The sequence below is a fragment of the Streptomyces sp. NPDC046831 genome, from assembly GCF_040645305.1.
Lineage (GTDB): Bacteria > Actinomycetota > Actinomycetes > Streptomycetales > Streptomycetaceae > Streptomyces.
This window is the reverse complement of record NZ_JBEYXZ010000038.1, coordinates 1-41,920: the sequence shown is the minus strand read 5'-3', so window position 1 is coordinate 41,920 and position 41,920 is coordinate 1. Positions and strand designations below refer to the sequence as shown.

The window sequence follows — 41,920 nt, the reverse complement described above, 5'->3', positions numbered from 1 at the left end:
CCCCGTCCAGGGACGGACGGCCGGTCGCGGCACCCCCGTCCAGGGACGGACGGCCGGTCGCGGCACCCCCGTCCAGGGACGGACGGCCGGTCGCGGCACCCCCGTCCAGGGACGGACGGCCGGTCGCGGCGCCTCCGGGGGTGGACGCCGTCAGCAGTTCCCCGTGCAGGGAGCGCAGCCCCGGGCCGGGGTCCGAGCCCAGGCGGCCGGCGAGGAGACGGCGTACGTCCTCGTAGGCGGCCAGTGCCTCCGCCGTGCGGCCCGCGTCGCGCAGCGCGCGCAGCCGGAGCCCCTGCAGCGGCTCGTCCAGGGGGTGGGCGCCGCACAGGGCGGTCAGCTCGGGCAGCGCCCGCTCGGCCTCGCCGAGGGCGAGGGCGGCGCTGAGACGGGCCCGGCGCACGTCCAGCCGGCGGGCCTCCCGGCGGGCCGCCTCCGCGGTGCGGTCGGGCAGGTCGGCGAGGACCGGGCCGTGCCACAGGGCGAGGGCGTCGTCGAGGACCGCGGCCGCCTTGGCGGGGTCGCCGTCGGCCAGCGCCGCGATGCCCTCGCCGGCCAGTCGCTCGAAGCGGTGCAGGTCGACGTCCTCGGCCGCCGCGTCCAGCCGGTAGCCGCCCTCCGCGGAGACCACCGCGTGCGCGCCGAGCGCCCGGCGCAGCCGCCCCACCAGCGCCTGCAGCGCGCCCGTGGCGTCAGCGGGCGGATCACCGCCCCAGACCTCGTCGACCAGCACGCCCACCGGAACGGCCCGGCCGGGCCGCAGGGCGAGGACGGTGAGCAGGGCGCGCAGCCGCGCCCCGCCGACCGGGACGACGGTGCCGTCGGGGCGGAACGCCTGGGTGGTGCCGAGGATGCGGTAGCGCACGCGCCCCATTGTCCCCGGCGGCGGCCGCGCTCCGCTTCCGGGTTTCCCGCCTGCCGGGGGACGGGCCGGGCCATGGGCCGGAGGGCGACATTCCGGTCCCGGGCGGCAACGCCCGGGACCGCGCCACCCGTTGCCCCGCGGCCACCTGTACGGTCGTCCCCGCACCGCCCGCCACCCGCACCGAGGAGCCCTCCCGATGACCACCGCCACCACCCGCCAGAGCGAGAGACGGATCAGTCCGGTCTTCGTCGGGATCCTGGCCGTCACCGCGGTGACGGGCTGGGCCACCTGGACCGGCTTCGCCCAGCAGCCCGGCGTGGCGGTGTTCCTGTTCGTGACCGCGGCCTGGATCGTCTCGCTGTGCCTGCACGAGTACGCGCACGCGCGCACCGCGCTGCACGGCGGCGACATCACGGTCGGCGCGAAGGGCTACCTCACCCTGAACCCGCTGAAGTACACGCACGTGCTGCTCAGCATCGTGCTCCCGGTCGTCTTCGTGATCATGGGCGGGATCGGTCTGCCCGGCGGGGCGGTGTTCATCGAGCGGGGCCGCATCCGGGGCCGCTGGCGGCACAGCCTGATCTCGGCCGCGGGCCCGCTGACGAACGTACTGTTCATGGTGGTGTGCACGGCGCCGTTCTGGCTGGGCTTGGACGGGATGCCGCTCGAGTTCCGTTTCGCGCTGGCCTTCTGGGCCCTGCTCGAGGTCTCGGCGGCCATCCTCAACTTCCTGCCGGTGCCCGGTCTGGACGGCTACGGCGTCGTCGAGCCCTGGCTGCCGTACTCCGTCAGGCGCCAGGTGGAGCCGTTCGCGCCGTTCGGCCTGCTGTTCGTCTTCGCGCTGCTGTGGGTGCCGTCGGTCAACGCCGTGTTCTTCGACGCGGTCCAGGTGGTCCTGCAGTGGCTCGGGATCGGCGACTTCGACACCTACTGCGGCGAGTACCTATACAACTATCTATTCAGCTTCTTCCGTGACGTCGGGCCCAACATCGGCTGTACTGTCTGACCTGCGGTGACACAAGAAGGGCCCGTTCACCTCCGCGGGGGTGGGGAGGTGAACGGGGCTTCGTGAGGAGCGGACGGGACCGGGGTTGCCGACCTCGCGGTCCCGTCGCCCCGCCGCGAGCGACGCACGGGCGTCGTCCGCCGGTCCAGGGATCAGTCACCACTGAATGCGCGGTACGTCGGGGGCGAGGTCGTCGAGGCGGCCGAGCCCATTGATCGCAACCCAAGACAGCCCCTCGCCGTTGTAGGCTGGGAGCGTGCCACGACGTCGCCAGCAGTGCTGGCCGCCGAGTCCAAGGCGTCTGTAGCTACGGCACGAGTCCAACCAGTGTTGGACATCCCGCGAAGACAGCAATAAAGCGTCAGTTGGTCTCACGACCTCAACGGACCGTCAGTGGTTCCTACGCCGCCACGACGAAGAGCTTCGCCGACCACCCGCCAGCCCGTGGAACGAGCCTCCACGGACGTAAACAGAGCCCCCTCCAGGCGTACTGGAGGGGGCTCTCTCCTGCGACGTCAGGTAACCAGCTCAGCCGCCAGGGGGTCGTGCTCTGCGGCGGCGTCGGCGAAGAACTCCGCAGTCACATCGAACGACATGCGCGACTCGTCGAGCTTCCGCCATCCTCCCCGCGTGCCCTTCTTGACGCGGACGACGACCCCGCAGTCCAACAGAAGCGCGCGGCGCTCAAGGTCGTCGCTCGCCTCCCACATCTGCGCGTAGGTCGTCGACTGCTCCCTGACGATGGTCCGCGCCTCCGTCTTCGGGCGGGACTCCAGCTCTGTTAGGCGAGCGTCGAGGGCGTCGTGACGCTCCTGCCAAGCTGCCACAGCCGCGCGGGATTTCTGCTTGCCGCGCTCGGCTAGATGGGCCTTGAACTCCGCCTCGGTCTCTTCAATCTCCGGTCCGGGGTCATAGCCGGGAATCGAGACGTGCTCCAGCACGCGGGCGCCCCCGAGACGTCGCAGGAACTCACGCTCGACGTACTCCTCCGCCCACGTCTGCTTGATGGACGAGGGGGCGTCACACTGCATTCCGGGACTAAACGCTTGGCAGACGTAGTTCTGTGCGTTCGTCCGACGCTGGAGGTACATGCGCCCCCCGCATCCGTCGCACAGGAGCACACCCAAGAGGGGGGCGTTCGTGTCCTTGCGCTCGACGGGCTGACGGGAGCGCGCCGCGAACAGGGCGGAGACGTGGTCGAACTCCTCGCGGGTGAGGATGGGTTCGTCTGTGAAGGGCACAGGGACGCCTGTCTGCGTCTTACGGACCACCTGCCCGTTGTACGTCTTCCACCCGAGCATGGCGTGATCGGTGAGCATCGCCTTGATAATCGCCCCCGTCCACCCTCGCCGGGTCTGCGACGGCTCTTCCGCATCCGGCGTCTCGTCAGCCGTGTCGCTCAGCTCTGCGTCGACCGACGTGGCTGTCTGAGCCTGCCGGAGCTCCCGTCGTTTCTTCGCCCAATACCGTCGGGGCGTGAGGATGCCCTCTGACGTCAGCTCGATGGCAATGGCCGTGGGGGACTTCCCCTTTCCCATGACACTGCCCTCCCCCTTCAGGTCTCGGATGATCCGCTGTATCACCGATACCGCGTAAGCGTCAGGCCTCAGCGTCCATCCCCCGCCTTCCAGGCGGTGAGGCTCGTACCCGTAAGGAGGTCGGCCGCCCTTCCACCGGTTCTCCATTTGGCGAATGGCGGCGTGCGCGCCTGTGACGCGCTCCTTCGTGCTGATGCGCTCCACTTGGGCGGCGAAGGCGAACAGCATCATCATCAGTTCCGCCATGGGGTCCATGGGGTTGCGGAAGTCGAAGATGAGTCGACCAGCGTTGCCGACGCCCTCGTCAAAGACGAGCATCTTCCGATGCTCTTTAGCCCACTTCGCCAGGTCATGCATGTCGGACATGGACGCGATGGCACGGTCAAAGCGCCACCACACGATGGCGTCATATTCGTCAGGCAGCGCTAGCCACTTGCCTAGCTGCGGACGGTTGAACGGGCTGAACTTGAGCGCTGAGACGTCGAGGTCGATTGCCTCTCGAAGACTGTCCCCCTCGCCGAAATCGATGTTCAGCGCTGCGGCCGACTTGTCACCCGCCTCCCTCTGACGCTCAACGCTGGTGGACGAGTCAGTGAGCACGGACAGCTGGTGGACGAGTCAGTGAGCACGGACAGACGGATCGCGCGCAGGCCGCGCAACGGCTTTGGCATGGAGTCCCCCTTTGAGGGCAGCATGCCACCGCGCAGAGTGCATAGTCGTGCACCTACTGCCCAAGAGCTGTACCGCTTCTGGGAGGAGACCTCCGACATGTGCGTCAGCCGCTGACGGACCCGCTCCGCCCCGTGCGGCCCCGGCGCGCGTAGTACCAGGTCATGTTGGACGACAGGCCGGCCAGCAGGATCCACACGATCCCCAGCCAGCTGCCCCGGACGAAGGAGACCACGGCCGCGGCCACGGAGAGCACGCAGACGATCAGGGCGTAGAGGGCGAGTCGCCGGGCCGGGCCGGACGCGGGCGGGGTGGACATGGCGGTGGGGCTCCTGTCGGGGGACACTGCTTCGACCACCAGTGTCCCCCATGGCGTCATACGTCCGTGATCCGGAGTCCCGCGTGCGCCTTGTAGCGGCGGTTGACGGAGATCAGGTTCGCCACGAGCGACTCCACCTGGTGGGCGTTGCGCAGCCGGCCGGCAAAGACGCCGCGCATGCCGGGGATGCGGCCGGCCAGCGCCTGGACGGCCTCCACGTCGGCCCGCTCCTCGCCGAGCACCATGACGTCCGTGTCGATCCGCTCGATCTCCGGGTCCTGCAGCAGGACGGCGGACAGGTGGTGGAAGGCGGCGGTCACCCGCGAGTCCGGCAGCAGCGCGGCGGCCTGCTCGGCGGCGCTGCCCTCCTCGGGCTTGAGGGCGTAGGCGCCCTTCTTGTCGAAGCCGAGGGGGTTGACGCAGTCCACGACCAGCTTGCCCGCGAGCTCCTCGCGCAGGGAGGCCACGGTGTCGCCGTGGCCCTCCCAGGGCACGGCGACGATCACGATGTCGCTGCGGCGCGCGGCCTCGGCGTTGTCCGCGCCCTCCACGCCGTGCCCGATCTCCTCGGCCGCCGCCCGCGCGCGCTCGGCGGCGCGCGAGCCGACGATCACCTTCTGGCCGGCCCGGGCGAGCCGGTAGGCGAGGCCCTTGCCCTGCGGGCCGGTCCCGCCGAGCACCCCGACGACCAGCCCGGAGACGTCGGGGAGGTCCCAGGGGTCCTTGGCGGGGGCCTTCTGTGCACTGTCGCTAGAGGTCATGGACCCGACTCTACGTCGCCCCCCGCCCCACCGGGCCGGCCGGCGGCACGCGTGCGGAGCCGGCCGCCGGCGTTCCCCGAAGCGGGGGAATTCGCGGCGAACGGCGGGCCGCGGATCGCCGGCTGGGGCAGGATGCGCCCGTATGGACGCCGTTCGTGTCGCCTTGCTCCGCGAAGTGCTGGCCGGAACCGAGTGGCTGGGAGCCACCAGACGGTTCGCGGGCGCGCTGCGCGGATCGGTGGTGTCCCACGGGGGCGGACTGCTCCTGGTGGGAACGCCGCGCTACGAGCCCTGGCACCTGGCCGCGCACCTGGTGGACGAGGCCGCCTGGTCGGGCACCCCGGAGCTCGCCCCGACACTCGTACGGCACGCGGCCCGCCCCTCGGACCCGGCGCACCTGGCCGTCGGGCTCGGCCGGCTGGAGGCGGCCCGGCACGGCGAGACGCTGCTGGTGGTGGCCCCGGACACGGCGGGCGACACCCTGCTGGAGCGGGTGCACGACGCCCGGCGGGCGGGGGCCACGGTGCTGGCGCTCGGCTCCGGCGAGGCGGACCTGGCGGCGCTGGCGCACGAGTCGCTGGCCGTGCCGGACGGCTCCGAGCTGGACCTGGACACCGTGCAGCACCTGGTGAGCGCGGCCGCCGGGGAGAACGCGGTGCCGTCCCCGCGGTCCCGCAGGCGTCTGCGGGACCGCCTGTCCCGGCTGGCGGACTCCCTGACGGCACCGCCGCCGCCCCGGTGGTAGGGCGGCCGTCCGCGAAGCATCAGCGACGGTCGCCGACGGGCGCACCACCGGCCTGCGGGCGACGGCGGAGCACAGCGGAGGGCCGCCCGGCGCGGGGCCGGTCGCCTCGCGCGGAGCGCACCGGAGGCCGGGTGGGTGCCGCACGGGGGCGTCGGCGTCGTGGGACGGTCAGTCGTCGTCCCCGCTCCGGGCCTGCGCGTCGTGCCAGCGGGGGTCGTTCTCCCACTCGAGGTTGCGCTCACGGGCGGTCTGCATCGCGTGCTCGGCCTCCTGCCGGGAGGCGTACGGACCGAACCGGTCCTTGGCCGGGCAGTCCGGGCCCTCCTCGACCCTCTTGTGCTCCAGGCAGTAGAACCACTCGCCCGGCTTCCCGGCGGTGCGCTTCTTGAACAGGGCCATGACCAAGCTCCTCTCGCCACCGACATGTTCCCCCATCGGCCCTGGATAGACTCGTTTTCATGTCTGCCCAGTCGCTGCTCGTACCAGGGGAGCTGTCTCCCGCCCGTTCCGTGCCCGGAAACATCCGCCGCCCCGAGTACGTGGGCAGGCCCGCGCCGAAGCCGTACACCGGGCCGGAGGTGCAGACGCCGGAGACCATCGAGGCGATGCGTGTCGCCGGGCGGATCGCCGCGCAGGCGATGGAGGAGGCGGCCCGGCACATCGCGCCCGGCGTCACCACGGACGAGCTGGACCGGGTGGCGCACGCGTACATGTGCGACCACGGCGCCTATCCCTCCACGCTCGGCTACCGCGGCTTCCCCAAGTCGCTGTGCGCCTCGGTCAACGAGGTGATCTGCCACGGCATCCCGGACTCGACGGTGCTGCGGGACGGCGACATCGTCAACCTGGACGTGACGGCGTACATCGGCGGGGTGCACGGCGACAACAACGCGACCTATCTCGTCGGCGACGTCGACGAGGAGAGCCGGCTGCTCGTCGAGCGCACCCGCGAGTCGCTGAACCGGGCGATCAAGGCGGTGCGGCCGGGCCGGCAGGTCAACGTGATCGGCCGGGTCATCGAGTCGTACGCCAAGCGCTTCGGCTACGGGGTGGTCCGGGACTTCACCGGGCACGGCATCAACTCGTCGTTCCACTCCGGGCTGATCATCCCGCACTACGACAGCCCGCACGCGACGACGGTCATGCAGCCCGGCATGACCTTCACGATCGAGCCGATGCTGACGCTCGGCACGCACGAGTACGACGTCTGGGACGACGGCTGGACGGTCGTGACCAGGGACCGGAAGCGCACGGCGCAGTTCGAGCACACCCTGGTGGTCACGGAGACAGGGGCGGAGATCCTCACCCTGCCGTGACGCGGGCGCCGGCCAGGCGCTCGGCGGGGTCCGGCCGTGCACGGGTCCTGCGCCGGGGCGCCACGGCGCGTGCGCCGGTCAGCGCTCCAGGACGACCCGCCCGCCGATCTCCACCCAGCCGGCCGGCTGCGGTGCCGTGAGGATCTGGGAGCCCGCGCCCTGGCTGATGTTGAGGGCGCGGCCCAGCCGGTCGGTGAGCAGCAGGGCCGCCGCCCCGGTCGCCTCCTCCTCGACGGCGCCGGCGTACTCCCCCGCCGCACCGGGGACGCCCTCGTGCTCGTCGCCGCGGTGCGCGAAGGCCCGGGCGCGGACCCGGCCGGCCCGGGCGTCCTCCCAGGCCCAGGCGTAGGTGCTCCCCCACGGCCCGGACGGTGCCGGCGCCTCCCCGGCCTGTGGCGGCGGGACGGCCTCCGCCGGCGGGACGGGCAGGGCGTCGACCTCGGCGGCGGTCGCGTACTGGCGCAGCGCGTGCGGCGGCGCCCACTCGGCGCGGGCCTCGATCCAGCTGAACTCCCCGTCCAGGCGGGCCCCCACCGCCCCGGCGGGCGTGAGGAGTTCGGGCACGTCGAGCAGCCATGCCGCGCCGACGCAGGGGCGGCCGCCGAAGGGCAGGCGCCGGGCGGGGGTGTAGATGTCGATGACGCCGCGCTCGGGGTCGTCGACGAACACGGTCTCGCGGAAACCGAGCTTCGCCGCCAACTCCTGCCGGTCGCTGCGCCCGGGCAGCACCGAGCCGTCGCGGACGACGCCGAGCTCGGTGCCGTAGCCGCCCCTCGGTCCGCAGAAGACGCGCAGCACGTCGTAGTCAGTCACCCGGGCATTGAAGCACTCGCGGCGGGACACTCCCGGGAACATGATCACTTGGCCTGGCCTTTACCTTTTCATGGGGTCGCTTTTGAGTCGCCGTGATCAAGCCGTTCCTGTGACCTTTCTGTGCGAGTCGAATCACAGGCCCGATGCAGACGGGTGAGGTAAGGCTCAGGTAACTTAGGCAAGCCTCAGTACGTCCGTCCGCCTTTGGGAGCTCTGCATGCGAGCCGTCCGACTCTCCGTCGTCACCGCCGTCGCCGCCGCGACGGCTCTGACCTCCCTGACGGCCTGCACACAGAAGAGCAGCGCCGAGGACGGTGACCACGTGATCGACGTGACGGCGACGGACGACCGGTGCGAGGTGTCGAAGAAGGAGTTCCCGGCCGGGCACATCGAGCTCGCGATCGAGAACAAGGGCTCGAAGGTCACCGAGGTCTACGTCCTCTTCCCGGACGACCGGGTCGTCGCCGAGCGGGAGAACATCGGTCCCGGCACCCGGCAGAAGGTCACCGCCGAGGTGAAGGCGGGCGACTACCGGATCGCGTGCAAGCCCGGCATGAAGGGCAAGGGCATCCGCCAGGAGGTCACGGCCACCGGCGGCAAGGCCGTCCGGCGCGACGCACGCCTGGACCGGGCCGTCGCCGACTACCGCGCCTACGCCCAGGAGCAGGCCGACGCCACCCTGCCCGCCGTCGCGGCCTTCGTGAAGGCGGTCCAGGGCGGCGACCTGGCGGCCGCACAGAAGGCGTACGCGCCCTCGCGCCTGGGCTGGGAGCGCACCGAGCCGGTCGCCGAGTCCTTCGGCGACATCGACCCCAAGGTCGACGTCCGCGAGGACGGCCTGGAGCCCGGCCAGAAGTGGACCGGCTGGCACCGCCTGGAGAAGGCGCTGTGGCAGGACAAGAAGATCGGCGCCGAGGAGAAGACCCTCGCCGGACAGCTGGTCACCGACCTGAAGGACTGGCAGCAGCGGGTCGGCCAGGCCGAGATCACCCCGACCTCCATGGCCAACGGCGCCAAGGAACTGCTCGACGAGGTCGCCACCGGCAAGGTCACCGGCGAGGAGGAGCGCTACTCGCACACCGACCTCGTGGACTTCAAGGCCAACGTCGAGGGCGCGGAGAAGGCGTACGGCCTGCTCAAGCCGGTGGCGCAGCAGAACGACCCGGCGCTGGCCAAGGAACTCGACCGGCAGTTCGCCGCGCTCGACGCCCTCCTCGACAAGTACCGCACGGACACGTCGTCCTACGCGTTCGTCTCCTACGACAAGGTCGGGGACGAGGACCGCAAGGAGCTGTCGGACGCGGTGAACGCGCTCGCCGAGCCGCTGTCCAAGCTCGCCGCCGCCGTCGTCAAGTAAGGGACCGCCGTGACGGAGACCCAGGAATCCACCGCCGGGACCGCCCGGGCGAACGCGCCCAGCCGGCGCGCGCTGATCGGCTGGGGCGGCGCGGGGCTCGCGCTCGGCGCAGCCGCGGCCGGCGGGACCGTGGCCATGACCCGTGCCGGCCACGACGTCGACCCGGCGGGGGCCGAGGCCGGCGGGGCGGTGGAGTTCCACGGCGCCCACCAGGCCGGCATCGCCACCCCGGTCCAGGACCGCCTGCACTTCGCCGCGTTCGACGTGAAGACCGACGACCGCGCCGCGTTCGTGCAGCTGATGAAGGACTGGACGGCGGCGGCCCGGCGGATGACCGCCGGCGACACGGTCGGCGAGGGCGCCTACGGCGGGCTCGCCGAGGCGCCCCCGGACGACACCGGCGAGGCGCTGGGTCTCAAGCCGTCCCGCCTCACCCTGACCATCGGCTTCGGCCCGTCGCTGTTCGACAGGTTCGGGCTGCGGGACAAGCGGCCCGCGGCGCTCGTCGACCTGCCGAAGTTCCCCGGCGACAACCTCGACAAGTCCCGCACCGGCGGCGACCTGTGCGTCCAGGCCTGCGCGGACGACCCGCAGGTCGCCGTGCACGCGATCCGCAACCTGGCCCGCATCGGCTTCGGCAAGGTCGCCGTCCGCTGGTCCCAGCTCGGCTTCGGCAAGACCTCCTCGACGACCCCCGGCGCCCAGACGCCCCGCAACCTCTTCGGGTTCAAGGACGGCACCCGCAACATCGCGGGGACGGAGACCGACCGGCTGAAGAAGTACGTCTGGGTCGGCGACGGGGACGGACCGGACTGGATGACGGGCGGGTCGTACCTGGTCGCCCGGCGCATCCGCATGAACATCGAGACCTGGGACCGCACCTCGCTGCAGGAGCAGGAGGACGTCTTCGGCCGGGACAAGCGCGAGGGCGCGGCGGTCGGCAAGGCCAAGGAGCACGACGAGCCGTTCCTGAAGGCGATGAAGCCCGACGCGCACGTCCGGCTCGCGCACCCCGACTCCAACGGCGGCGTCACGATCCTGCGCCGGGGCTACTCCTTCACCGACGGCACCGACGGTCTGGGCCGTCTCGACGCCGGTCTGTTCTTCCTGGCCTACCAGCGCGACCCGCGCCAGGGTTTCATCCCGCTCCAGCGCAGGCTGGCGGCGCACGACGCGCTCAACGAGTACATCCAGCACGTGGGTTCGGCGGTGTTCGCGATCCCGCCCGGCGTCCGGGACTCCGGCGACTGGTGGGGCCGCACCCTGCTGTCCGAGGAGGCGTAGCCCGTGTTCTCCAACTACCTGATCGGTCTGCGCGAGGGGCTGGAGGCCAGTCTCGTCGTCTGCATCCTCATCGCCTACCTGGTCAAGACCGGCCGCCGGGACGCGCTCAAACCGATCTGGGCGGGCATCGGCATCGCGGTCGCCATCGCCCTGGGCTTCGGCTGCGTCCTCGAGTTCGGCTCCCAGGAGCTGACGTTCCAGGCGCAGGAGGCGCTGGGCGGCAGCCTGTCCATCGTCGCGGTCGGCCTGGTGACGTGGATGGTGTTCTGGATGCGGCGCACCGCCCGGCACCTGAAGTCCGAACTGCACGGCAAGCTCGACGCGGCCCTCGCGATGGGCACCGGCGCCCTGGTGGCCACCGCGTTCCTGGCCGTCGGCCGGGAGGGCCTGGAGACCGCCCTGTTCGTGTGGGCGTCGGTGCACGCGGCCTCCGACGGCAGCCCGCGCCCGCTGATCGGCGTGGCCCTCGGCCTGGCCACCGCCGTCCTGCTGGGCTGGCTGTTCTACCGCGGCGCCCTGCGGATCAACCTCGCGAAGTTCTTCACGTGGACCGGCGGCATGCTCGTCGTCGTCGCCGCGGGCGTGCTGGCCTACGGCGTCCACGACCTGCAGGAGGCCGACTGGATCCCGGGCCTGAACAGCCTGGCATTCGACATCAGCGGCATCGTCCCGCCGGACAGCTGGTACGGCACCCTGCTGAAGGGCGTGTTCAACTTCCAGCCCGACCCGACGGTCCTCCAGGTCACGGTGTGGCTGCTGTACCTGGTCCCGGCGCTCGCGCTGTTCCTCGCCCCGGTAGGGTTCGCCTCCGGGAAGGGGAAGGTGAAGGTACCCGATGACCAGGGATCGCGGACCTCTGAGGCTTCGCAGGCTTGACCGGATGGCGCTGGCCACGGCCGCGGTGACCGCCTTGTCGGCCACGGCGAGCGGGTGCGTGGTGGTGCACGGGGAGCGCGAGGTGCTCCCGACGGCCACCCGCGCCGAGGCCGAGAAGGCGCTCCGTCAGTTCACGGCCGCCTACAACAGGGCCGACGCGGCCTTCGACCGTTCCCTGGACGCGGAGTACGTCACCGGCGCCCTCGGGGCCATCGACGGGGCCCGTCTGAAGGCCGGCCACACCAACCACCCCGGCGGCAACCCGCAGCACAAGCCGCTGCGGCTGACGGACGCGAAGTTCACCATCCCCAAGAAGGCCGGCTGGCCGCGCTGGTTCGTCGCCGACGCCCAGGGCAACAAGGCGGGCAACTCCCGCTGGCTGCTGGTCTTCACCCGCGACGGCCTCGACGAGCGGTGGCAGGTGGCGTACCTGACGCTCGTCGCGCCGGGCACCGTGCCGGAGTTCCGCAAGGACCGGGACGGCTGGGCGGAGGCCGTGCCGGCGAACTCGGCCGAACTGGCCGTGGCGCCGGGCGAGGTGAGCCGGAGCTACACCACCTACCTGAAGGACGGCGGGAAGGACTTCGCCGCGGGCCCACACACCTCCGAGTGGCGTGCGCTGCGCGCCAGGAACTTCAGCCGGCCCGGCCTGGCCACGCAGTACATCGACGAGCCGCTGACGAACGGCGACTACGCCCCGCTGGCGCTGCGCACCGCGGACGGCGGCGCGCTGGTCTTCTTCACCACGCACCACTACCAGAAGCAGACGGCCGCCGCGGGCGCCTCCGTGCCGGCCCCGAACCGGGACGTGCAGGCGCTGACCACCGGTGAGATTAAGCAGTCCCTGACGATGGAGTTCGTCTCCAACGCGGTGGTCCTCGACCCGAAGCGGGGCTCGGGCGGACAGCAGGTGTCGGTACTGGGCCGCGTGCAGGGCCTCACGTCCGCGCAGGGCGGGTAGCGGCGCACCGCCGGCCCGGGGCTCCGCGCACCGCCGACCCGGGGCTCGCGCCCCCGGCGGGCCGTCAGTGGCGCAGCGGCCAGGCCGTGCCCGTCTGGCCGGCCTCGTCGCCGGCGTGACGCGCGCAGGCGTCGGTGAGGGCCTCGAGCAGGCTCAGCGGGTCGGGCAGCGCGTGCTCCGGGCCGCGTACCCAGCGCACCGTCCGGTCGTCGCCGGGCAGCCGGGCGGGCGGTACGAGGACGTACGAGCCGCGGCAGTGCCAGCGCAGTCCCGGGTGCTCGTCCATCGTCTCCGGATGGCAGTCCAGCTCGCACGGCCACCACTCGTCCTCGTCCTCGGGCGTGCCGCGGGTGAGGGTGAAGAACAGCAGGCGGCCGTCGTCGCTCTCGGCGACCGGGCCGACCTCGACGCCGGCGGCGAGCAGCCGCTCCAGGGCCTCACGCCCGGCCTCCAGGGGCACGTCGAGGACGTCGTGGACCATGCCCGTCGCGGTGATGAAGTTGGCCTGCGGCTGGTGCCGGGCCCAGCGCTCGATCTGCGCGCGGTCCGTCGTGGACTGTGTCTGCCACGCGAACGACACCGGGTGCCGGGCGGGCGTCGGACAGCCGACGCGGTCGCAGGAGCACCGGTAGCCGGGCGCCGGGTGCGCGGCGGGCGCGAGGGGCAGGCCCGCGTCGGCGGCGGCGAGCAGCAGGGCCTCCCGGCCGCCGTCGCCGGCGGTCTTCTTGGGGCGGCGTCCGCGCAGCCACTGGGAGAGTTTGCCCTGCCGGCCGGTGCGGCCGCCGAACTCCGCGCTCATCTATCCCCTCGCCTCGCTGGTCTCGTCAGCATGCCCCATGGTCCCACCATCCTGCGCCCCAGGGGGCCGGACCCCGAACCCGGGCAGCGGGAGGAGACGTACCGCACGTCCGGAACCGCCGCAGATATTTCGGTTGCCCGCATTCGCCGGCGGTGCGGCGCCCGGTGGTCAGCGGGGCGCGATGCCGTACAGCGCGTAGTCGACGAGGGTGTCGGTGTAGGCGTGGGAGATCGGCCCGGTGTGCTGCAGCCAGCGCTGGGCGAGGGGGGAGACGAACAGCTCCAGGGCGACGCGTGGATCGACGTCGGCCCGTACCGCACCGGCCGCCTGCGCGGCGCGCAGCCGGCGCACGTACAGCTCCAGCGCCGGCAGGAGCAGCCTGGCCACGAACTCCCGGCCGAGTCGCTCGTTCACCACGCCCTCGGCGGCGAGGGCGCGGTACGGCGCGTCGAACCGGGGGTCGAGGAGCTCGTCGACGGTGGCCCGCAGCACCGCCTTGAGGTCGGCGGCCAGATCGCCGGTGTCGGGGATCTCGTACGGCTGCTGCCCCGCCTGCCCGGCCGCCTGCTCCCCGAGGTCGAGGAAGGCGTCCAGCAGCACCTCCGCCTTGGACGACCACCAGCGGTAGATCGTCTGCTTCCCCACGCCGGCCCGGGCGGCGATGCCCTCGATGGTCGTCCTGCGGTACCCGGCCTCCACCACGAGGGCGAGGGCGGCGTCGTAGATGGCGCGACGGGACTTCTCACTGCGACGGGTGGCGTCGGGGGCGGGCTTCTCGACCATGGCCCGACCGTAGCAGGGGGGTGAGACGGGGCGTCTCGCCACGGCCCGGGCGGCCGGTGACCCGTTCGGCGGACACCCGACAGCCAGGGGTGAAGTGCTGCTCCCTGGAGCTGCGCTGAGGCCCAGGCGTCAGGAGGCGGCGCCCTCGGGCGGCCAGGCGTCTCCCCAGCCGGCGTCGCGCGCCGCCCTGTACAGGTCGCCGTGGCGCTTGGTGACCGTGCGCCGGCGCAGCTGCTCGTCGCTCTCGCACAGGTCCAGCAGCACCTGCCCCTTGCGGATCTGGGGGCGCCGGACCACGCGGGCGGGGGCGGGCGTCACGGGGAACCGGGTCGCGGCGACGTAGCTGAACTTCTCGTCCTCGTACGCGAGGGATCCGCCCTTGACCTGCCGGTGCAGGGAGGACCGGCTGACACGCGCCGAGAAGTGGCACCAGTCCGTGCCGGGCGCGATGGGGCAGGAGGCGCTGTGCGGGCAGGGCGCGGCGACGTGGAACCCGGCCGCGACGAGGCGGTCACGGGCGGCGAGGACGCGGGCGTAGCCGTCGGGCGTGCCCGGCTCGACGACCACGACGGCCTGCGCGGCGGCCGCGGCGGCGTCGACCACGGCGGCACGGTCGGACTCGGTCAGTTCGCCGAGGACGTAGGAGACGGTGACGAGGTCGGTCTCGTCTAGGCTGAGCGCCGCGCCGATCCGGGCACGCTGCCAGCGGGCGTCCGTCAGCGCGGGGTTCGCGGCGGCGATCTCCCGGCCGAGCGCCAGGGCGGGCTCGGCCCAGTCGAGCACGGTCACCGGCCGGGTGCCGTCCCAGGTGGCGCTGACGGCCCAGGTGGCCGCGCCGGTGCCGCCGCCGACGTCCACGTGGCCGGCGGGGACCCAGCCGGGGGCGGCGTCCGCGAACGCCTCCAGCGCGGACCGCACGGCCTCGAACGTCGCCGGCATGCGGTACGCGGCGTACGCGGCCACGTCGGCGCGGTCGCGCAGGATCGGGGCGTCGGTCGGGGTGCTCCCCCGGTAGCTGGCGATCAGCCGCTCCACCGCGCCCGCGGCCTGCCGGGGCGGCAGCCCGTCGAGCAGACCGGCGAGGGCGGTACGGAGGGTCTCGGCCGGGGACGTCAGGTCGTTCACCCTGCGATTTTCTCAGGTCCACCGGGCGAGGCGGACCACCCTGCCGTGCGCGGGCGGCTCCGCGGTGGGTCGGGGCCGCGCCGGGGGGTGTCCGTCCTCGGACCGGCGCGAGTGCCGTGTCTTGACCAGCGCACGGCGTCGACGCGCCGGCCGCTGCGGGCGCACACCCCCCGACACGGCCCCTTCCGTGCGCGGGCGACTGCGGGCGCGTGGTCGGTCATGTCCTCTCCTGCGCCGGTCGACTGGGACCTCGGCGCCGGTCGACTGGGACCTCGGCCGAGAGGGTACACCTCGTCGGAGCAACGCCGTCAGCTCGAGGAAGGCCGTACGACCCCGTCCCGCCGCTCACGTGCGCGTCCACCTCGGGGAGCCCTCGGAAACCTCACAGCGGGAAGTCCGGCCGGCCCGCGACCTCCGCCCCGAAGAGGCTGCCCACCGTACGGCTCGGCCGAACGGCGAACGTGCCGAAGCACAGGGCCGGCGCTCCCACGCGCCGCATGCCCCGTTTCCGGCCCGCCACCGTGGCGATCGCACGCCCCCACGCCCCCGCGGCCGTCCACGGACCGGAGGGGACGCGCCGGGGGGGTGCCCGCCCGCAGCGGCCGGCGCGTCAACCCCCGGCACGCCCATCACCCACAGCACCCGCGCCGGCCCGAGGACGGACACCCCCCGGCACGGCCCCGCCCACCCACAACCGCCCACGCCCCGCGCCAGACACCGGGCACCCGCTCGGACGGCGCGCACCCCACAGCACCCGCGGCCGTCCACGGACCGGAGGGGACGCGCCGGGGGGTGCCCGCCCGCAGCGGCCGGCGCGTCAACCCCCGGTACGCCCGTCACCCACAGCACCCGCGCCGGTCCGAGGACGGACACCCCCCGGCACGGCCCCGCCCGCCCACAACCGTCCACGCAACGGCGGCGGAGCGTTCCGCTCAGCTGTCGCGGACGGCTCGCGCCAGTCGGGTCGCCGCGGCGGCCCGCGGCCCGTTGTCCGGGGCGCGCCGGCGGGGATGCACCGTCGTGGCCAGCAGCACCAGGAACGTGTCCGTCGCCGGATCCAGGACCAGGGACGTGCCGGTGAACCCCGTGTGGCCCGCCGCACCCCGCCCCGCCAGCTCCCCCATGAACCACGTCTGGTCCACGGCGAACCCCAGCCCGGGCGGCCTCAGCAGCAGCTCCACGAAGTCGGGACCGAGGATGCGGGCCGGCCCGTAGGCGCCCCCGGCGAGCAGCGCGCGGCAGAAGACGGCGAGGTCCGGCGCCGTCGAGAACAGCCCCGCGTGCCCGGCCACACCGCCCAGCGCCCACGCGTTCTCGTCGTGGACCTCTCCGCGCAGCATCCCCCGGTCCGCCTTGGCCCACGGCCGCCGCTGGTCCTCCGTCGCCGCGGCGCCCGGGCACGGGCCGAACCGGGTCGCGGTCATGCCCAGCGGGCGGGTGATGCCGTCGTGCACGAGCGCGTCGAGGCGGCGGCCGGTGATGCGCTCCAGGACGTGCTGCAGCAGCAGGAAGTTGAGGTCGGAGTAGGTGTACGTGCCGGGCACGCCCACCGGCGGCTCGGCCCGCAGCAGCGCCAGCCGCGCCGCGTCGTCGGGGCAGTCGTACAGCGGCAGCTCGGGACGCAGCCCGGAGGTGTGGGTGAGCAGCTGCCGTACGGTGATGCCGTGCTCGGCGGCCGCGCGGAACTCCGGCAGGTACGCGCCGACGCGCGCGTCGATGCCGAGCGTGCCCCGCTCGATCTGCTGCACGGCGGCGACCGCCGTGAACAGCTTGGTCAAGGACGCCAAGTCGAACGGCGTGCCGACGCTCATCGGCACCCGAGCCCTGGGCGGCAGCTCGACGTCGCGGCCGGTCTCCGGGTCGTGGCCCGCGTACCGGACGGCCCAGCCCGCCGCCTCGCTGACGGCGATCACCGGGCCGCGCCCGGCGACCACGACGGCGCCCGCCGCCCAGGGCCGCTCCCCGTCGACGAGGTCGTGGACCGCGTGGACGAGCTGCCGCAGCTCGCCGGCGTCGAGCCCGGCCCGCTCGGGCACGTCCCCGCGGAGTCTCGGTGCGCTCAGCTCTCCGCTCCCCGGCTCTCGGTCTCGCCGGGCGAGGGTGTGCCCCCGCCCGCTGTGGTCCGGCGTGTGGTCCAGGGCCGGCACAGTGCCACGAAGCACGTCAGTGCCACCAGTGCCGCGGCCAGTTGGACGACGGCCATCGGGACGGCGGTGTGCTCCCCGGCGATGCCGACGAGCGGGGAGGCGACCGCGCCGATCAGGAACTGGGTCGTGCCGAGCAGGGCGGACGCCGAGCCGGCGGCGTGCCGGGTGCGCATCAGGGCGAGGGCCTGGGTGTTCGGCAGGGTGACGCCCATCGCGGACATCAGCACGAACAGCGCGGCGGCGACGGGTGCGAGTCCGACCGTGCCGAGGACGCCGGTGGCCATCAGCAGCAGAACCGCCGCGGCGAGGACGACCACGGTGAGACCGGCGGTCAGTACCCGGTCCAGGCGCACCCGCCCGACCAGCACCTTGCCATTGATCTGGCCGACGACGACCAGCCCGACCGAGTTGAGCCCGAACAGCAGGCTGAACGTCTGCGGGGAGGCGCCGTAGATCTCCTGGATGACGAACGGCGAGGCGGAGATGTAGGCGAACAGCGCGGCGAAGGCGAAGCCGCCCGCGAGCAGGTAGCCGGTGAAGGCGCGGTCGGCGAGCAGCCGGCGCATCGAGCCGAGGGCCTCCCCCACGCCGCCGCTGTGGCGTTCGGCGGCGGGCAGGGTCTCCGGGAGCCTGGCCCAGACGATGCCGCCCAGCAGCACACCGACGGCCGTGAGAACGAGGAAGACGCCCCGCCAGTCCGTCACCCGCAGGATCTGCCCGCCGATCAGCGGCGCCACGATCGGTGCCACGCCGGAGATCAGCATGAGGGTCGAGAAGAAGCGGGCCATGGCCACGCCGTCGTAGAGGTCGCGGACGACGGCCCGCGCGATGACGATGCCGGCGGCGCCCGCGAGCCCCTGCGCCAGCCGGAAGGCGACGAGGAGTTCGACGGTGGGCGCGAAGGCGCACAGGGCGGTGGCGACGACGTAGACGGCGAGCCCGGTCAGCAGTGGCCGCCGGCGGCCCCACCGGTCGCTCATCGGCCCGACGACCAGCTGGCCGAGGGCCATGCCGGCCAGGCAGGCGGTGAGGGTGAGCTGGACGGTCGCGGCGGGCGCGTGCAGGGACCGGGTGACCTCGGGGAGGGAGGGGAGGTACATGTCCATGGCCAGCGGCGGCGTGGCGGTCAGCCCGCCGAGGACCAGGGTGACCAGGAGCCCCACACGCCGCGCCGCCGACCCCGGCGGCCCGGAGACCCCCGTGCCCGGTACGGCCCTCTGCGCCGGTACGGCCACCTCCGGCGCACGCGGTGTCGATGCCCCACCCTCGGACATGTGTCCCTCCCTCTCCGAGCAGTCCGCACCTATGCTCTCAGCTCGTACGGATTGCCGACGATCACGTGAGCGAGGGCGGGGCCGGGATGACGGAGCAGAAGGTGCGCTGGGGGATCCTGGCGACCGGTGGGATCGCGGCGGCCTTCACCGCGGACCTGGTGGACCTGCCGGACGCGGAGGTCGTGGCGGTGGCCTCGCGCCGGCCGGAGCCGGCGACGGCGTTCGCGGAGCGGTTCGGCATTCCCCGCGCGTACGGCAGCTGGGAGCAGCTGGCGCGGGACGGCGACATCGACGTCGTGTACGTCGCCACCCCGCACTCGGCCCACCGGGCCGCCGCGGGCCTGTGCCTGGAGGCCGGGCGGCACGTGCTGTGCGAGAAGCCCTTCACGCTCAACCTGCGGGAGGCGGAGGAGCTGGCCGGGCTGGCGCGGCGGCACGGGCGCTTCCTGATGGAGGCCATGTGGATGTACTGCAACCCGCTGGTACGGCGGCTGAAGGCGCTCGTGGACGACGGCGCGATCGGCGAGGTGCGCACCGTTCAGGCCGACTTCGGCCTCGAGGGGCCGTTCCCGCCGGCGCACCGGCTGCGGAACCCGGCGCTGGGCGGCGGGGCGCTGCTCGACCTCGGCGTGTACCCGGTGTCGTTCGCGCAGTTGCTGCTCGGCGAGCCGTCGGACGTGACCGGGCGGGCCGTGCTCTCCCCGGAGGGCGTCGACCTCCAGACGGGCGCGCTGCTCTCCTGGGACAGCGGCGCTCTGGCGTCGCTGCACTGCTCCATCACGGGCGGCACGGGCACCACGGCGTCGGTGACCGGTTCCAAGGGACGCATCGACGTCCCGGCGGGCTTCTTCCACCCGGAACGCTTCGTGCTGCACCGCGACGGCCGGGACCCGGAGGAGTTCGCCGCCGACCCGGCCGACGGACCGCGCACCAGCCTGCGGCACGAGGCGCTGGAGGTGATGCGGGCCCTGCGCGCGGGTGAGACGGAGTCGCCGCTCGTGCCGCTGGACGGCACCCTCGCGGTGATGCGGACGCTGGACGCGCTACGGGAGCGGATCGGGGTGCGGTATCCGGGAGACGCCGGGCAGACCGCGGCGGCCGTGGCCGCGACGGTCCCGGGACCGGACGCCGGGGGGACGCCGGAGCCGGCGCTGACCTGAGCGCCGGCGCGGCCGTCGCCCGCCCGTTCCGGGCCGCTCGCGGTCCGCGTCGTGGTCACCGTCGGCGTCGCACCCCGCCCGGGGCCGCGCCACCCGGACGGCCTCGCGGGCGGGCCGCCGCGTGTGAGCGGTGCGACGGTGGAAACGCGGAGGGGACGTTGTTCCTGCTGTCTGCCTGGGAGTCACCGTGACCTGTTACGACCGACGCGACATCGGCCTGCTGCTGCTCCGCCTGGGCACCGGAGGGGTGCTGGCGGCGCACGGCGCCCAGAAGCTGTTCGGCTGGTTCGGCGGGGGCGGCATCGAGGGGACCGGCCAGTTCATGGAGTCCATCGGCTACCGGCCCGGGAAGGCGAGCGCGACCGCGGCGGGCCTGGCGGAGACCGGCGGCGGGCTGCTGCTCGCGCTGGGCCTGGCGACCCCGGCGGCGGGTGCGGCGGCAGCCGGCGCGATGGCGGGCGCGGCGGCGGTGCACGCGCCCAACGGCTTCTTCGCCCAGGCCGGGGGTTACGAGTACGCGGCCTCCCTGGGCCTGACGTCGGCCGGTCTCGCGGTCACGGGCCCGGGCCGGCTCTCCGTGGACCACGCCCTGGGCCACGCGCTCGACCGGGGCTGGATGGTCCCGGCGGCGTTCGGGGCGGTGGCCGCGGCGACGGCCCTGGTCGTGGGCAGGCGGATCCGCCACCTGAGGAGGACCGAGCAGGGCGAGCAGGAGGCCCTGTTCGAGGAGTAGGGGCCCGGGAGACCGTCCGAGGAGAAAGAGCGCTGTCGGAGGGGAACGGGCCTGGCACGCTGGGGTCATGAGCGATCAGGACCTGCCCGAAGCGGCACCCGGGGACGTGTGGACCTCCATCGACGCCCTGTGGGCATGGCTGGAGACCTCCCGGCCGCACAGCGGCCAGGAAGGCCTGCTGCTGCGCATGCTGAAGCTGTCGGAGGAGGTCGGCGAAGCCGCCCAGGCGGTGATCGGCGCCACCGGCCAGAACCCGCGCAAGGGCGCCAGCCACACCTGGGAGGACGTGCAGGCGGAGCTGTGCGACGTGGTGATCACGGCCCTGGTGGCGCTGCGGACCCTGACCCCGGACACCCGCGAGGTCTTCACCCGGCACCTGGCCCGTGTCACCGGCCGTTGTGGCTCAGCCGGACAGTGACCTTCCGCGTCCGCCAGTCGTCGGGTGACCCTGCGGGTCGGTGACCTGGGTGAGCCTGATGTTCCCCTGCGTCGCGTCGTTGGTGAGGTCGAACGTCGGTAACGGCGAGGTTGCCGGCGCCGTCGACCACGCGGGCCCGTAAGCGCCGCTCACGGCACGTCCTCTTCGTCTTCTTCCTCGGTGAAGGGGCGCACCGCCTCCAGCAGGGTCCTCAACGCACCGGTGAGCGCCCCGACCTCGGCGACGCGCTGGGCGGACGGGTCCTGCGGGAACTGCCGCTCCGCCTGCTCGGAGGCGTGCGCCAGGATCTGCTCGGCGGCCTGAGCCGCAGCGCGCAGGGCGGCACGTTCGGTCTTGCCGGGCATGTGATCTCCCCTGGATTCGGCCGCCGGGCACAGGATTCAGGATCCCCGGCACGCCTCGACGTCGCCATCAGCCGACGGTGCCGGTAACGCACGGGTTGCACGAGCGGTACGGAAGTGGCGCGGGACAACAACTGAGGAGGAAGCAGGTCTTCCACAAGCGTAGGTAGGGGACGTGCTGGACGCACTGCAGGACGTCGGCTTCCCCGCGGGCACAGAGGACCTGGTCCAGGCCGCCGAGAACGCCGGAACGGCCGAGGAAGTGGTCAGGGCGCCCCCGGACGAGCACGGCAACGGGGAGCAGGCCGGCCAGGTCGGGGAGCAGTGCGGCCATCCTCGTCCGCCCCCGGGTGACGGACCGCCCGGGGACGGATGCCTCGCGCTCAGACGCCGTGCGCGTCCCGGACACCGCGTCCGTCGATGCGCCCCAGCAGGTCGAGGGGGTCGGTGTCCACCCGGAACGCCCAACGGGCGCGATCGCGGATCCCCGGCATATAGTCCCCGTATGTCCGTTTTCATCAAGCTCGTAGAGGTCGGGGATCCCGACGGTTACACCAACCGCACCATCTGGGACGTCTCCTACGAAGATGTGGCGAACGAACTCAGCTACGCCTACGACCTGCACCCCAGCGGAGCTCTGAGGGTGGTCCGGGTGCCGGTCGGACTGCCTGCGGCAGTGGAGTCCGTGTTCGGTGCCGGAGTCTGGTTCCGGGTGCAGGGCCTCTGGCACGGGGAGGGCGGCTCCGGTGCCTCGTGAGGACGGCGGCAGCCGTCATACGGCGAACGGGTAGGTCTCGGGGACCTCGCCTCCCTGCCACTCGGCCGTGCGCTCCAGGGGTTCGACCGCCCGGGTCTCGTCGATGTGGATGACGCCGTCGAACTGGTCGGAGATGCGCGCGCGGAAGTAGTGGCTCTGCCGTTCGGTCTCCGGCCGGTAGATGACGCCGATCGCCCGCTCGAGGCGCGCCTTGCGCAGCGCGTCGGCGGCCAGGGGCGTCCGGTTGAACGGAAGCAGGAACTCCTCCTCGCCGACCTGGTGGAACGTGTCCTCGACGCTGTCGACGAGTGCCGGGCGCACCGCCTTGCGCACGACCGGCCCTCCCCAGTCGTCCGCGGCTGTCACCGTGCCGGTGTAGGTGGTGAAGCCCAGCAGGCAGCAGTCATCAGGGTGCGCCTGCCGCACCAACTGGCCGACGTTGAGCTCGCCGCGGAGCGCGGCTTCCGTGCCCCGGGCGTCCCCGAGGTGGGAGTTGTGCTCCCACACGACGATCCTGGCCGGGCTGCTCCGCTGGTGGCTGAGATGCTCGGCGAGCGCCTCGAGGGTCTCGGCCATATGGCGGTCACGCAGATTCCAGGACGACACCTGCCCGCCGAACATCGTCCGGTAGTACTCGGCCGCGTTCTTGACCGTGCGCGCGTTCTGTTCGGCGTAGAACTGCTCGTCCTCGGCGAGCAGTCCGTCCCGTCGTGCGTATTGCACCGCATGGCGCTCCAGCTCGACGAGTTGGTCCACGACCTGCCGCTCGCAGGTCTCACCCGCTCCGAAGGCGGCCTCGAACCCCCAGGCCTGCGCATCGCCGTCGGTGTCGTAGTGATCGAAGCAGGCGTAGCGCTCGCGGGCCCGCTTCGCCGCCTCCGGATCGACGCGGTCCAGGTAGCTGATGACTTCCTCGATCGAGCGGTACAGGCTGTACAGGTCGAGACCGTAGAAGCCCGCTTTCGCGCGCTCGCCGCCGGAGACCCGGTCGTTGCGTTCCCGCAGCCATCCCACGAAGTCCAGCACCGCGGTGTTCCGCCACATCCAGGTGGGGAACCGCCGAAAGCCGCGCAGTGACTCCTCGGCCGTGACATCGTCGCTGACGTCCCGGACGTAGCGGTTGACCCGGTAGGCGTCGGGCCAGTCGGCCTCGGCCGCGACCGCGCAGAAGCCCTTCTCCTCGATCAGCCGCTGCGTCATGCGGGCGCGCGCCTGGTAGAAGTCGTGCGTGCCGTGTGAGGCCTCGCCGATCAGCACGAAGTGCGCGTCGCCCACCAGGTCGAACAGTGCCTCGTCGCTGGGCACGCCGTTCTCGACAGGGAACGCCTCGGCACTGATGAGAGCGACCTCGCTCACCTCCTCCTCGGCCGGCTCCGCGGGCCTGTCCGCCGCCCGGCGCAGCAGCTTCCGCACGTCCTCGTCCGTGATCTGGTGGAAGTCCCAGTAGGACGCGGCGACGGCGAAGAACGGCGACGGGGTGGTGGCGCACACCAAGTCGTCGGCCATGTCGGCCAGCTCGCGGCAGGTCGACTCGGCGGCGGCGGGCACCGCGACGACGATCCGCGCCGGCCGGTGGCGGCGCAGGGCCTGGAGCGCGGCGCGCATGCCGGCCCCGGTGGCAAGGCCGTCGTCGGCCAGGATCACCGTGCAGCCCTCCAGTTCGGGCGCGGGCCGCCCCTCCCGGTAGGTGTCCTCCTGGCGCAGCAGCTCCCGGGCCTCCCGCTCGACCGCGCTGCGCAGCGTGCCCGGCAGGATGCCCAGGCCGCGGACGACGTCCTCGTTGAGCACCACCACTCCGCCGTCCGCGATGGCTCCCATCGCCACGTCCTCCTGACCGGGCACGCCGATCTTGCGGACCGGGAAGACATCGAGTGGGGCACCCACGGCCGCGGCGACCTCGTACGCCACCGGAACGCCGCCGGGCGGCAGGCCCAGCACGATCACATCGGGATCGCCGCGGTAGCGTTCCAGGAGCTTGGCGAGGACCCGGCCGGCATCTGCGCGATCACTGAACAGGCGGTTCGACATCGGCAAATCCTCGCGGTGTGCGGTGCGTGATGAGGCCGGATCCCGGTGCGCGGCTCCCGTGATCACGGCTGATCACGGCTGATCACGGCTGATCACGGCGAGGGATGCACGGCTTTCGTCGTCATCTGTCGAGGTCATGCCCGCGTGCCCGGCAGGTCGCACGAACCGGCCTCAGTCGATGGGAGAGGTTCGACCTTTCGCTGTTTCACAAACAGCGGCTCGCGTACAGCGATTCTGTGCCCATCGTACGTCCGGCGCCGCACACCGGGCCGGTCACGCAGCACCCGTCGTGGCCGGATGCGGGACGCACCGGTCACCAACCGGTCACCGGCCCCGGTCAGAGGCCCTTGCCCAGGCAACGCGGCAGGTGGCGGCAGACGAGTCGGGCTGTACGCCGGGTTCTGTCCCGGCGGGCCCTCGCGGGCCCGCCGGCGACGGCCATCCATCTAGGACCGGCGTTGCCGCCGGCCTCGTGCGGTCTACCCGCGGACTCGGGCGGGCAGCCCTCCAACGTCCGCGCAGAAGCACCGGAGTGCTTCCTTTTGACCTTGCTCCGGGTGGGGTTTACCTAGCTGCCCAGGTCACCCTGGGCACTGGTGGTCTCTTACACCACCGTTTCACCCTTACCGAGGACCGTGGGTCCCCGGCGGTCTGTTTTCTGTGGCACTGTCCCGCGGGTCACCCCGGGTGGCCGTTAGCCACCACCCTGCCCTGTGGAGCCCGGACGTTCCTCGGGGAGTCCTGTGAGGGACTCCACGCGGCCGTCCGCCCGGCTCGTCTGCCGTGCCGACCATGGTACCCGCCGGGGGGCGGTCTTCCGTTCCCTCGCGTTGGCCAGGACCGACCCGGTGAGGATCAGGACGAAGGCGGCCAGGACCGTGGCGGTCAGGGCCTCGTCCAGGAAGAGCGCGCCGGCCGCCACCGCGATCGCCGGATTGACGTAGGTGATCACGGAGGCGCGGACCGGGCCGGCTTCCTTGATCAGTTCCAGGAAGGCGACGAAGGCCACGGCCGTGCAGACGACTCCGAGGGCGGCCAGGGCGGCGAGGGTCTCGGGCGTGGGCAGGTCCGCCGGGCGGGTCGCGGCCGCCGCGGGGGCGTAGACGAGGGCGGCCAGGGCCAGGCAGGGCGTGATCAGGTGCAGCGTCGGGACGTCCTTGAGGTGGCGGTCGGCGATCAGCGGGGCCGTCGCGTAACCGACGACCGTGACCAGGACCTCCGCGAGGGAGAGGGCGTCACCGCCGGTCAGGTGCGGGACGGTGAGGACGCCCACGCCGCCGAGTCCGAGGGCGAGGCCCGTGATCCGGCGGGCGCCCAGCGACTCAGCCCTGCCGAAGGAGCGGGACAGCAGGACGCCGACGATCGGTACGCCCGCGATCAGCAGGCCGGCCGTGGAGCTGGAGAGGTGACGTTCGGCGTCGGTCAGGGTGTACCAGGGGCCGACGATCTCGATGACCGCGAACGCCAGCATCGGCTTCCAGTGCGTCCGCAGGTTCCGGGCGAGACCGGCTCGGCGCAGGGCGAAGGGAAGCAGGAGGAGCGCGCCGACGGCGCAGCGGGTGAACACCACCGCCGACGGGGACACCTCGTCCACCGCTACTTTGATCATGAGATAGGGGATGCCCCAGACCACTCCCATCAGGGAGAACAGGAACCAGCCGCGTGCAGTCATGCGGTGAGTGTCGACCGGCTCAGCGTGCGGCGTCTTGAACGCTGTTGCGGTACACCGCGGGGCTCACCCCCAGCACGCGGCGGAACCAGCGGGTGAGGTGCGCCTGGTCGGCGAAGCCGACGAGGGCGGCCGCTTCCGCCGGCCGCAGTCCGGCGTCCAGGAGGGCGCGGGCTCGGGTCACCCGGTACTGGGCGAGCCACGCGTACGGCGGCACGCCCATCGTCTTACGGAACGCGCGGAGCAGCTGGTAGCGGGAGAGGCCGAGGTCGGCGGCCAGGTCGGCCAGGGAGGGCGGGGCGAGGAGTTCGTCGGCGAGGCGGTCGCGGACGGCGAGGGCGACGACTCCGGCGCCGGGGACGGTGTCGTCGCCGGCGCGGGAGGTGGAGTGGCGGCGGGCGAGGGCGGCGAGCAGCCAGGGCAGGCGCGACTCCGCCTCCAGCGGGTCGGGGTGGGCGCTGAGGTCGGTGTGCGTGCGGCGCAGGGCGGCGGCCAGTTCCGGGTCGTGCAGGACGGGTTCGGGGAAGTGCGGGAGACCGGTGGCCGCGGTGCCGTCGGCGAGGAGGGCGGGGGTGGCGTAGAGGGCGCGGTACGCGTAGCCCTCGGGGGCGGCGGGGCCGCCTGTGTGCATCTCGCCCGGTTCCAGGACGACGATCGAGCCGGGGCCGGACACGATGCGTGCGCCGCGGTAGGCGATGACCTCGAGGCCGCCCACGGTGACTCCGACCGTGTACTCGTCGTGCGCGTGGGGAGCGTACTCGTGCCGGTCGAAGCGGGCGGTGAGCAGGTCCAGCGCGGGGCCGCACCGCCCCAGTCGCGCCCTGGTCCAGCGGGCCTGCTCCCGTACGCTCCTCACCTCGCCCCACCCCCGGCTCCCAGGGGATCAGAGGAAGTCGGCGGTGTCCAGGTCGAAGGCGAAGGGCTCGGGCAGGGCGATGGGCTTGCCCAGGGGGCGGGTGCGGCGCTCCCGGTACTCGTCCTGCTCCGGGTCGCCGAACAGTGTGATCGAGGAGGTTTCGCGGTCGACGAGGAGGTACAGGGGGATGCCACCGCGGGCGTAGCAGCGCCGCTTGGCCTCGCGGTCCGCCTGCGGCTTGGTGGAGGTGACCTCCACGACCATGGCGACGCCGTCGCACGGCATCCAGGGGCCGGCTCCCCGGTAGAGACGCAGCGCCGTGGGCGCGAAGGTGCCGTCCGGAATGACGTGGTTCTTCGGGCAGGCTCCGCCGCTCCTCAGCTTCAGGCCTTTGTTCCCGGAGAAGTCCATGTCGGTGCGGGAACGCCTGATCACCTGCTTCATGATCAGATTGATGTAGTCCTCGTGGTCCCCGTCCGGCGGCGGCGTCACGACGATCTCCCCTTCGATCAGCTCCGCCCGGAAACCCTCCGGGGTGTCCAGGGCGAGGAACCCCTCCAGCAGGACGTCCGCCTGCGAGATCGGCTCATGGGCCATGGCGGTCACGTCACGCCCCTCCTTCGGTCGCTCGCCAGACTGGGCCATCGGATGATCACCTGTCCGTGGGATCGGGAACCGTTCCCTCGATCGTGGCACAGAAGGCGCCCGCGGTCGGGCGGCACGACGCTCGCTTGACCCTGTCGCGGCGTCAACGTTTCTACTGAGGCCATGCGGATCGGAGAACTCGCCGCGGCCGTCGGTGTCACCACCCGGGCGGTGCGGCACTACCACCACCTGGGACTGCTGCCGGAGCCGGAGCGGCTGGGCAACGGGTACCGGGACTACACCCTGCGGCACGCCGTCGTGCTCGCCCGGATCAGGCGGCTGACCGAGCTGGGGCTGGGGCTCGCCGAGGTGCGGGACGTGCTCGCGGACGAGGCCGGCAAGGACCTCGCCGAGGTGCTGACGGAGCTGGACGAGGACCTGGCGCGGCAGGAGGAGGCGATCCGCGAGCGGCGGGCGCGGCTGCGGGCGTTGCTGGAGTCGGAGGGCAGGACGGTCGCCGAGGGCCCGGTCTCACCGGAGCTGGCCGCGCTCTTCCGCGCCACCGTCTCGCCGTCGGCTCGCAGACGACCGTGACGGTGGAGCTGACCGGGCCGGTCACGCATCTGTCCTTCTTCGGGCACCCCCGTGAGGTGCGCGTGGTCCGTTTCCACGCCGAAGACGCCGACGGGCTCGTCCGTGCCCTGGTCACCGCGGGACAGGGACCGCTGTAGCCCCTCGCTCCGGTGACATCGTCTCACCGCTGCCGGGCGACCGAAGGGGCACGGCACGTGTTGTCGGGCAGGGACGGACAGAGCGGGCGGACGCCGCGCGAGAGGTACCGGCGGCCTCGCCGCGCGCCGGCAGTGCACGGGCGTGCACCCCACGCACCCGGCTGCGCCGCGCGCTCACCTTCCTGACCCGGCTGCACGGTCCTGTCCTGGAGCCGGCGGTCACTTCACGGGCACGGGCTTCGGCCCGCCCTGCTCCACGGCACCGAGCCGGACGGTGCTGACCCACGCCGTACCCTGACAGGCGAGCTCTACCGAAGGAGTACGTGTGCTTGTCCTGCTGCCGCCGTCCGAAGGCAAGGCCGCTTCCGGCCGCGGTGCCGCGCTGGAGCTGGAGTCGCTGTCGCTGCCCGGGCTGACGGCCGCCAGGCAGGCCGTCCTCGGCGAGCTGGTGGACCTGTGCGCCGGCGACGAGGACAAGGCGCGCGAGGTGCTCGGGCTGAGTGAGGGGCTGCGCGGCGAGGTCGCCAAGAACGCGGGGCTGCACACCGCGGGGACGCGGCCCGCCGGGGAGATCTACACCGGCGTGCTGTACGACGCCCTGGGCCTGGCCTCCCTCGACGCGGCCGCCAGGAGGCGCGCCGTGCGTTCCCTGCTGGTCTTCTCGGGGCTGTGGGGCGCGGTCCGGGTGACCGACCGGATCCCCTCCTACCGGTGTTCGATGGGCGTGAAGCTGCCCGGGCTCGGTGCGCTGGGGGCGTACTGGCGCACCCCCATGGCCTCGGTGCTGCCGGAGGCCGCGGGCGACGGCCTGGTGCTGGACCTGCGGTCCTCCGCGTACGCGACCGCGTGGCGGCCGAAGGGCGAGCTCGCGTCCCGGACGGCGACCGTGCGGGTGCTGCACGCACAGGTCGTGGACGGCGTGGAGAAGCGATCGGTGGTCAGCCACTTCAACAAGGCGACGAAGGGGCGGATCGTGCGCGCCCTGCTGACCGAGGGTGCGGCTCCCGCGGATCCCGCCGAGCTGGTGGAGGCGCTGCGCGACCTCGGCCACGTGGTGGAGGCGGAACCGCCCGCGAAGGCGGGCCGGCCGTGGGCGCTCGACGTGGTGGTGACCGAGATCCACTGACGCCGTCGGTCCGCGCCAGCCTGTCGTTGCAGCACGCGCAACGATCTTTGCGCGTGGCGCACCCCCTCGGCACGATGAGGCCATGACCTCACCGCCGCCGTCCTGCCCGCCCGCCCCGGTCCGCTCCGTCCTGGAGCTCGCACCCGTCGTTCCGGTCGTCGTCCTCGACGACGCCGCCGACGCCGTGCCGCTGGCGCGCGCCCTGGTGGCCGGCGGATTGCCCGCCGTCGAGGTCACCCTGCGGACGCCCGCCGCGCTGGACGCCGTCCGGGCGATCGCCGGTGCGGTGCCGGACGCGGTGGTCGGCGCGGGTACCGTCCTCGACCCGGCGCAGGTGACGGCGTGCGGGGACGCCGGGGCGCGGTTCCTGGTGAGCCCCGGCTGGACCGACCGGCTGCTGGCGGCGATGCGGGCGTCCGGGTTGCCGTTCCTGCCGGGGGTGTCGACCGCCTCGGAGGTCATGGCGCTGCTGGAGCGGGGCGTGTCCGAGATGAAGTTCTTCCCCGCCCGGGCGGCGGGCGGTACCGCCTGTCTGAGGTCGCTGGCCGGGCCGCTGCCCCGCGCCCGTTTCTGCCCGACCGGGGGCATCGGCCCGGCGGACGCCCCGGAGTACCTGGCCCTGCCCAACGTCGGCTGCGTGGGCGGAACGTGGATGGTTCCGCCGGACGCCGTCGCCGCCGGCGACTGGGGCCGGATCGAGTCCCTCGCACGGGAGGCGGCGGCGCTCGGGCAGCGCCCCGCCTGACCGGACGTCAGGCAGGGCACGGCCCCGCGCCGGCCGGGGCGGTCACCTCAGGGCACGCGACGTCCCGGCGTCCCGGCGTCCCGCATATCGCCCGACGGCACGCGGCGCCCCGGCGTCCCGCATACGCCTGACGGCACGCGGCGTCCCGGCGTCCCGCATACGCCTGACGGCACGCGGCGCCACGGGTCCCCCCGCCTGACGGCACGCCGCGCCCCGTCTCGCGGCGAGCGCCGCGGCGTCCCGTCCCTCACCTGAGGTGCGACGTGTCGTTGAGCAGCCGGACGCTGGCGTTGCCGTCGCTGTAGTACGCCACCGCCGACAGCGAGGCCGCCGACAGCTCCATGCGGAACAGCGACTCCGGCGGCGCGCCGAGGGCGAGGCGGACGAACGTCTTGATGGGCGTGACGTGGGTGACGATCAGCACCGTGCGGCCCGCGTGGGCCGCGACCAGTTTGTCGCGGGTGGCGGCGATCCGGGCGCCGGTGGCCGCGAAGCTCTCGCCGCCTCCGGTCGGTTCGGCGTCGGGGGAGGCCAGCCAGGCGGTGAGGTCGTCCGGGTACCGCTCGCTCACCTCGCCGAAGGTGAGCCCCTCCCAGGCACCGAAGTCGGTCTCGCGCAGGCCGTCGTCGACCGTGACGTCGAGCCCGAGGCGGGCGGCGACGATGTCCGCGGTCTCGCGGGCGCGGGCGAGCGGGGACGAGACGACGGCCTGGATCGTGCCGCGTCGCGCGAGCGCCGCCGCGACCCGCTGGGCCTGCTCGCGGCCCACGGCGGAGAGGGACGGGTCGGTGCCGCCGCTGCCGGAGAACCGCTTCTGCGGGGTCAGCGGGGTCTCACCGTGCCGCAGGAGGACGAAGGTGGCGGGCGCCCCGAGGTCCGCGGGGGCCCAGCCGGGCGTGGCGACCACGCGCGCCGCCCGCGCGTCGGCCCCGGCGCCCGTGTCCTCGCCCGGCGTGGCAGCCGGTGCGGATGCGGCAGCATCGGCCGACGGGACGGCACCGGAGGACGCGGCCGTGCCCGGAGGACGACCGGTACCGGAGGACGCGGCCGTGCCCGGACGACGGCCGGCACCGGCAGGCTCATCGGTCCCGGCCCCGGCCCCGGCCCCGACACGATCCCCGGCACCGACGCCCGCACCGGCGGGCGCCTCCGGGTCCCCTCCGGTGGCACGCGCGACGCCCCCGGAGCCGGGTTCCGCGCTCCGGCCGGCGCCCGCTCCCGGCGGGGAAGCGGAAGCCGGGGAAAGAGCATCCGCCCCCGACGCGGCCCCGTCCGGGCCCGCCGGCGCGGTCGCGTCCTGCGGGGGCGACCACCGTTCGCCGCGCCCGCCCGCGTCCATCGCCTCGTTGGCCAGGCGGTCCGCCCGCTTGTTCCGCTCGCGCGGGATCCACTCGTACGTCACCCGCCCGGGCGGGAACACCCGGGCCGCCTCGGCCGCGAGCGGCTTGAGGTCGGGGTGCTTGATCTTCCAGCGGCCCGTCATCTGCTCGACGACCAGCTTGGAGTCCATGCGGACGTGGACCGCGGCCGCCGGGTCCAGCGCGTGCGCGGCGCGCAGGCCGGCCAGCAGGCCCCGGTACTCGGCCACGTTGTTGGTCGCGACGCCCAGGTACTCCGCGGCCTCGGCGAGGGTCTCCCCCGTCGCCGCGTCGGTGACGACCGCCCCGTAGCCGGCGGGCCCCGGGTTGCCCCGCGACCCGCCGTCGGCCTCGACGATGAACTCCCGCACGGCGTCCGCCCCTTACTGCCCTACAGGCCGGACTCGGCGGTGCGCACCAGGATGCGGCGGCAGTTCTCGCAGCGCACGACCGTGCCGGGCGCGGCCGAGCGGATCTCGTTGAGCTCGGTGATGGCGAGTTCCTGGCGGCAGCCCTGGCAGGTGCGCTGGAGGAGCTTGGCGGCGCCGATGCCGCCCTGCTGCTCGCGCAGCTTGTCGTAGAGCTTGAGCAGGTCGGCGGGGACGGAGGCGGCGACGACCTCGCGCTCCTTCGTCACCGAGGCGGCCTCGCCGTCGATCTCCTCGAAGGCGGCGTCCCGGCGCCCGGTCGCGTCGTCGATCTTCGCCTGGACGGAGCCGACGCGCTCGGTCAGCTCGGCCACCCGCTCCTGCGCGGACTCGCGGCGCTCCATGACCTCCAGGACGACGTCCTCCAGGTCGCCCTGCCGCTTGGCGAGGGAGGTGATCTCGTGCTGCAGGTTCGCCAGGTCCTTCGGCGAGGTGACCGCGCCCGAGTCGAGGCGCTGCTGGTCGCGGGTGGCGCGCTGGCGCACCTGGTCCACGTCCTGCTCGGCCTTGGTCTGCTCGCGGGAGCAGTCGCTCTCCTCGGTCTGCGCGGCCACCAGGAGGTCGCGCAGCTGCGCGAGGTCCTTGGTCAGCGACTCGATCTCGGCGTGCTCGGGGAGGGACCTCCGCTTGTGCGCGAGCTGCTGCAGGCGGACGTCGAGGGCCTGGACGTCGAGGAGTCGGATCTGGTCGGCGGGCGCGGCGTTCAGTTGGGGGCTCCCAGGGTTTCGGTGGCGGGTTTGGGGGCGGACGCCGCGTGGGCGGTCCAGGGATCGGTGACCGTCGTGGAGACGTGGACGCGTAGGCCCCAGCCGTGCCGGTCGGAGATCTCGTCGAGCTGGGCTGCCGCCAGCTCGCACCAGGGCCACTCGGTGGCCCAGTGCGCCGCGTCGAGCAGCGCGAGGGGGCTGTGGGCGCGGTCGGCCGTGAACTCGGACGCCGGATGGTGGCGCAGGTCCGCGGTGAGGTACGCGTCGGCGCCCGCCGCTCGTACGGCGTCGAAGAGGCTGTCGCCGGAGCCGCCGCTGACGGCGATCCTGCGGACGACGGCGTCCGGGTCGCCCGCGACGCGGATGCCCTGCGCGGTGGCGGGCAGCCGCTCGGCGGCGCGGGCGGCCAGCTCCCGGACGGTCAGCGGGTGGTCCAGTTCGCACACCCGGCCGAGGCCGCGGCGGCCGGCGGGGTCGCCGGGGTCGGCGACCAGGGGGCCGACGACCCTCAGGTCCAGCGCGCCGGCGAGGGCGTCGCTGACGCCGGGGTCGGCCTGGTCGGCGTTGGTGTGGGCGACGTGCAGGGCGATGTCGTTCTTGATGAGCGTGTGCACCACGCGGCCCTTGAAGGTGGAGGCCGCGACCGTGGTCGTCCCGCGCAGGTAGAGCGGGTGGTGGGTGACCAGCAGGTCGGCGCCCAGCTTCACGGCCTCGTCGACGATCTCCTGCACCGGGTCGACGGCGAACAGGACCCGGGTGACGTCCTGGCCGGGGTCGCCCACGACGGTGCCGACCGCGTCCCAGGACTCGGCCCGTTCGGCCGGCCACAGGCTTTCCAGGGCGGCGATGACTTCAGACAGACGGGGCACGAGTGCAAGGCTACCTGGCTGTTTCGCACGGCTGAACCGGTGCCGTCGCGTGGGGCCGGGCGGCGGCCGCGGCGGCCGCCGTGCGCGGGCGGGGCCGCCCCGCGGAAGACGGCAGCTCCCGGCGCGGGAGGGCCCCGGCGGACGGCGGCCAGCACATCCCGCCCCGTTTCCTCAGGCGAATCCCGCTGCTGGCACCCTTATGTGTGAAGCCACCGCCAGCCGCTGCCACGTCTGTGCGTACGAAAACTACCGTTCGTCGCCGGAGGTGACCGAACGATGACGGCCTGTGCGTCTGCCAAGCTTCCGCCCGCGTTCGACCAAGGGGTGGCCCCGCCGCCGACGGCGGGTCACGAGCACGGCGGTGCGTCGCAGTCAGGCTGCGTGATCACCGTGGACGGCGCCTACGCCGCCCGCCTCACGGGCGGGGACGACGCGCTGTACCCGGAGCGCTGGACGCTGGACGGCCCCGAGCCGTACGCGGTGCCACTGCCCGGCGGCCGGCCCGAGGAGCCCGGCACGGAGGTGCAGCCCATGGGCGACGGGCGGGTCCTCATCCGCCGGCTGGTGGCGGGCCGGCACGCCTTCTCCCTGCTGTACCCGACCGGTCCCGGCACCGGTGAGCTGGCGCTCGGCGCGATCGAGTGCCCCGAGGGCACCCGGCTGCGGCTGCTGCCCCCGGTGCCGGGCGGCGGACGGGCGTACGCGCTCGCCGTGGGCGGGCGCTCCACCGCGGTGTGGCGGGTGGCGGGCGGCGGCTTCGGGCCGGAGCTGCTGGCCGAGGTGCCGGGGCGCTGCTCGGGCGGGGCCTGGCTGGACCGGCAGGGCCGGATGCTGGCCCTGGACCGGGAGACCGGCGGGCGGACCAAGGCGGTGGTGGTCGACCTGGAGCGCGGGGGCGAGGTGTCGCTGCTGCTGCAGATCGCCGCCGACAGCGACGACCGGCTGCTCCTGGCGGACCCGGACAGCGGGCTGCTGCTCGTCAGCTCCGACGCGGCGTCGCCCGGGCAGGAACGGTTGGGCTGGGGCGTGCTGGGCAGCACCCTGCCGGTGCGGTTCCCCGCATGCCTGCGGCTGCCCGACTGCGTGGTCACCCCGTTCGCGATCCAGCCGGGGCAGATGCTGACGCCGGAGCAGTGCGGGGTGGCGCTGCGCATCGACGGCGCGCTCGGCAGCTGGGTCGGGGTGTGGCGTCCCGCGGAGCGGCAGGTGTGCCACCTTCCGGCGCCGGAGGGCTGGCTGGCCGGGGCCGGGCTGTGGACGGCGGACGGTGCGCTCCGTCTGCCGTACGCCACGGCGTCGGTGCCGTGCGGGGTGGCGCACTGGGCGGCGCCGCTGCAGGAGGCCGCGCGGCGGGCGCGGGCGGTGGTGCCGGGCGGGGCGAGCGAGGACGCGGACGAGCCGCGGTGGGGATCCGGCGGCGGGGCGAACGCGGCGGTCGGCGAAACGCGCCGGGTGCCGGACGAGGCGAACCAGGCCGCGGACGCGCCGCGGTGGGTGCGGGACGGAGGGAGCCGGGTTTCCGGCGAGGCACGCTGGACGCCGGACCAGGCGGACCACGCGGACCAGGCCACGGGCACGCCGCGGTGGGTGCCGGACGGAGCGGACGTGGCCTGTGACGAGGCGCGCTCGACGCCGGGCGAGGCCCATCGGGACGGGGACGTGCCGCGTTGGGTGCCGGACGGCCCCAACCCGGCCTTCGACGAGGCGGCCCGGCTGCCGGATGAGGTGAAGGAGACGGCGAACGCACCGCGTCGGGTGCCGGACCGGGACCTGGACGCCGGCAGGCCGCCGCGGTGGGTGCCGGACCAGGCCGACGCGGCCTCGGGAGAGGCGCGCTGGGTGCGGAGCGGGCCGGACACGGCGGCGCGGGGACCGCGCCGGGTGCGGGACGGGGCCGGTGCGGCGCTCGAAGGCGCGCGGTGGGTCGAGGTGCGGCGGACCTCGCGGCCGGGCGAGGAGTCCTGGCCGGGCGCGCAGTCGCACGCGACGGGCAGCGGCACCGGTTCGCTGGGTTCGGGCCTGACCCTCTTCCTGGAGGGGGCGCGCTCGGGTGCGTCGCGGGCCGCGTTCGTGCCGCGGCCGTCGGGGCCGCCGGCCCTGCCCCCGGGGCGGGAGGCGCCGTCCTCGCCACCGGCGGACGGTGCGTACGACCTGCCGGAACCGGCGTCGGGGGCGCCCGGCGCGCCGCGCCCCGTCCCCCTGCAGCAGGCGCCGCTGACGAGCCGTACGGCAGGCAGGTAACGAAGTCGTGCCGATGGGCGTGGCCGCCTGGATTTGGCCCGAGGTGTGCCGGTTAGACTCACCCGGCTGTACGAAAGATCATGGTTGACGGGGTGAATTCTGCCGATGAGCGACGCCAGTACGACCCAGCCGTTCGAGGCCGAGGTCCAGGGCTTCCAGGAGGCCCGGGGGCACGGCAAGCACCGTGGCCCGGTCTCCGCCAAGGACGGCGAGGCGGCCCCGCGGGGCCGCCACCGCAAGCCGGCGGCCGAGGAATCCGAAGCGGCTGCCTGACGGTACGTCCGTGACGACGGCCCCGTCCTTCCCAGCGGGAGGGACGGGGCCTTTCCGTGTGCCGTGCTCGTGCGCGGAAGGCCGGACAAGGCGTCACCCGGTGCCGTACCGGGAGGCTCACCGCACGCAGCGGTGCCGGACGGGTTCAGGGAAGTGCGACGACGCCGGTCAGCACGGGGGCGTCCGCTCGCTCGACCGCGGTCGCGGCCACCCGTACCGCGCTCGCGCTCCCCCTCCCGCTCCCGCCTTCGCCCCGCTGCCGCCACATGCGCAGGCGCAGGGTCTCCCCCGGGTACACCACCCCGTCGAAGCGGGCGGCCCAGGAGCGTACGCGGGTCACGTCTTCGTCGAGCTGCGTCTCCACGACGGCCTTGAGCGTCATGCCGTAGGTGCACAGGCCGTGCAGGATGGGCCGCTCGAAGCCGGCACGCCGGGCGAAGGCGGGGTCGGCGTGCAGGGGGTTGGCGTCGCCACTGAGGCGGTACAGGAGAGCCTGGTCCTCGCGGGTCGGCCGTTCGGTGACGGTGTCCGGTGCGCCGGCGGGCGGCTCCGAACGGGTCGAGGGGCCGCGGTCGCCGCCCCAGCCGCCCTCCCCCCGGACGAAGATTTCGGCCTCGGCGGTCCACAGCGGCCCGTCGGCGTCGGCGGCGTCGGTGCGCAGGACGAGGAGAGCCGCGGTGCCCTTGTCGTACACGGCGGTGATGCGGTCGGTGGTGGTCGCGGTGCCCCGCGCGGGAAGGGGGCGGTGCACGGTCAGCGACTGGCCGCCGTGCAGGACGCGGGCGAGGTCGACGTCGACGCCGGGCAGGGACAGTCCGCTGATCACGCCGGGCGGGCCGCCGCCGGCGACGGTGGCGAAGCTCGGCAGGACGTGCAGCCGGTCCTCCAGCGTGTAGCGCAGTTCGCCGGGGCCGGTCGCGGGGACGCCGGCGCCGATGCCCAGGTGGTAGAGCTGGACGTCCTTGCGGTCCCAGGTGATCTCGCCGGTCCTGGGGGCGGCGGAGAGGGCCTGGGCGGCGTCGATGGGCATGTGGCTCCTGATCACGGACGGGGACGGGGAGGGGACGACCGGACACCGCCGGGAACGGCCGGACGCGCCGGGCGGGGGACGTGTTCCGGCCGACCCGGCGAGGGACCAGCCCCGGCGGCCGGGCCCTCCCCCGGCTGCCCGGGCGAGGGCCCGGCCCGCGAGGGACCGTCACGGCCGGGTGCCGATCCCGGCGAGGCGTCGTCACGGCCGGGTGCCGATCCCGGCGAGGCGTCGTCACGGCCGGGTGCCGTTCCCGGCTGCGGCGCCCCGGTGACCGCGGTCGGCGAGCCGTGCGGAGGCGCCGGGGCGGGCTGCCGGCCGTGACAATTGTCCTGCCCGGGACCGTACAAGCGCCTCTGCCTCCCGGGCACCCCGCCCGCGTACCGTCGTGTTCGTGACGACGGCCGGCACCGGCCCGGCCTTCCGCCTCGGTGCCGTGCCGCGGCGGCGTGGGGATGGTCTGAACGGGGGGTCACGGACATGACGTGGTGGCGAAAGGACTCGTGCCGCCGGGACGCCGGGCTGTCGGCGGCCGAGGGACGGGGGCGGGACAGGGAGCGGTTCAGAGCGCGGGTGCGTCAGGCCCGGAAGACCGGGGAGCCGCTGGAGGAGCCGGGACCGCCGCCCAGCGGTTTCACCCTGCTGCCCTGGCTGCTGATGGGCATGGGCGCCTTCTCCAACATATTCCAGGGCAGGACGCCCAATCCGTGGATCGGCATCGCCGGTCTGCTCGTCTTCAACTCGCTCTACATCCACGTGGCGTTCCGCGCCTTCTGCAAGGAGAAGCGCGAGGCGGCCTCGACGCGGTGGGCGCTGGCCCTGATGGCCGCGGTGACGTGCGGGCTGGCGCTCGGGTACGGCGGCTCCTGGCTGCTGTTCTTCCCGCTGCTGGGCCTGGCGGCGGGGGCCACCCTGCGCGGCCGGTGGCTCGGCGGCAGCGGCATCGCGCTGAGCCTGGTCGCGGGCGGCGTCGCCGCTGTCCACGACGGCTGGGACGGCATCAACATCGCCTACGCCACCTTCGTGTCGACGATGGTGACGGCCGCGCTGCTGAGCCTGTCGGAGGCGGTGCGGGAGCTGCGGGCGGCGCGCGAGGAGTTGGCCCGCCGCGCGGTGGAGCGGGAGCGGCTGCGCTTCTCCCGCGACCTGCACGACCTGCTCGGTCACACGCTGTCGGTGATCGTCGTGAAGTCGGAGGCCGCCCGGCGTCTGGCCCACCGGGATCTGGAGGCGGCGCTGACGCAGGTGACGGACATCGAGTCGGTGGGCCGTCAGGCGCTCACGGAGATCCGCGAGGCGGTCACCGGGTACCGCGAGGGCAGCCTGTCCACGGAGCTGGACCGGGCCCGCTCGGCCCTGGCCGCCGCCGGCATCGAGGCGGTCGTCGGCCGGTCGGGCGTTCCGCTGTCGTCGCGGACCGAGGCCCTGCTGGGGTGGGTGGTGCGGGAGGCGGTCACCAACGCAGTCCGGCACAGCGGCGCGACCCGCTGCGAGATCAGCGTCGACGGCACCGCGGAGCGGGTGCGCCTGACGGTCACGGACGACGGGACAGGGGCGGCCCGCCCGCCGGCCGCCGGGGCGACCGAGGCGGCATCGCCGGCCCCCTCGGCCGTCCCCGCCGCGTCCCGCTGGGCCGGCGGTACCGGAGGCACCGGCCTGAAGGGCCTGACCGAGCGCCTCGCCGCGGCGGGCGGCTCACTGCGGGCCGGCCCGTCACCGCGCGGCGGCTTCACGGTCGCCGCCGAGCTGCCCGGGGACGCCGGCCTCGTCCCGGACGGCGCCGGGCGCCCCGGGAGCGGACTCGACACGGACGGGGGACTCCCCACCCCTCGGCGGAACACGGCCATGACCGCGGCGCCTACGGTGAGCCCGTGAACGAGATGCCGCGCGAGCACCGGCCCGCGAGCTCCGTCCGGATCCTGCTCGCCGAGGACCAGGGCATGATGCGCGGCGCCCTGGCCCTGCTGCTCGGCATGGAGGACGACATGGAGGTCGTCGCCCAGGTGGCGGCGGGGGACCGGATCGTGGACGCGGCACTGCTGCACCGCCCCGACGTGGCCCTGCTGGACATCGAACTGCCGGGCCGCAGCGGTCTGGACGCCGCCGCCGACCTGCGCGAGCAGGTGCCCGACTGCCGGGTGCTGATCCTCACCACCTTCGGCCGGCCCGGGTATCTGCGCCGCGCCCTGGAGGCGGGCGCGGCGGGCTTCCTGGTCAAGGACGGGCCGGTGGAGGAGCTGGCCGCCGCGATCCGCCGCGTGCTCACCGGGGAGACGGTGGTGGACCCGGCGCTCGCCGCCGCGGCCCTCAGCGCCGGCCCGAACCCGCTCACCGCCCGTGAGTGCGACGTGCTGAGGGCCTCGGCCGACGGGGCGACCGTCGCCGACGTCGCCGCCGCGCTGCACCTGTCGGAGTCCACGGTCCGCAACTACCTGTCCTCCGCCATCGGCAAGACGGGCACCCGCAACCGGACGGAGGCGGTACGGGAGGCCCGGCACCAGGGGTGGCTCTAGGGGCCGAACCGCTTGGCCCGCACGGACCCCGCCAAGCGGTTCGGCCGGGCCGCCGCCGGGCCGTGGGCGCCCCGCCGTACGGCGCCGGGCACCAGCACCGGACGTGCTGAAGTCCGCCTGTCCCGTACTCGGCCCCCGCGCTGCCCCGCCCCCATGACGCCGGCCGCAGATACCCAACCTCGGGGGCGGCAGCGTGCGGGGCCGGCACGCCGTCCCGGTCGTCGGTCGCGGCACCGCCCTGCCGCAGGGCCCGGCGACCCGGCGGCGGGCGGACGGACCCGCGGTGGGCGCGGGCGCGGGTGCGGGTGCGGGCGGCGGGGTGGGGGTGTGGGCGGTCCTCGCACGGGACACCGCCGGGACCACCGATCTGACGACCTGTCATTTCCTCACGGAACGGTCAAGGATTCGTTAGGACGCCGAAGCAACGGAATAGGTGCCTCGGCGAACGAGGTTGACGCCTGCGGCCGTCCCGTACGGCATCCGCACCTACCGACCTCATTCACCTCACGGCCGGGAGGCCCGACTCCATGACGCTCACGTCGACCGACCAGCCCGCCCGGAGAGCGAACGGGGCCGTCGTGCCCGTGCTCGCCTTCGCGGGCATCGTGGTCGCGGTGATGCAGACCCTGCTCGTCCCGGTCATCAAGGACCTGCCTCAACTGCTGGGCGCCGCGCCCGGCAACGCGACCTGGGTGCTGACCTCCACCCTGCTCTCGGGTGCCGTGGCCACGCCCATCATGGGCCGCCTCGGTGATCTGTACGGCAAGCGCCGGATGCTCGTCGCGAGCCTGACGGTGATGGTGGTGGGCGCCGTCGTCAGCGCCGTCACCAGCCAGCTGCTCACGATGATCGTCGGCCGCACCCTCCAGGGCTTCGCGATGGGCGCGATCCCGCTCGGCATCGGGCTGATGCGGGACATGCTGCCGCGCGAACGGCTCGGCTCGGCGATGGCCCTGATGAGCTCCTCGATCGGCGTCGGCGGCGGTCTGGCGCTGCCCGCGGCGGCCCTGGTCGCCCAGCACGCGGACTGGCACGTCCTCTTCTACGGCGCCGCCGGGCTCGGAGTGCTGTCCATCGCCCTGACCCTCCTCGTCGTCCCCGAGTCGCCGACGCGCGCCCGGGGCTCCTTCGACCTGCCGGGCGCGCTCGGTCTGTCCGCCGGACTGGTGCTCCTGCTGCTGCCGGTCACGAAGGGCAGCGACTGGGGCTGGTCGTCCGGGACCACGCTCGGCCTGTTCGGCGCCGCCGTCGCGGTCCTGCTGCTGTGGGGCCTGCTGGAGCTGCGGGTCAAGGCCCCGCTGGTGGACCTGCGCACCACCGCCCGCCGCGAGGTGCTGCTGACGAACCTCGCCTCGATCATGGTCGGCGTCAGCTTCTACGTCGTGTCGCTGGTCCTGCCGCAGCTGCTCCAGCTGCCCTCCGCCACCGGTTACGGCCTCGGCCAGTCGATGGTCGTCGCCGGGCTGTGCGTGGCCCCGCTGGGCCTGACGATGATGTTCACCGCGCCCGTCTACGCCCGTCTGTCCGCCCGGTACGGGCCGAGGACCACGCTCGTCATCGGGCTGCTGGTGATCGGCGTCGGCTACGGCGGCGGCCTCGGCCTGATGGACGCCGCCTGGCAGACGGTCGTCACCTCGGTGCTGCTGGGCGCCGGCATCGGCCTGGCCTACTCCTCCCTGCCGGCGCTGATCGTCGGCGCGGTCCCGGCCTCGGAGACCGGCGCGGCCAACGGCCTCAACACGCTGATGCGGTCCATCGGCACGTCGGTGTCCAGCGCCGTCATCGGCATGGTGCTCGCAAACACCGCCCACCACGTGAACGGGGCCGCGGTCCCGACCATGCGGGGCTTCCGCGTCTCGTTCCTGATCGCGGCGGCCGCCGTCGCCCTCGGTCTGGTGCTGGCCCTGTGCCTGCCGCGGTCGGTCGTGCCGGCGAAGCCGCAGCTGCGGGCCAGCAGCGAGGAGGACGCCACCCTGGAGCGCGCGCGGGAGGCGCTGCGCGGATTCCACGGCCGTGTCCTGGCCGCCGACGGCGCCCCGGTGGCCCGGGCCAAGGTCACGCTGATCGACCGGCGCGGCCGTCAGGCGGGCTCGACGCTCTCCGGCGCCGACGGCGGTTACGCGCTCGCCGTTCCGGCCGGGGGGCCGTACGTGCTGGCCGCCCGCGCCGCCGGTCACGGGCCGCTCGCCTCGGCGGCCACCCACGACGGTGACGACCGCCCGGTCGAGGTGGACCTGTCCCTGCCGGGCGAGACGGTCACCGCCTGACTCCCCCGCTTCCCCAGGCGCCGTGCCGTCCGCCCGGTGCGGCAGTCCGGCACCCGGCAACCGGTGCCGTGGTCCAGCACTCGCCGCGCGGTGGAGCGGCCCAGCGCCCAACGCGCGCCCGGCGGCCCGGCACCCGGACCGCAGGCCCAGCGCCCGACACCCGGCGCGGCGGTCCAGCACCCGGCGCGGCGGCCCAACGCCCGGTACCCGGCACGGCACCCAGCCCCCGGAGCGAAAGCCCGGCACCCGGCGCGGCGACCCAGTGCTCGACCACCGGCGCGGGGCCCAGCGCCCGGCACCGGCAGGCCGCACCCATGCGCGGCGGCCCGGCACGGCGGCCCGGGGCGCCACCCCGGGGCCCCGCGCCCGGGCGCAAAAAGCACCCCCCCACCCACCCCGCCCCCCCGCGGCCCGGGCGCGGGGGTGGAC

At 74.0% G+C, this 41,920-nt stretch carries 37 protein-coding genes, 1 other RNA gene and 3 pseudogenes; 20 read left to right on the top strand and 21 right to left on the bottom strand.

The window, feature by feature from the left end; translation table 11 throughout:
- On the bottom strand, window positions 1–871 hold an 871-nt coding region (locus tag ABZ920_RS26075), incomplete at its 3' end, for a BTAD domain-containing putative transcriptional regulator (protein ID WP_361509640.1).
- 187 nt (window positions 872–1,058) lie between these two features.
- On the opposite strand from ABZ920_RS26075, the gene ABZ920_RS26070 reads away from it, so the two are divergent.
- Window positions 1,059–1,868, top strand: coding sequence for a site-2 protease family protein (locus ABZ920_RS26070; protein WP_361509637.1), 810 nt, complete (start codon window positions 1,059–1,061; stop codon window positions 1,866–1,868).
- 515 nt (window positions 1,869–2,383) lie between these two features.
- On the opposite strand, the gene ABZ920_RS26065 is transcribed toward ABZ920_RS26070, so the two are convergent.
- The 3 genes from ABZ920_RS26065 to npdG form a co-directional block, all read right to left on the bottom strand.
- The gene (locus ABZ920_RS26065) at window positions 2,384–4,006 is read right to left on the bottom strand and encodes a recombinase family protein (RefSeq protein WP_361509634.1); all 1,623 of its coding nucleotides are present in this window, start codon (window positions 4,004–4,006) and stop codon (window positions 2,384–2,386) included.
- A gap of 175 nt (window positions 4,007–4,181) precedes the next feature.
- A complete protein-coding gene (locus ABZ920_RS26060; protein ID WP_361509631.1) occupies window positions 4,182–4,394 on the bottom strand; it encodes a hypothetical protein in 213 nt (70 codons plus the stop codon).
- A gap of 56 nt (window positions 4,395–4,450) precedes the next feature.
- Window positions 4,451–5,155 (bottom strand): NADPH-dependent F420 reductase, encoded by a 705-nt coding sequence (gene npdG, locus ABZ920_RS26055; RefSeq protein ID WP_361509628.1) that lies wholly within the window; start codon window positions 5,153–5,155, stop codon window positions 4,451–4,453.
- Between the two features lie 142 nt (window positions 5,156–5,297).
- Between npdG and ABZ920_RS26050 the strand changes: the two genes are divergently transcribed.
- Window positions 5,298–5,900 (top strand): hypothetical protein, encoded by a 603-nt coding sequence (locus ABZ920_RS26050; protein ID WP_361509625.1) that lies wholly within the window; start codon window positions 5,298–5,300, stop codon window positions 5,898–5,900.
- A 168-nt stretch (window positions 5,901–6,068) separates the two neighbouring features.
- Here the strand turns inward: ABZ920_RS26050 and ABZ920_RS26045 are convergent, their stop codons facing one another.
- Window positions 6,069–6,299 carry a hypothetical protein gene (locus tag ABZ920_RS26045; RefSeq protein ID WP_361509622.1) on the bottom strand — a complete coding sequence of 77 codons (231 nt, stop codon included), beginning with the start codon at window positions 6,297–6,299 and terminating at the stop codon, window positions 6,069–6,071.
- Window positions 6,300–6,358: 59 nt separating this feature from the next.
- Between ABZ920_RS26045 and map the strand changes: the two genes are divergently transcribed.
- Window positions 6,359–7,216, top strand: coding sequence for a type I methionyl aminopeptidase (gene map, locus ABZ920_RS26040; RefSeq protein ID WP_361509619.1), 858 nt, complete (start codon window positions 6,359–6,361; stop codon window positions 7,214–7,216).
- Between the two features lie 78 nt (window positions 7,217–7,294).
- Here map and ABZ920_RS26035 read toward each other — a convergent pair whose 3' ends face one another.
- Entirely contained in the window at window positions 7,295–8,029 is a 735-nt protein-coding gene (locus ABZ920_RS26035) for a PhzF family phenazine biosynthesis protein (protein WP_361509616.1), read from the bottom strand.
- 217 nt (window positions 8,030–8,246) lie between these two features.
- Between ABZ920_RS26035 and efeO the strand changes: the two genes are divergently transcribed.
- The 4 genes from efeO to ABZ920_RS26015 are packed head-to-tail and all read left to right on the top strand — an operon-like array spanning window position 8,247 to window position 12,507.
- A complete protein-coding gene (efeO, locus tag ABZ920_RS26030; protein WP_361509614.1) occupies window positions 8,247–9,386 on the top strand; it encodes an iron uptake system protein EfeO in 1,140 nt (379 codons plus the stop codon).
- 9 nt (window positions 9,387–9,395) lie between these two features.
- Window positions 9,396–10,670 carry an iron uptake transporter deferrochelatase/peroxidase subunit gene (gene efeB / locus ABZ920_RS26025; protein WP_361509611.1) on the top strand — a complete coding sequence of 425 codons (1,275 nt, stop codon included), beginning with the start codon at window positions 9,396–9,398 and terminating at the stop codon, window positions 10,668–10,670.
- 3 nt (window positions 10,671–10,673) lie between these two features.
- Window positions 10,674–11,546, top strand: a complete 873-nt coding sequence (gene efeU / locus ABZ920_RS26020; RefSeq protein WP_361509608.1) for an iron uptake transporter permease EfeU — start codon at window positions 10,674–10,676, stop codon at window positions 11,544–11,546.
- Window positions 11,506–12,507 carry a hypothetical protein gene (locus ABZ920_RS26015; RefSeq protein WP_361509605.1) on the top strand — a complete coding sequence of 334 codons (1,002 nt, stop codon included), beginning with the start codon at window positions 11,506–11,508 and terminating at the stop codon, window positions 12,505–12,507. The genes efeU and ABZ920_RS26015 overlap by 41 nt, the downstream gene beginning before the upstream one ends.
- Window positions 12,508–12,571: 64 nt before the next feature.
- Here ABZ920_RS26015 and ABZ920_RS26010 read toward each other — a convergent pair whose 3' ends face one another.
- The 5 genes from ABZ920_RS26010 to ABZ920_RS25990 all read right to left on the bottom strand — a co-directional run bounded on the left by ABZ920_RS26010 (window position 12,572) and on the right by ABZ920_RS25990 (window position 18,635).
- Entirely contained in the window at window positions 12,572–13,306 is a 735-nt protein-coding gene (locus ABZ920_RS26010; protein WP_361509602.1) for a bifunctional DNA primase/polymerase, read from the bottom strand.
- A gap of 168 nt (window positions 13,307–13,474) precedes the next feature.
- Window positions 13,475–14,089, bottom strand: coding sequence for a TetR/AcrR family transcriptional regulator (locus tag ABZ920_RS26005; protein WP_361509600.1), 615 nt, complete (start codon window positions 14,087–14,089; stop codon window positions 13,475–13,477).
- Window positions 14,090–14,218: 129 nt separating this feature from the next.
- On the bottom strand, window positions 14,219–15,214 hold the full coding sequence (locus ABZ920_RS26000; protein WP_361509598.1) for a small ribosomal subunit Rsm22 family protein: 996 nt from the start codon (window positions 15,212–15,214) through the stop codon (window positions 14,219–14,221).
- 932 nt (window positions 15,215–16,146) lie between these two features.
- Window positions 16,147–17,250, bottom strand: coding sequence for a serine hydrolase domain-containing protein (locus ABZ920_RS25995; RefSeq protein ID WP_361509595.1), 1,104 nt, complete (start codon window positions 17,248–17,250; stop codon window positions 16,147–16,149).
- Window positions 17,251–17,273: 23 nt separating this feature from the next.
- Window positions 17,274–18,635 carry a multidrug effflux MFS transporter gene (locus ABZ920_RS25990; RefSeq protein WP_361509592.1) on the bottom strand — a complete coding sequence of 454 codons (1,362 nt, stop codon included), beginning with the start codon at window positions 18,633–18,635 and terminating at the stop codon, window positions 17,274–17,276.
- A gap of 86 nt (window positions 18,636–18,721) precedes the next feature.
- On the opposite strand from ABZ920_RS25990, the gene ABZ920_RS25985 reads away from it, so the two are divergent.
- The 3 genes from ABZ920_RS25985 to ABZ920_RS25975 all read left to right on the top strand — a co-directional run bounded on the left by ABZ920_RS25985 (window position 18,722) and on the right by ABZ920_RS25975 (window position 20,946).
- Window positions 18,722–19,795, top strand: coding sequence for a Gfo/Idh/MocA family oxidoreductase (locus ABZ920_RS25985; protein WP_361509589.1), 1,074 nt, complete (start codon window positions 18,722–18,724; stop codon window positions 19,793–19,795).
- Between the two features lie 187 nt (window positions 19,796–19,982).
- Window positions 19,983–20,528: a DoxX family membrane protein gene (locus ABZ920_RS25980; protein WP_361509587.1), complete on the top strand. Its 546-nt coding sequence runs from the start codon at window positions 19,983–19,985 to the stop codon at window positions 20,526–20,528.
- A 67-nt stretch (window positions 20,529–20,595) separates the two neighbouring features.
- Window positions 20,596–20,946, top strand: a complete 351-nt coding sequence (locus ABZ920_RS25975) for a MazG-like family protein (protein WP_361509584.1) — start codon at window positions 20,596–20,598, stop codon at window positions 20,944–20,946.
- Window positions 20,947–21,095: 149 nt separating this feature from the next.
- On the opposite strand, the gene ABZ920_RS25970 is transcribed toward ABZ920_RS25975, so the two are convergent.
- Window positions 21,096–21,311: a hypothetical protein gene (locus tag ABZ920_RS25970; RefSeq protein ID WP_361509581.1), complete on the bottom strand. Its 216-nt coding sequence runs from the start codon at window positions 21,309–21,311 to the stop codon at window positions 21,096–21,098.
- A gap of 502 nt (window positions 21,312–21,813) precedes the next feature.
- Between ABZ920_RS25970 and ABZ920_RS25965 the strand changes: the two genes are divergently transcribed.
- Window positions 21,814–22,065, top strand: coding sequence for a hypothetical protein (locus ABZ920_RS25965; RefSeq protein WP_361509579.1), 252 nt, complete (start codon window positions 21,814–21,816; stop codon window positions 22,063–22,065).
- A gap of 15 nt (window positions 22,066–22,080) precedes the next feature.
- Here ABZ920_RS25965 and ABZ920_RS25960 read toward each other — a convergent pair whose 3' ends face one another.
- The 5 genes and pseudogenes from ABZ920_RS25960 to ABZ920_RS25940 form a co-directional block, all read right to left on the bottom strand.
- Window positions 22,081–24,093 (bottom strand): erythromycin esterase family protein, encoded by a 2,013-nt coding sequence (locus tag ABZ920_RS25960; RefSeq protein ID WP_361509576.1) that lies wholly within the window; start codon window positions 24,091–24,093, stop codon window positions 22,081–22,083.
- 374 nt (window positions 24,094–24,467) lie between these two features.
- Window positions 24,468–24,870, bottom strand: an RNA gene (rnpB, locus tag ABZ920_RS25955) — RNase P RNA component class A.
- Between the two features lie 67 nt (window positions 24,871–24,937).
- Window positions 24,938–25,765 (bottom strand): annotated as a pseudogene (locus tag ABZ920_RS25950) (DMT family transporter); the annotation flags it as partial.
- A 19-nt stretch (window positions 25,766–25,784) separates the two neighbouring features.
- Window positions 25,785–26,618 carry an AraC family transcriptional regulator gene (locus ABZ920_RS25945; protein WP_361509573.1) on the bottom strand — a complete coding sequence of 278 codons (834 nt, stop codon included), beginning with the start codon at window positions 26,616–26,618 and terminating at the stop codon, window positions 25,785–25,787.
- Between the two features lie 27 nt (window positions 26,619–26,645).
- A complete protein-coding gene (locus ABZ920_RS25940; RefSeq protein WP_361509709.1) occupies window positions 26,646–27,215 on the bottom strand; it encodes a Uma2 family endonuclease in 570 nt (189 codons plus the stop codon).
- 171 nt (window positions 27,216–27,386) lie between these two features.
- Here ABZ920_RS25940 and ABZ920_RS25935 point away from each other — a divergent pair.
- From ABZ920_RS25935 to eda, 4 genes and pseudogenes are all read left to right on the top strand, one after another.
- A pseudogene (locus ABZ920_RS25935) lies at window positions 27,387–27,758 on the top strand (MerR family transcriptional regulator); the annotation flags it as partial.
- 35 nt (window positions 27,759–27,793) lie between these two features.
- Window positions 27,794–27,934: a hypothetical protein gene (locus ABZ920_RS25930; protein WP_361509570.1), complete on the top strand. Its 141-nt coding sequence runs from the start codon at window positions 27,794–27,796 to the stop codon at window positions 27,932–27,934.
- A gap of 325 nt (window positions 27,935–28,259) precedes the next feature.
- The gene (yaaA, locus tag ABZ920_RS25925) at window positions 28,260–29,060 is read left to right on the top strand and encodes a peroxide stress protein YaaA (RefSeq protein ID WP_361509568.1); all 801 of its coding nucleotides are present in this window, start codon (window positions 28,260–28,262) and stop codon (window positions 29,058–29,060) included.
- 82 nt (window positions 29,061–29,142) lie between these two features.
- Complete coding sequence (eda, locus tag ABZ920_RS25920) at window positions 29,143–29,805, top strand: bifunctional 4-hydroxy-2-oxoglutarate aldolase/2-dehydro-3-deoxy-phosphogluconate aldolase (RefSeq protein WP_361509565.1); 663 nt, start codon at window positions 29,143–29,145, stop codon at window positions 29,803–29,805.
- Between the two features lie 247 nt (window positions 29,806–30,052).
- On the opposite strand, the gene ABZ920_RS25915 is transcribed toward eda, so the two are convergent.
- The 3 genes from ABZ920_RS25915 to ABZ920_RS25905 are packed head-to-tail and all read right to left on the bottom strand — an operon-like array spanning window position 30,053 to window position 33,167.
- A complete protein-coding gene (locus tag ABZ920_RS25915; RefSeq protein WP_361509562.1) occupies window positions 30,053–31,534 on the bottom strand; it encodes a bifunctional RNase H/acid phosphatase in 1,482 nt (493 codons plus the stop codon).
- 20 nt (window positions 31,535–31,554) lie between these two features.
- The gene (locus ABZ920_RS25910) at window positions 31,555–32,298 is read right to left on the bottom strand and encodes a C4-type zinc ribbon domain-containing protein (protein WP_361509706.1); all 744 of its coding nucleotides are present in this window, start codon (window positions 32,296–32,298) and stop codon (window positions 31,555–31,557) included.
- On the bottom strand, window positions 32,295–33,167 hold the full coding sequence (locus tag ABZ920_RS25905; RefSeq protein ID WP_361509559.1) for a Nif3-like dinuclear metal center hexameric protein: 873 nt from the start codon (window positions 33,165–33,167) through the stop codon (window positions 32,295–32,297). The genes ABZ920_RS25910 and ABZ920_RS25905 overlap by 4 nt, the downstream gene beginning before the upstream one ends.
- A gap of 276 nt (window positions 33,168–33,443) precedes the next feature.
- On the opposite strand from ABZ920_RS25905, the pseudogene ABZ920_RS25900 reads away from it, so the two are divergent.
- Window positions 33,444–34,493, top strand: a pseudogene (locus ABZ920_RS25900) (hypothetical protein); the annotation flags it as partial.
- Window positions 34,494–35,513: 1,020 nt separating this feature from the next.
- Window positions 35,514–35,681 (top strand): hypothetical protein, encoded by a 168-nt coding sequence (locus ABZ920_RS25895; protein ID WP_361509556.1) that lies wholly within the window; start codon window positions 35,514–35,516, stop codon window positions 35,679–35,681.
- A 145-nt stretch (window positions 35,682–35,826) separates the two neighbouring features.
- Here ABZ920_RS25895 and ABZ920_RS25890 read toward each other — a convergent pair whose 3' ends face one another.
- Window positions 35,827–36,711, bottom strand: coding sequence for a MaoC/PaaZ C-terminal domain-containing protein (locus ABZ920_RS25890; protein ID WP_361509553.1), 885 nt, complete (start codon window positions 36,709–36,711; stop codon window positions 35,827–35,829).
- Between the two features lie 480 nt (window positions 36,712–37,191).
- On the opposite strand from ABZ920_RS25890, the gene ABZ920_RS25885 reads away from it, so the two are divergent.
- The 3 genes from ABZ920_RS25885 (at window position 37,192) to ABZ920_RS25875 (ending at window position 41,491) form a co-directional block, all read left to right on the top strand.
- Window positions 37,192–38,586, top strand: a complete 1,395-nt coding sequence (locus tag ABZ920_RS25885) for a histidine kinase (RefSeq protein WP_361509550.1) — start codon at window positions 37,192–37,194, stop codon at window positions 38,584–38,586.
- Between the two features lie 5 nt (window positions 38,587–38,591).
- Window positions 38,592–39,224 (top strand): response regulator transcription factor, encoded by a 633-nt coding sequence (locus tag ABZ920_RS25880; RefSeq protein WP_361509703.1) that lies wholly within the window; start codon window positions 38,592–38,594, stop codon window positions 39,222–39,224.
- A gap of 527 nt (window positions 39,225–39,751) precedes the next feature.
- The gene (locus ABZ920_RS25875) at window positions 39,752–41,491 is read left to right on the top strand and encodes an MFS transporter (RefSeq protein ID WP_361509547.1); all 1,740 of its coding nucleotides are present in this window, start codon (window positions 39,752–39,754) and stop codon (window positions 41,489–41,491) included.
- The last annotated feature ends 429 nt before the right edge of the window (window positions 41,492–41,920 follow it).

What these genes read in the sequence shown, in the direction of transcription:
- ABZ920_RS25970 (WP_361509581.1), bottom strand. Translation starts at nt 21,311, where the DNA reads ATGCCCGGCAAGACCGAACGTGCCGCCCTGCGCGCTGCGGCTCAGGCC.
- ABZ920_RS25940 (WP_361509709.1), bottom strand. Translation starts at nt 27,215, where the DNA reads ATGGCCCATGAGCCGATCTCGCAGGCGGACGTCCTGCTGGAGGGGTTC.
- ABZ920_RS26010 (WP_361509602.1), bottom strand. Translation starts at nt 13,306, where the DNA reads ATGAGCGCGGAGTTCGGCGGCCGCACCGGCCGGCAGGGCAAACTCTCC.
- ABZ920_RS25890 (WP_361509553.1), bottom strand. Translation starts at nt 36,711, where the DNA reads ATGCCCATCGACGCCGCCCAGGCCCTCTCCGCCGCCCCCAGGACCGGC.
- map (WP_361509619.1), top strand. Translation starts at nt 6,359, where the DNA reads ATGTCTGCCCAGTCGCTGCTCGTACCAGGGGAGCTGTCTCCCGCCCGT.
- ABZ920_RS25885 (WP_361509550.1), top strand. Translation starts at nt 37,192, where the DNA reads ATGACGTGGTGGCGAAAGGACTCGTGCCGCCGGGACGCCGGGCTGTCG.
- npdG (WP_361509628.1), bottom strand. Translation starts at nt 5,155, where the DNA reads ATGACCTCTAGCGACAGTGCACAGAAGGCCCCCGCCAAGGACCCCTGG.
- efeO (WP_361509614.1), top strand. Translation starts at nt 8,247, where the DNA reads ATGCGAGCCGTCCGACTCTCCGTCGTCACCGCCGTCGCCGCCGCGACG.
- ABZ920_RS26005 (WP_361509600.1), bottom strand. Translation starts at nt 14,089, where the DNA reads ATGGTCGAGAAGCCCGCCCCCGACGCCACCCGTCGCAGTGAGAAGTCC.
- ABZ920_RS26070 (WP_361509637.1), top strand. Translation starts at nt 1,059, where the DNA reads ATGACCACCGCCACCACCCGCCAGAGCGAGAGACGGATCAGTCCGGTC.
- ABZ920_RS26060 (WP_361509631.1), bottom strand. Translation starts at nt 4,394, where the DNA reads ATGTCCACCCCGCCCGCGTCCGGCCCGGCCCGGCGACTCGCCCTCTAC.
- ABZ920_RS26050 (WP_361509625.1), top strand. Translation starts at nt 5,298, where the DNA reads ATGGACGCCGTTCGTGTCGCCTTGCTCCGCGAAGTGCTGGCCGGAACC.
- ABZ920_RS26015 (WP_361509605.1), top strand. Translation starts at nt 11,506, where the DNA reads ATGACCAGGGATCGCGGACCTCTGAGGCTTCGCAGGCTTGACCGGATG.
- ABZ920_RS25875 (WP_361509547.1), top strand. Translation starts at nt 39,752, where the DNA reads ATGACGCTCACGTCGACCGACCAGCCCGCCCGGAGAGCGAACGGGGCC.
- ABZ920_RS25965 (WP_361509579.1), top strand. Translation starts at nt 21,814, where the DNA reads ATGTCCGTTTTCATCAAGCTCGTAGAGGTCGGGGATCCCGACGGTTAC.
- ABZ920_RS25975 (WP_361509584.1), top strand. Translation starts at nt 20,596, where the DNA reads ATGAGCGATCAGGACCTGCCCGAAGCGGCACCCGGGGACGTGTGGACC.
- ABZ920_RS25880 (WP_361509703.1), top strand. Translation starts at nt 38,592, where the DNA reads ATGCCGCGCGAGCACCGGCCCGCGAGCTCCGTCCGGATCCTGCTCGCC.
- ABZ920_RS25960 (WP_361509576.1), bottom strand. Translation starts at nt 24,093, where the DNA reads ATGTCGAACCGCCTGTTCAGTGATCGCGCAGATGCCGGCCGGGTCCTC.
- ABZ920_RS25895 (WP_361509556.1), top strand. Translation starts at nt 35,514, where the DNA reads ATGAGCGACGCCAGTACGACCCAGCCGTTCGAGGCCGAGGTCCAGGGC.
- eda (WP_361509565.1), top strand. Translation starts at nt 29,143, where the DNA reads ATGACCTCACCGCCGCCGTCCTGCCCGCCCGCCCCGGTCCGCTCCGTC.
- ABZ920_RS25985 (WP_361509589.1), top strand. Translation starts at nt 18,722, where the DNA reads ATGACGGAGCAGAAGGTGCGCTGGGGGATCCTGGCGACCGGTGGGATC.
- ABZ920_RS25990 (WP_361509592.1), bottom strand. Translation starts at nt 18,635, where the DNA reads ATGTCCGAGGGTGGGGCATCGACACCGCGTGCGCCGGAGGTGGCCGTA.
- ABZ920_RS26045 (WP_361509622.1), bottom strand. Translation starts at nt 6,299, where the DNA reads ATGGCCCTGTTCAAGAAGCGCACCGCCGGGAAGCCGGGCGAGTGGTTC.